At 50.8% G+C, this 57000-nt stretch carries 54 protein-coding genes and 9 tRNA genes (2 of these 63 running past the window's edge); 40 read left to right on the forward strand and 23 right to left on the reverse strand.

Features of this window, described 5'->3' with window-relative positions:
• Positions 1-1256: the 3' portion of a right-handed parallel beta-helix repeat-containing protein gene (locus ABLV17_RS06570; protein WP_308958542.1), read on the forward strand. It extends 100 nt beyond the left edge of the window; the window shows 1256 of its 1356 coding nt (coding positions 101-1356); its start codon lies beyond the left edge, outside the window; its stop codon occupies positions 1254-1256.
• A gap of 43 nt (positions 1257-1299) precedes the next feature.
• Here ABLV17_RS06570 and ABLV17_RS06575 read toward each other — a convergent pair.
• The 3 genes from ABLV17_RS06575 to ABLV17_RS06585 form a co-directional block, all read right to left on the reverse strand.
• Positions 1300-1375 (reverse strand) — tRNA-Asn (locus ABLV17_RS06575).
• A gap of 275 nt (positions 1376-1650) precedes the next feature.
• Positions 1651-2292 carry a hypothetical protein gene (locus tag ABLV17_RS06580; RefSeq protein ID WP_271031473.1) on the reverse strand — a complete coding sequence of 214 codons (642 nt, stop codon included), beginning with the start codon at positions 2290-2292 and terminating at the stop codon, positions 1651-1653.
• A gap of 259 nt (positions 2293-2551) precedes the next feature.
• Positions 2552-2627 (reverse strand) — tRNA-Asn (locus tag ABLV17_RS06585).
• A gap of 193 nt (positions 2628-2820) precedes the next feature.
• On the opposite strand from ABLV17_RS06585, the gene ABLV17_RS06590 reads away from it, so the two are divergent.
• Both ABLV17_RS06590 and ABLV17_RS06595 read left to right on the forward strand, forming a co-directional pair.
• On the forward strand, positions 2821-4260 hold the full coding sequence (locus ABLV17_RS06590) for an EmmdR/YeeO family multidrug/toxin efflux MATE transporter (protein ID WP_183269053.1): 1440 nt from the start codon (positions 2821-2823) through the stop codon (positions 4258-4260).
• A 123-nt stretch (positions 4261-4383) separates the two neighbouring features.
• Positions 4384-4459, forward strand: a tRNA-Asn gene (locus tag ABLV17_RS06595).
• 92 nt (positions 4460-4551) lie between these two features.
• Here ABLV17_RS06595 and ABLV17_RS06600 read toward each other — a convergent pair.
• Together ABLV17_RS06600 and ABLV17_RS06605 are read right to left on the reverse strand one after the other, a co-directional pair.
• Positions 4552-6006: an AMP nucleosidase gene (locus ABLV17_RS06600; RefSeq protein ID WP_308958554.1), complete on the reverse strand. Its 1455-nt coding sequence runs from the start codon at positions 6004-6006 to the stop codon at positions 4552-4554.
• Positions 6007-6134: 128 nt separating this feature from the next.
• Complete coding sequence (locus tag ABLV17_RS06605; protein WP_087860499.1) at positions 6135-6374, reverse strand: histidine kinase; 240 nt, start codon at positions 6372-6374, stop codon at positions 6135-6137.
• A 157-nt stretch (positions 6375-6531) separates the two neighbouring features.
• Here ABLV17_RS06605 and ABLV17_RS06610 point away from each other — a divergent pair, with 157 nt between their 5' ends.
• Positions 6532-8022, forward strand: coding sequence for an alpha/beta hydrolase (locus ABLV17_RS06610; protein ID WP_308958553.1), 1491 nt, complete (start codon positions 6532-6534; stop codon positions 8020-8022).
• On the opposite strand, the gene ABLV17_RS06615 is transcribed toward ABLV17_RS06610, so the two are convergent.
• From ABLV17_RS06615 to ABLV17_RS06625, 3 genes are all read right to left on the reverse strand, one after another.
• On the reverse strand, positions 8011-8943 hold the full coding sequence (locus ABLV17_RS06615; RefSeq protein ID WP_047050690.1) for a nucleoside recognition domain-containing protein: 933 nt from the start codon (positions 8941-8943) through the stop codon (positions 8011-8013). The two genes, ABLV17_RS06610 and ABLV17_RS06615, sit on opposite strands and share 12 nt — an antisense overlap.
• Before the next feature lie 67 nt (positions 8944-9010).
• Entirely contained in the window at positions 9011-9724 is a 714-nt protein-coding gene (locus ABLV17_RS06620) for a 4'-phosphopantetheinyl transferase superfamily protein (protein WP_271031476.1), read from the reverse strand.
• Positions 9725-9840: 116 nt separating this feature from the next.
• Positions 9841-9916, reverse strand: a tRNA-Asn gene (locus ABLV17_RS06625).
• A gap of 315 nt (positions 9917-10231) precedes the next feature.
• Between ABLV17_RS06625 and nac the strand changes: the two genes are divergently transcribed.
• The 3 genes from nac to ldtA all read left to right on the forward strand — a co-directional run bounded on the left by nac (position 10232) and on the right by ldtA (position 13224).
• Positions 10232-11149, forward strand: coding sequence for a nitrogen assimilation transcriptional regulator NAC (gene nac / locus ABLV17_RS06630; protein ID WP_087860503.1), 918 nt, complete (start codon positions 10232-10234; stop codon positions 11147-11149).
• A gap of 106 nt (positions 11150-11255) precedes the next feature.
• Positions 11256-12206 carry an HTH-type transcriptional regulator Cbl gene (cbl, locus tag ABLV17_RS06635; protein WP_045390486.1) on the forward strand — a complete coding sequence of 317 codons (951 nt, stop codon included), beginning with the start codon at positions 11256-11258 and terminating at the stop codon, positions 12204-12206.
• 76 nt (positions 12207-12282) lie between these two features.
• Positions 12283-13224, forward strand: a complete 942-nt coding sequence (gene ldtA / locus ABLV17_RS06640) for a L,D-transpeptidase (protein ID WP_213316854.1) — start codon at positions 12283-12285, stop codon at positions 13222-13224.
• 53 nt (positions 13225-13277) lie between these two features.
• On the opposite strand, the gene ABLV17_RS06645 is transcribed toward ldtA, so the two are convergent.
• Together ABLV17_RS06645 and mtfA are read right to left on the reverse strand one after the other, a co-directional pair.
• A tRNA-Asn gene (locus tag ABLV17_RS06645) sits at positions 13278-13353 on the reverse strand.
• A gap of 100 nt (positions 13354-13453) precedes the next feature.
• On the reverse strand, positions 13454-14254 hold the full coding sequence (mtfA, locus tag ABLV17_RS06650; RefSeq protein WP_183269054.1) for a DgsA anti-repressor MtfA: 801 nt from the start codon (positions 14252-14254) through the stop codon (positions 13454-13456).
• A gap of 90 nt (positions 14255-14344) precedes the next feature.
• On the opposite strand from mtfA, the gene ABLV17_RS06655 reads away from it, so the two are divergent.
• Positions 14345-14434, forward strand: a tRNA-Ser gene (locus ABLV17_RS06655).
• A 586-nt stretch (positions 14435-15020) separates the two neighbouring features.
• On the opposite strand, the gene ABLV17_RS06660 is transcribed toward ABLV17_RS06655, so the two are convergent.
• Entirely contained in the window at positions 15021-16769 is a 1749-nt protein-coding gene (locus tag ABLV17_RS06660) for a glycosyltransferase (RefSeq protein ID WP_087860505.1), read from the reverse strand.
• 914 nt (positions 16770-17683) lie between these two features.
• Positions 17684-18826: a porin OmpC gene (gene ompC, locus ABLV17_RS06665; RefSeq protein ID WP_213794517.1), complete on the reverse strand. Its 1143-nt coding sequence runs from the start codon at positions 18824-18826 to the stop codon at positions 17684-17686.
• A gap of 550 nt (positions 18827-19376) precedes the next feature.
• Between ompC and drpB the strand changes: the two genes are divergently transcribed.
• The 4 genes from drpB to ABLV17_RS06685 are packed head-to-tail and all read left to right on the forward strand — an operon-like array spanning position 19377 to position 22344.
• Positions 19377-19658: a cell division protein DrpB gene (gene drpB, locus ABLV17_RS06670; protein ID WP_308958332.1), complete on the forward strand. Its 282-nt coding sequence runs from the start codon at positions 19377-19379 to the stop codon at positions 19656-19658.
• A gap of 42 nt (positions 19659-19700) precedes the next feature.
• Positions 19701-20396, forward strand: coding sequence for a phosphohydrolase (locus ABLV17_RS06675; RefSeq protein ID WP_087860508.1), 696 nt, complete (start codon positions 19701-19703; stop codon positions 20394-20396).
• 57 nt (positions 20397-20453) lie between these two features.
• Entirely contained in the window at positions 20454-21878 is a 1425-nt protein-coding gene (locus tag ABLV17_RS06680) for a DNA cytosine methyltransferase (RefSeq protein ID WP_087860509.1), read from the forward strand.
• The gene (locus ABLV17_RS06685) at positions 21859-22344 is read left to right on the forward strand and encodes a very short patch repair endonuclease (RefSeq protein WP_087860510.1); all 486 of its coding nucleotides are present in this window, start codon (positions 21859-21861) and stop codon (positions 22342-22344) included. Before ABLV17_RS06680 ends, ABLV17_RS06685 begins: the two co-directional genes overlap by 20 nt.
• Here the strand turns inward: ABLV17_RS06685 and yedA are convergent.
• Entirely contained in the window at positions 22319-23230 is a 912-nt protein-coding gene (yedA, locus tag ABLV17_RS06690; protein WP_087860511.1) for a drug/metabolite exporter YedA, read from the reverse strand. The two genes, ABLV17_RS06685 and yedA, sit on opposite strands and share 26 nt — an antisense overlap.
• Before the next feature lie 183 nt (positions 23231-23413).
• Here yedA and ABLV17_RS06695 point away from each other — a divergent pair, with 183 nt between their 5' ends.
• The 3 genes from ABLV17_RS06695 to dgcQ all read left to right on the forward strand — a co-directional run bounded on the left by ABLV17_RS06695 (position 23414) and on the right by dgcQ (position 26348).
• Complete coding sequence (locus tag ABLV17_RS06695) at positions 23414-24325, forward strand: DUF808 family protein (RefSeq protein ID WP_113373550.1); 912 nt, start codon at positions 23414-23416, stop codon at positions 24323-24325.
• 76 nt (positions 24326-24401) lie between these two features.
• Positions 24402-24581: a DUF2158 domain-containing protein gene (locus ABLV17_RS06700; protein ID WP_316424177.1), complete on the forward strand. Its 180-nt coding sequence runs from the start codon at positions 24402-24404 to the stop codon at positions 24579-24581.
• Positions 24582-24680: 99 nt separating this feature from the next.
• Complete coding sequence (dgcQ, locus tag ABLV17_RS06705; RefSeq protein WP_348854154.1) at positions 24681-26348, forward strand: cellulose biosynthesis regulator diguanylate cyclase DgcQ; 1668 nt, start codon at positions 24681-24683, stop codon at positions 26346-26348.
• A gap of 326 nt (positions 26349-26674) precedes the next feature.
• On the opposite strand, the gene yodD is transcribed toward dgcQ, so the two are convergent.
• A complete protein-coding gene (yodD, locus tag ABLV17_RS06710) occupies positions 26675-26902 on the reverse strand; it encodes a YodD family peroxide/acid resistance protein (protein ID WP_087860514.1) in 228 nt (75 codons plus the stop codon).
• A 134-nt stretch (positions 26903-27036) separates the two neighbouring features.
• Here yodD and dsrB point away from each other — a divergent pair, with 134 nt between their 5' ends.
• The gene (dsrB, locus tag ABLV17_RS06715) at positions 27037-27225 is read left to right on the forward strand and encodes a protein DsrB (RefSeq protein ID WP_015365898.1); all 189 of its coding nucleotides are present in this window, start codon (positions 27037-27039) and stop codon (positions 27223-27225) included.
• A gap of 42 nt (positions 27226-27267) precedes the next feature.
• On the opposite strand, the gene rcsA is transcribed toward dsrB, so the two are convergent.
• Positions 27268-27900 (reverse strand): transcriptional regulator RcsA, encoded by a 633-nt coding sequence (rcsA, locus tag ABLV17_RS06720; RefSeq protein ID WP_087860515.1) that lies wholly within the window; start codon positions 27898-27900, stop codon positions 27268-27270.
• Positions 27901-28355: 455 nt separating this feature from the next.
• Here rcsA and yedD point away from each other — a divergent pair, with 455 nt between their 5' ends.
• Positions 28356-28775, forward strand: coding sequence for a lipoprotein YedD (gene yedD / locus ABLV17_RS06725; RefSeq protein WP_162750162.1), 420 nt, complete (start codon positions 28356-28358; stop codon positions 28773-28775).
• Positions 28776-28813: 38 nt separating this feature from the next.
• On the opposite strand, the gene amyA is transcribed toward yedD, so the two are convergent.
• Positions 28814-30301 carry an alpha-amylase gene (gene amyA, locus ABLV17_RS06730; RefSeq protein ID WP_213794522.1) on the reverse strand — a complete coding sequence of 496 codons (1488 nt, stop codon included), beginning with the start codon at positions 30299-30301 and terminating at the stop codon, positions 28814-28816.
• A gap of 201 nt (positions 30302-30502) precedes the next feature.
• On the opposite strand from amyA, the gene tcyJ reads away from it, so the two are divergent.
• The 4 genes from tcyJ to tcyN all read left to right on the forward strand — a co-directional run bounded on the left by tcyJ (position 30503) and on the right by tcyN (position 33816).
• The gene (gene tcyJ / locus ABLV17_RS06735; protein ID WP_045376245.1) at positions 30503-31303 is read left to right on the forward strand and encodes a cystine ABC transporter substrate-binding protein; all 801 of its coding nucleotides are present in this window, start codon (positions 30503-30505) and stop codon (positions 31301-31303) included.
• A 94-nt stretch (positions 31304-31397) separates the two neighbouring features.
• The gene (gene dcyD, locus ABLV17_RS06740; RefSeq protein ID WP_087860518.1) at positions 31398-32384 is read left to right on the forward strand and encodes a D-cysteine desulfhydrase; all 987 of its coding nucleotides are present in this window, start codon (positions 31398-31400) and stop codon (positions 32382-32384) included.
• Positions 32385-32398: 14 nt separating this feature from the next.
• Positions 32399-33067: a cystine ABC transporter permease gene (tcyL, locus tag ABLV17_RS06745; protein WP_015705981.1), complete on the forward strand. Its 669-nt coding sequence runs from the start codon at positions 32399-32401 to the stop codon at positions 33065-33067.
• Positions 33064-33816, forward strand: coding sequence for an L-cystine ABC transporter ATP-binding protein TcyN (gene tcyN / locus ABLV17_RS06750; RefSeq protein WP_113373554.1), 753 nt, complete (start codon positions 33064-33066; stop codon positions 33814-33816). The genes tcyL and tcyN overlap by 4 nt, the downstream gene beginning before the upstream one ends.
• 3 nt (positions 33817-33819) lie before the next feature.
• Here tcyN and ABLV17_RS06755 read toward each other — a convergent pair whose 3' ends face one another.
• Positions 33820-35178: a CoA transferase gene (locus ABLV17_RS06755; RefSeq protein WP_348854155.1), complete on the reverse strand. Its 1359-nt coding sequence runs from the start codon at positions 35176-35178 to the stop codon at positions 33820-33822.
• Positions 35179-35323: 145 nt separating this feature from the next.
• Between ABLV17_RS06755 and sdiA the strand changes: the two genes are divergently transcribed.
• Positions 35324-36046 carry a transcriptional regulator SdiA gene (gene sdiA, locus ABLV17_RS06760; RefSeq protein ID WP_087860520.1) on the forward strand — a complete coding sequence of 241 codons (723 nt, stop codon included), beginning with the start codon at positions 35324-35326 and terminating at the stop codon, positions 36044-36046.
• Positions 36047-36114: 68 nt separating this feature from the next.
• Here sdiA and ABLV17_RS06765 read toward each other — a convergent pair whose 3' ends face one another.
• Positions 36115-36339, reverse strand: coding sequence for a DUF2594 family protein (locus tag ABLV17_RS06765; protein ID WP_015365908.1), 225 nt, complete (start codon positions 36337-36339; stop codon positions 36115-36117).
• Between the two features lie 466 nt (positions 36340-36805).
• Here ABLV17_RS06765 and uvrY point away from each other — a divergent pair, with 466 nt between their 5' ends.
• The 8 genes from uvrY to ABLV17_RS06805 all read left to right on the forward strand — a co-directional run bounded on the left by uvrY (position 36806) and on the right by ABLV17_RS06805 (position 41991).
• On the forward strand, positions 36806-37462 hold the full coding sequence (uvrY, locus tag ABLV17_RS06770) for a UvrY/SirA/GacA family response regulator transcription factor (RefSeq protein ID WP_087860521.1): 657 nt from the start codon (positions 36806-36808) through the stop codon (positions 37460-37462).
• The gene (gene uvrC / locus ABLV17_RS06775) at positions 37459-39291 is read left to right on the forward strand and encodes an excinuclease ABC subunit UvrC (protein WP_308958334.1); all 1833 of its coding nucleotides are present in this window, start codon (positions 37459-37461) and stop codon (positions 39289-39291) included. The genes uvrY and uvrC overlap by 4 nt, the downstream gene beginning before the upstream one ends.
• A 57-nt stretch (positions 39292-39348) precedes the next feature.
• Positions 39349-39897, forward strand: a complete 549-nt coding sequence (pgsA, locus tag ABLV17_RS06780) for a CDP-diacylglycerol--glycerol-3-phosphate 3-phosphatidyltransferase (protein ID WP_045390257.1) — start codon at positions 39349-39351, stop codon at positions 39895-39897.
• 151 nt (positions 39898-40048) lie between these two features.
• A tRNA-Gly gene (locus ABLV17_RS06785) sits at positions 40049-40124 on the forward strand.
• A 40-nt stretch (positions 40125-40164) separates the two neighbouring features.
• Positions 40165-40238 (forward strand) — tRNA-Cys (locus ABLV17_RS06790).
• A gap of 13 nt (positions 40239-40251) precedes the next feature.
• Positions 40252-40338 (forward strand) — tRNA-Leu (locus tag ABLV17_RS06795).
• 298 nt (positions 40339-40636) lie between these two features.
• Positions 40637-41203: a DUF805 domain-containing protein gene (locus tag ABLV17_RS06800; protein ID WP_308958335.1), complete on the forward strand. Its 567-nt coding sequence runs from the start codon at positions 40637-40639 to the stop codon at positions 41201-41203.
• A gap of 119 nt (positions 41204-41322) precedes the next feature.
• Complete coding sequence (locus ABLV17_RS06805) at positions 41323-41991, forward strand: YecA family protein (RefSeq protein WP_015705973.1); 669 nt, start codon at positions 41323-41325, stop codon at positions 41989-41991.
• Between the two features lie 25 nt (positions 41992-42016).
• Here the strand turns inward: ABLV17_RS06805 and tyrP are convergent, their stop codons facing one another.
• Complete coding sequence (tyrP, locus tag ABLV17_RS06810; RefSeq protein ID WP_113373557.1) at positions 42017-43228, reverse strand: tyrosine transporter TyrP; 1212 nt, start codon at positions 43226-43228, stop codon at positions 42017-42019.
• A gap of 193 nt (positions 43229-43421) precedes the next feature.
• Between tyrP and ABLV17_RS06815 the strand changes: the two genes are divergently transcribed.
• On the forward strand, positions 43422-43661 hold the full coding sequence (locus ABLV17_RS06815) for a YecH family metal-binding protein (protein ID WP_047037243.1): 240 nt from the start codon (positions 43422-43424) through the stop codon (positions 43659-43661).
• 35 nt (positions 43662-43696) lie between these two features.
• Here the strand turns inward: ABLV17_RS06815 and ftnA are convergent, their stop codons facing one another.
• Positions 43697-44194, reverse strand: a complete 498-nt coding sequence (ftnA, locus tag ABLV17_RS06820; protein ID WP_015365960.1) for a non-heme ferritin — start codon at positions 44192-44194, stop codon at positions 43697-43699.
• Between the two features lie 384 nt (positions 44195-44578).
• Between ftnA and ABLV17_RS06825 the strand changes: the two genes are divergently transcribed.
• A complete protein-coding gene (locus tag ABLV17_RS06825; protein WP_113373558.1) occupies positions 44579-45217 on the forward strand; it encodes an RpiB/LacA/LacB family sugar-phosphate isomerase in 639 nt (212 codons plus the stop codon).
• A 44-nt stretch (positions 45218-45261) separates the two neighbouring features.
• On the opposite strand, the gene ABLV17_RS06830 is transcribed toward ABLV17_RS06825, so the two are convergent.
• Positions 45262-46686, reverse strand: coding sequence for an MFS transporter (locus tag ABLV17_RS06830; RefSeq protein WP_348854156.1), 1425 nt, complete (start codon positions 46684-46686; stop codon positions 45262-45264).
• A 127-nt stretch (positions 46687-46813) separates the two neighbouring features.
• Between ABLV17_RS06830 and ABLV17_RS06835 the strand changes: the two genes are divergently transcribed.
• Positions 46814-47065 carry a DUF2766 family protein gene (locus tag ABLV17_RS06835; RefSeq protein ID WP_015365964.1) on the forward strand — a complete coding sequence of 84 codons (252 nt, stop codon included), beginning with the start codon at positions 46814-46816 and terminating at the stop codon, positions 47063-47065.
• A gap of 56 nt (positions 47066-47121) precedes the next feature.
• Here the strand turns inward: ABLV17_RS06835 and ABLV17_RS06840 are convergent, their stop codons facing one another.
• Positions 47122-47625: a non-heme ferritin-like protein gene (locus tag ABLV17_RS06840; RefSeq protein WP_032711938.1), complete on the reverse strand. Its 504-nt coding sequence runs from the start codon at positions 47623-47625 to the stop codon at positions 47122-47124.
• 777 nt (positions 47626-48402) lie between these two features.
• Here ABLV17_RS06840 and ABLV17_RS06845 point away from each other — a divergent pair.
• The 5 genes from ABLV17_RS06845 to otsA all read left to right on the forward strand — a co-directional run bounded on the left by ABLV17_RS06845 (position 48403) and on the right by otsA (position 54309).
• Complete coding sequence (locus tag ABLV17_RS06845) at positions 48403-49383, forward strand: arabinose ABC transporter substrate-binding protein (RefSeq protein ID WP_087860664.1); 981 nt, start codon at positions 48403-48405, stop codon at positions 49381-49383.
• 61 nt (positions 49384-49444) lie between these two features.
• On the forward strand, positions 49445-50959 hold the full coding sequence (gene araG / locus ABLV17_RS06850) for an L-arabinose ABC transporter ATP-binding protein AraG (protein WP_087860526.1): 1515 nt from the start codon (positions 49445-49447) through the stop codon (positions 50957-50959).
• A 14-nt stretch (positions 50960-50973) separates the two neighbouring features.
• Positions 50974-51954 carry an L-arabinose ABC transporter permease AraH gene (gene araH, locus ABLV17_RS06855; RefSeq protein ID WP_045390289.1) on the forward strand — a complete coding sequence of 327 codons (981 nt, stop codon included), beginning with the start codon at positions 50974-50976 and terminating at the stop codon, positions 51952-51954.
• A 161-nt stretch (positions 51955-52115) separates the two neighbouring features.
• Positions 52116-52919, forward strand: a complete 804-nt coding sequence (otsB, locus tag ABLV17_RS06860) for a trehalose-phosphatase (RefSeq protein ID WP_113373560.1) — start codon at positions 52116-52118, stop codon at positions 52917-52919.
• The gene (gene otsA, locus ABLV17_RS06865) at positions 52894-54309 is read left to right on the forward strand and encodes an alpha,alpha-trehalose-phosphate synthase (protein ID WP_113373561.1); all 1416 of its coding nucleotides are present in this window, start codon (positions 52894-52896) and stop codon (positions 54307-54309) included. Before otsB ends, otsA begins: the two co-directional genes overlap by 26 nt.
• A gap of 28 nt (positions 54310-54337) precedes the next feature.
• Here the strand turns inward: otsA and uspC are convergent, their stop codons facing one another.
• Positions 54338-54760 (reverse strand): universal stress protein UspC, encoded by a 423-nt coding sequence (gene uspC, locus ABLV17_RS06870; protein WP_308958929.1) that lies wholly within the window; start codon positions 54758-54760, stop codon positions 54338-54340.
• A gap of 358 nt (positions 54761-55118) precedes the next feature.
• Here uspC and ABLV17_RS06875 point away from each other — a divergent pair, with 358 nt between their 5' ends.
• Both ABLV17_RS06875 and ABLV17_RS06880 read left to right on the forward strand, forming a co-directional pair.
• Positions 55119-56702, forward strand: coding sequence for an MFS transporter (locus tag ABLV17_RS06875; RefSeq protein WP_032714837.1), 1584 nt, complete (start codon positions 55119-55121; stop codon positions 56700-56702).
• A 4-nt stretch (positions 56703-56706) separates the two neighbouring features.
• Positions 56707-57000: the start of a glycoside hydrolase family 105 protein gene (locus tag ABLV17_RS06880; protein WP_308958930.1), read on the forward strand. 846 nt of this gene lie beyond the right edge of the window; 294 of the gene's 1140 nt are visible here — the first part of the coding sequence; its start codon is at positions 56707-56709; its stop codon lies beyond the right edge, outside the window.

The following is a 57000-nucleotide window of genomic DNA, read 5'->3' on the forward strand; positions in this document are numbered from 1 at the left end:
ATCGGCAAACAGACACAGATGTAAATGATGGTGGAAAGCCGGGGGCTGTTATCTATATCCCGCCTGGAGACTATCATTTGCTCACTCAGGTAGTAATAGACATCAGTTACTTGAAAGTTAAAGGAGACGGACATGGGTTTACCTCTTCAAGTATCCGTTTTAATACTCCGGAAAGTGATTGGGCAAGCTGGCATGAATTGTGGCCAGGCGGTAGTCGTATACTTGTTGATATAACACCATCATCTACGACTCCGGAAGCGGAAGGGGCGGCTTTTTATATTGAGCGTAGCGGTGACCCAAGAATAAGCTCAGTTGAGTTCGCGGATTTTTGCATTGATGGGTTACATTTTGTGGATGACGGTTCGGGAAGTAACGACCCTGAAAACACCTATCTCAATGGTAAAACGGGTATTTATATTGCCAGTGCGCAGGACTCATTCCGCATTAGTGGAATGGGATTCGTATATCTTGAACACGGCATCACTATATATAATGCCGATGCATTGGCGATACATAATAACTTTATTGCTGAGTGCGGTAATTGTATAGAACTCCGTGGGTCGGGACAGGCTTCAAAAATAACCGATAATTTGATAGGTGCCGGTTATAGAGGATATTCCATTTATGCAGAGAACTTTGGTGGCCTTCTGGTTACAGCAAACAACATTTTTCCCCGCGGTAAAAGCAGTATTCACTTTTCTGGTGTCCTCCGTTCTGCAGTTAGCAGCAACAGATTTCATTCATTCTATCCAGGGATGCTGGTTTTTGAGAATAGCTGTTCAGAAAACCTGGTGACGGCAAACCACTTTTTCCGTGAACATGAACCTTGGGAACCTATGCAGTCGTATAGTAATGGTTTAGATGACTTGTATGGGTTGCTATATATAGAAGGTGAGAATAATTCGATTATTGCTAACCATATTTCTGAATCGATTGATAAACAGTATATCGTTCCTGCTGGCGCGACACCTGTCATAATACGGTTGGCATCAGGAGATAGTAACTATATTTCTGACAATCATATTGTTGCTACCACCGATACATCATTGTTAAAAGGTCATGCAGAATCTTGTTTCTCTGCACAAGTTAGAGCGCTGCTGGCATTAGAGGGGTTGGAAGTTCTCGACGTGACGACCGTACAGGTCGACGCAGCATCTCAACGTAATATCATACTTGATTCCGGAAGCGACGCTCAGGTTGTGCTTGATAAAGCGGTCAATGCGTTTAGAGCGACGCCGGTACCCGGCTTGTCATAATAGAAAAGCAAAAAGCCTGCTCGTAAGCAGGCTTTTCTAAATCTGGCTCCTCTGACTGGACTCGAACCAGTGACATACGGATTAACAGTCCGCCGTTCTACCGACTGAACTACAGAGGAATCGTGTGAACGGGGCGCATGTTAGCGAGTGAGTAACGGGATGTCAAAGGAGATTGCGCCATTTGCGATTGTTCGCTGGTAAAATCATCAGTAGTAGAGGTTTTTTCAGCACTGAAGCGAAAATTTAAGCAATAAAAAGGTGAGGGGGGGCACTAGCAGATCCGAAAAACTCTGCCTTCAGTGGTTGCTGCAAAGAGTCATTTGAACGGTGAATGTACAATCGTCATCCGGTTACACCTGTTTGCAACGCAGGTGTAACTTTAGAAGTGAATGGATTATTTTTCATCGGGTTCTGCATTTAGCAGCCAGGGCTGCAAATGACCATTTTTAATTCTGGTTAAATAATCTTCAATTAAGCTCTTGGTTTGCGGGGTGAGGGTATAAAATTCATATAACGTACAAGCTATATTAGATTGTAAATCTATAGTGCCGGAGATATCTTCAGGAATAAAGTACATTTGGCGGTTTGTCATGGTTCTAATGTATAATCTTTTGCCAATGATAGGATTATCGCCGAATAAATTAACGCCAATTTCCATGGCCCCGTCTACAGGGAAATATAAAACGTACCACTGTGTTTTGTTATGGTTGTTAATTAAAGATTCAACTATTTCGGTAGGAGATAGCCGTTTCAAATTATCAACACAACGCAGAATGTATCGGCGCATTACAAACTGTTTTAGTAGCGCCATGAACATCCCGGATAAAAATAAAAGGGTGAATGTCGATGCTATTACTACTAAAAACCATAGTCCTGTTGATAAAGCCGAAAAGGAAGATGCGATAACTAAACTTATTATGAGCGAAACGATAAACATTAAGCTTTGTAATTTATATTTGTCTTTTGCTAATTTGAATAAGAAATAAGTCAGGAAAAATCCAGCCAGGCAATAAAAAAATAATAATGATCTATCCATGTATTTAATCCTGGTATGTATGTGTTAACAATATTTTCTCAAAGCATCTAAATATTTCATACTAACTTGATTCTATGCTACCACGAAGACAGTAAACCTTGCTATTCCAGTTGGCGCGTAAACGTACCAGTCGATATTCATTTCGACTTTGCTCAGCAGGTTTTGTCGTTATGTTTGATGTCTGTGGATGACGTGAACGAACAGAATAGGGTAGAAAGCAAAAAAGCAGACGTCGCTGAACGTCTGCTTTTCTTAAAATTGGCTCCTCTGACTGGACTCGAACCAGTGACATACGGATTAACAGTCCGCCGTTCTACCGACTGAACTACAGAGGAATCGTGTGGAATGGTATCTTAGCGGCGAAAAAATTTTTGTCAAATATCAATTCAGTTGTGGCGAGCCGCTTGCTGCATCTATCGACAATTTGTCGTAATTGCCAACAAATTACCAGGAAAAATACTTTGCAGGATTAGCAGTTCTCAATCATCATTTGAAATGTTGTTTCAACTCTTCTCACTAAGGTCTCCCTTGAACGTCACTTCAGCAGTACGCCAGGCCGTAGCGCGCACGTCCTGGTTTAAAAAACGCAAGAGCTATCGGGTGCTCTACTGGCGTGAAATTAGTCCCCTTGCCGTACCGATCCTGTTGGAAAATGCTTGCGTGTTGTTGATGGGGGTTCTGAGTACTTTCCTTGTTAGCTGGCTCGGTAAAGAAGCGATGGCCGGGGTGGGCTTAGCCGATAGCTTTAATATGGTCATTATGTCGTTTTTTGCCGCGATTGACCTGGGCACCACCGTGGTGGTGGCCTTCAGCCTCGGTAAGCGCGATAGAAAGCGGGCGAGGGCGGCCGCGCGTCAATCGCTGGCGATCATGACCTTGTTCTCGATCGTGCTGGCGGCGATTATTCACGCCTTTGGTGAGCAGATTATCGATATCGTTGCCGGCGACGCCACGGTTCAGGTTAAGGCACTGGCCCTAACCTATCTTGAGCTGACAGTGCTGAGCTATCCGGCGGCGGCGATTGCCTTAATTGGTAGCGGCGCGCTTCGCGGCGCGGGGACCACCAAAATCCCGCTGTTAATTAACGGCGGGATGAATATTCTCAATATTATTATCAGCAGTATCCTGATTTACGGCCTCTTCTCCTGGCCGGGGCTTGGCTTTGTCGGCGCCGGGCTGGGGCTGACTATTGCCCGCTATATTGGCGCATTGGCAACCATCTGGGTTCTGATGACAGGCTTTAACCCGGCGCTGCGCATTTCGCTGAAGAGCTACTTTAAGCCGTTTAACTTTGCCATTATCTGGGAGGTGATGGGCATTGGCATCCCGGCGAGCATCGAATCGGTACTGTTTAATGGCGGCAAGCTGCTGACGCAGATGTTTGTTGCCGGGATGGGGACCAACGTCATCGCCGGGAACTTTATTGCCTTCTCGGTGGCTTCGTTGATTAACCTGCCGGGTAACGCGTTGGGTTCTGCCTCCACGATTATTACCGGAAAACGACTGGGGAAAGGGCAGGTCGGCCAGGCGGAACGTCAGGCCTGGTTCGTGTTCTGGTTGTCGACTATTATCCTGACGCTTATTGCCTGGGGCACCGCACCGTTCGCCGGCCTGATCGCTTCGTTCTACACCAGCGAAGAAGACGTAAAAGTGGTGGTTAAAGAGTTATTGTGGCTCAATGCCCTGTTTATGCCAATTTGGTCGCTTTCCTGGACCTTGCCCTGTGCCTTTAAAGGCGCACGCGACGTGCGTTACACCATGTGGGTTTCGATGCTGGGTATGTGGGGCTGCCGGGTGGTTGCTGGCTATACGCTGGGGATCATGCTGGGCATGGGCGTCATCGGCGTCTGGCTGGGTATGGTGCTTGACTGGGCGGTGCGCGGCCTGTTGTTCTATCGCCGGATGATCACCGGGCGTTGGCTGTGGAAGTACCCGCGATTAAAGGCGCGGCTGGAAGAAAAGTCATGAATATCCTGAAAAAGTGTTACTTTTTAGTCGAAGTGAAGAATAAATCGGCAAACGGTCGCTATTATTAAAAACATCTTTGACATGGCTGAGCGTGGTCGTTAGTATTCGCCCCGTTCACACGATTCCTCTGTAGTTCAGTCGGTAGAACGGCGGACTGTTAATCCGTATGTCACTGGTTCGAGTCCAGTCAGAGGAGCCAAATTTAAAAAGCCTGCTTTCGAGCAGGCTTTTTGCTTTTCTGTATCCGTACAATTTTGCCCTACGCAAATAGCGCGCAGGGCTTGCCCGGGATTAACGGAACGGTGGTTCGTTGAAGGTACGCAGCTTGCGGGAGTGCATGTGGTCGCCCTCGGCGCGCAGCAGATCGATGGCACGGATCCCTATCTGCAGATGCTCGGAAATCGCCCCTTCATAGAAGCGGTTCGCTTGTCCCGGCAGCTTGATTTCACCGTGCAGCGGTTTATCGGAGACGCACAGCAGCGTGCCGTAAGGTACGCGGAAACGATAGCCCTGTGCGGCAATAGTGGCGCTTTCCATATCGATGGCCACCGCACGGCTGAGGTTAAAGCGCAACGCCGAGGCGGAATAACGCAATTCCCAGTTGCGGTCATCGGTGGTCACCACCGTACCGGTACGCAGACGCTGTTTGACCTCTTCGCCCGGCATGCCGCTAACCTGTTTAGTGGCGTCATACAGCGCACGCTGCACTTCGGCGATACTCGGGATGGGAATATCCGGCGGTAGCACCGCATCCAGCACGTGGTCGTCACGTAAATAGGCATGCGCCAGTACATAGTCGCCTATCGACTGGCTCTCACGCAGGCCGCCACAGTGGCCAATCATCAGCCAGACGTCAGGGCGCAGCACCGCGAGATGATCGCAAATATTTTTGGCATTGGCCGGGCCGACGCCGATGTTGATCAGCGTAATACCCTGACCGTCGTTAGTGATCAGGTGCCAGGCCGGCATCTGGTGCTTTTTCCACGCCAGATCGGAAATCGCCTCTTCCGGGGCCTCAGTGTCGGCGGTGATCCAAATCCCGCCCGCACAGGAGAGGGCAATGTACGGGCTATCCGGATCGAGGATCTGGCTACAGCCCCAGCTGACGAACTCATCGACGTAACGCGTGTAGTTGGTAAACAAGACATACGGCTGGAAGTGCTCAACCGGCGTGCCGGTGTAGTGCTTCAGGCGCGCCAGTGAAAAATCGACGCGGCGGGCGTCAAAATGCGACAGCGGATAATACTCGGTGGCGTGGAACAGGCCATCGGCGGTTTCATCGCCAATCTGCGACAGTTCGGTGGTCGGAAAATAACGCGTTAATCCGGCGCTCATCGAGCGATCCAGCGTCAGCGCAGAGCCATCAATCACGTAGGGGAAGGGAATTTCGTGCTGCGAATTGCCGACGCTAATATGCGCGCCGTAATCCTGATATAGCAGAGTTAATTGTTCCAGCAGATAAGCGCGAAAGAGTTTTGGATTGGTAATGGTGGTGGTGTAGCAGCCTGCATGGGTGAATCGCCCCCAGGCTCGGGTTTTTAAGGCTTTGTGCTCGGCGCCATCCCACGAGACAGACAATTGAGGATAGACGAATAAGCCTTCAGCACGGGCTATTTCATCAGGAAGGATATTGTGGTGAATGTACTCGCCAATGGCCTTACGCAACGCGTTAACCGCTCTTTCATACTGCACTTCCAACTGGGAAAGCGCCTGCTCCGGGGTCAGACTGACGGCCTTCTGGTTCATCATTCGCTCCTTGTTTCAGGTCTGCTGATACTGTTGATAGTATGCTACAGCGTGAAAATGGCGAAGGAAAATTACAGGCCCGGGTAAATAGTCAAACTCGTTGATAATAAAAGCTTAGCCGCGCAGGGTCAGGCAGTCTGTGCCCAGCGTTCGGCGCTAAAATTACTTGCGCTTACCACTCTTAATGTCGCCGCGTCGTTATTGTTGATGTAATAAAGTGCATTAGGACCGGGCGTTAGCTTATCGCCTTCCTGTAGTCTGCATCGGCTTTCGATTTCAGCAATTACCACGATCTGGCCACTCTGTAGAACCACGCAAGTTGTTGCTGTAGAGGCATTTTTCCGTACTTTCTTGACCCACCACTCCATGTTTTCACCCAGGCTTGTTACACTCAGAATGATAATTGACGCGTTAGTGCTTTAAAGACAACTGAAACTACCCATTGGTTTAATTTACGTTTAGCTGAAGTTGTTAAATCTTAACTCTGCGATGCAGCGGGACAGGCAAATACCACCTATGGCTTTGATGCGATTTAACAAGCTTCTGAATCAATCTGGATTAAGGATAGTCTCGCTGGCGAAAAAAGCGCTGGCAGCGGCGGTTATTGTAGCGGTGGTATTTTTCATCGGACGAATATATGAATCGGAACGTGGTCCTGCATTGCAGCGCTGGCATACCTGGTCTGGGGATGAGATGACCGCTGATGAAATCGACCGAGCCAGTTTTGCCAGCTATCTCAAACGGGAAGATAAGATATTTGCCGATTTGCGGCGTGAGGTCAGCGACCAACTGCCTGCCGCTGACAAAACGCCGATAAATCGCTTCTATCGCGACAGCCTGGTCTATCCGCAACGTTTTACGCCAGACTGGAATCGCTCCTTTATATTACTGCCATCCGGCAAACCTCGTGGTGCGGTGGTGTTGCTGCATGGATTAACCGACTCCCCCTACAGCGTGCGCTATCTGGCGGAAGAGTATCAACGGCAAGGTTTTGTCGCGGTGGCGCCGCGCTTACCCGGCCACGGTACCGCGCCGGGCGCATTAACCCGCGTTGATTGGCAACAATGGCTGGCGACAACCCGCCTGGCGGTTCGGGAAGCGATGCGACGTGCCGGTGGGGATGTGCCGCTGCATCTGGTGGGATATTCTAACGGCGGCGCGCTGGCGCTGAAGTATGCGCTCGATGAATTGACCGATAAATCGCTGGTCAGGCCGCAGCAGATAATACTGTTATCGCCGATGATTGGCGTAACCGCTTTTGCCCGGTTCGCCGGACTGGCTGGCCTGCCTTCGATATTTCCCGCCTTTGCGCGCGCGGCGTGGCTAAACGTCGTTCCGGAGTTTAATCCCTATAAATACAATTCCTTTCCGGTAAAGACAGCGCGCCAGTCGTGGCTGCTGACCCAGGCCTTGCAAAAACAGATTATCCAGGCGGCGCAGAGCCAGCGCTTAGCCTCTATCGCGCCGGTGTTAACTTTTCAGTCGGTGATTGATTCTACAGTCAGTACCCGGGCGGTGGTTGATTCGTTATACCGCTATTTGCCGGACAACGGCAGCGAACTGGTGATTTTCGATATTAATCAGGCGGCGAACCTGCGGGCGCTGTTTCGCCCGGCGACTTATTCGGCGGTGAATACCTTGTTACCTCCGGCGCCGCGTCCGTACTCCACGACGATCGTGACGAATGCGACTCCGCACACCCTCGATACCGTCGCGCGCTTGACGCTGGCGGGGCAAACTGCCGAGAGAACGCAGGCGCTGCATCTGGCCTGGCCGCAGGATATGTACTCGCTTTCGCATATCGCGGTGCCGTTCCCCATCACCGATTCGCTGTATGGCCGCGAGCCGACGGAGAAAAACCTTAGCGGTATTAGCCTTGGCACCATTTCGCTACGCGGCGAGACCGCGACGCTGAGCGTCGGCCTTGATACGTTAATGCGCGCCACCTCTAACCCATTTTTCCCCTACCTGCTGCAGCGGGTTAATCAGCGTCTGCCGTCGTTCTCAGAACCATAGGATGTGCAGTACCGTGCGCAGCGCAATACCGATGAGGGCGGCAGGGGCGACGAAGCGGAAAAGACGCACAAATCTTGAGCTGACGCCAAGGAAAATACCGATGCCGGGTAGGTCGAAGGTCTGGATGAGGAGCCCTGCGGAGGCGTTAATCTGACTGAGCGTCACTTTACCCTGCTGCGCCAGCTCGGAGATAACCCCGAAATAGGCGGTGCCGCCCGCCACACATTTCACCAGCGCGGGCAGGACGAAGTTTTCGGGGATATGTAGCCATAGCAGCAGCGGCATCAGTACGCGCTGCAGCATCTCGATGACGCCAGCCGCCTGCATCAGGCCGACGATGGTCAACGATAAAATCAGCATCGGCACGGCGCCAAGCGCCAGACGGATAGCGTCGGCGCCGGCGCTATTGATCACCGCAATCAGCCCGTGATTATTTTGTTCGCTTTCCGGGAGCGCTTCTGCCCGGCTGCTCTCGACAATGGATAACTTACGTCCGGTGGCGTACCAGCAGACCGCTGCGGCGCAGAGCCCGCCGATAATAGAAATGGCGATCGCGGCCAGCCAGTGCAGGCCGAACGGTGTTAAGGGATAGAAAACGTTGCCCTGACCCATGGCGAAGACCATCGCCAGGGTGGCGGCCATTTGTCGGTCAGAGACGCCGCGTTTATCCATAATTGCCAGCGTGGCAAGTGGGGCCGCAAAGCTGACGAAATTTATCTGAATCAGCGCGAAGGCGCTCATACCGGTCAACCCAAAGGGCTTCAGCAGCGGCGCCAGCCAGCGCACGATGATGTCGAGAATTCCGCGGACTTCGAGATATTTCATTATGATCAGCATGACGACCATAATGGGTAACAAGGTATAAAGCGCTACGTCGACGGAGGATTTTCCCGCTGACATAATGATGCCGATGACATCCATTTATCTATCACTGTAGGCAGGTCAAATAGTTAGCGTCATCATAATCCCGAAGTGGCGAAATGAACAGCTAGCGCAGACAGGTAAGAACAGTGCCTTCACTGAAGTAATACTCGCCGCTGAACTGGCTACCTGCGGGGAAGGCGTCGCTGAGGGTTTTATTAAGGCGCAACGTGAAACGCTGATTTGCCGGGTCGAGAGCGACCATGGCGGCGGCATCAAAATCAAACATCTGCTGTACGCGCGGATATAGCGCTTTGAACAGACTCTCTTTGGCTGAGAAAGCCAGCAGTAGTGCCCACTCCATATCCAGCCCACAACAGGAAAGCAGCGTCTGTTCCGTTTTCGAGACAAACATATCGGCGCTTTCCAGCATGACCCCCGGTTGCAGATGCTCGATATCGACCCCTGGATGCAGGCCGTCGTCCTCGGCGCTAACCACCGCGATGGCGATATCTTCGCTATGTGAGACGCTTCCTCGCCAGCCTGCCGGCCAAATTGGCGCGCGGTCCGCGGCGATTAACACCGGCTCTAAGCAGCCGGATTGTCGCAGCAAATAGTGCGCGCAATAGCGCCCGGCCAGATATTCGGCTTTACGTTTGGCGACGGCGCCAGTAAGAGAAGGCGGGAGCGGGATGGCGTACTGGCTAAAAAGAGCGTCCTGTAGTTGCGACCTGGCGAAACGTACCCGACAAAATTTTAACGCCGGGTCAGCGCGAAGATAGCCGCACTCGGCATGCTGAATAAAGGGTTGATCGTGAAAGGTGTCGGTAACGATAAACATGCAGGCTCATCAGGCAAAACAAGTATGGCGCTACCATATCGCAGGTGATGAACGAAGCAGAAGAGTTATGTGAAATATAAAGCAAAAAGCCTGCTCGAAAGCAGGCTTTTTAAATTTGGCTCCTCTGACTGGACTCGAACCAGTGACATACGGATTAACAGTCCGCCGTTCTACCGACTGAACTACAGAGGAATCGTGTGAACGGGGCGCATATTATCGATGACTTGCGGTGTTGTCAAAGGCTGATTCGCCATAAAACGTTCGACTGCTGACAATTTCAACAATCAAAAGCCATTTATGGTAAAGCTCGCTGGAAATGCACCACGATGGTGCATTTATACCCCTAATGGGGCATATCATGCGCTCATGGAAGCCACCTGTATTATCACAAACCCTTATTTTGCCGCACCGGAAGGGCAATGGCCCAACGACGTAAAACCTGGCAAGCATCTTGCAAAATCCCTGTAACTTAATGGCCAGTAGTGGCATTCCCTTACAGGAGGCAAAATGAACTTAAGACGACTGAAGTATTTTGTGAAAATCGTCGATATCGGCAGTCTGACCCAGGCCGCTGAAGTCTTGCATATCGCACAACCGGCGCTGAGCCAGCAGGTAGCGACCCTGGAAGGTGAACTGGAGCAGAAACTGCTGATCCGCACCAAACGCGGCGTTACACCAACCGAAGCGGGGAAGATTCTCTATACCCACGCGCGGACCATTTTACGCCAGTGTGAGCAGGCGCATCTGGCAGTACATAACGTTGGCCAGACGCTGAGCGGGCAGGTGGCAATTGGCCTTGCGCCGGGAACGGCGGCTTCGGCGATCACCATGCCGCTGTTGCAAACGGTGCGTAATGAACTGCCCGAGGTGAACGTATATCTGCAGGAGTGCAGCGGCAGCGTATTGAATGACAAGCTGCTTGGCGGCCAACTGGACATGGCGGTGCTGTATGAACGTTCGCCGGTGGCGGGCGTGGTCAGCCAGCCGCTGCTGAAAGAGGATTTGTATCTGGTCGGCACGCAAAACTGTCCGGGACAAAGCGTTGATCTTTCAGCCGTTGCGGAAATGAGCCTGTTCTTACCCCGCGACTATAGCGCCGTTTGCGCACGAGTTACGGAGGCTTTCACCTTACGCCGCCTGTCGGCTAAAGTGATTGGCGAGATCGAATCCATCACCACGTTAACTGCGGCAATCGCCAGCGGTATGGGCGTCACCGTACTGCCGGAATCGGCGGCGCGCGCGCTGTGTGGGACGGCTAATGGCTGGATGGCGCGCATCAGCACGCCGTCGATGAGCCTGTCGCTATCGCTGAATACTTCGGCGCGCGGCGGCTTATCTCCTCAAGCGCAGGCGGTCAAAGATATCCTGCTGTCGCTGGTCAGTCGTCCGTCCCTGGAGAATCGTGAATTACAGCTGGTCAGTTAGGTTATATTCTTTTAAGGAATAAGTTGCTGGTTTTTATTATTTGTTTGCCGGGTAAACAGACTTTAACAATAGACATTATGTTATGTCTGAAGACCTGGGGGAAAAGGTGAATTTCCAGCAACTTAAAATTATTCGCGAGGCTGCCCGTCGGGATTACAACCTGACGGAAGTCGCTAACATGCTGTACACCTCGCAATCTGGCGTCAGCCGCCATATTCGTGAGCTGGAAGAAGAGCTGGGGATAGAAATCTTTATCCGCCGCGGTAAACGCTTGCTGGGGATGACCGAGCCCGGTAAAGCGCTGCTCTCTATTGCCGAAAGGATCCTCAACGAGGCCAGCAATGTCCGCCGGCTTGCCGATCTTTTTACCAACGACGCTTCAGGCGTATTAACCATTGCCACCACGCATACTCAGGCACGTTATAGCCTGCCACCGGTGATTAAAGCTTTTCGCGAACTTTTCCCCGATGTGCGGCTGGAGTTAGTGCAAGGGACGCCGCAGGAGATCGAAGCGCTGCTGCACAATGGCGGGGCGGATATTGGTATCGCCAGCGAGCGCTTAAGTAACGACCCGACGCTGGTGGCATTCCCCTGGTTCCGCTGGCACCACAGTTTATTAGTACCGAAAGATCATCCGCTGATTGAGGTTACGCCGCTGACTCTCGAGGCGATTGCGCGCTGGCCGTTAATTACCTACCGCCAGGGCATTACCGGGCGTTCGCGTATTGATGAAGCCTTCACCCGTAAAGGACTGATGCCGGATATCGTTCTCAGCGCCCAGGATTCCGATGTCATTAAAACATACGTGGAGCTGGGGTTAGGGGTGGGGCTGGTGGCGGAGCAATCCGGCGATGCTCGCGAAGCGGATACTTTTACCCGGCTGGAAACACGCCATCTTTTTGATGCCAATACCGTTTGGTTGGGGTTAAAACGCGGTCAGTTACAGCGTAACTACGTCTGGCGTTTCATTGAACTGTGCAATGCCGGGTTGTCATTGGATGAGATTAAGCGCCAGGCGATGGAGCCGGAGGAAGTGGCTATCGATTATCAAATCTGAGTGCGGGCAGCAGGCAAGCGGGAGGCGTCAAAGCAGCTATAATTCATTCACGTGAGTCGCGACTGAGGAAGGGAAAATGATGGTGCGGCGTATGAAGTTGCTTTGCTTTCTGGTGATGATGTTGGCCAGCTACAGCGCATTGGCGGTAAGTTATCCGTTGCCGCCGGAAGGGAGTCGTCTGGTTGGCAGTCCGATTAAAATCAGCGTGCCCGAGCGTAATACCCAGCCGTTGGAAACCTTTGCCGCGCAGTACGGGCAGGGGCTGAGCAACATGCTGGAGGCTAACCCCGGCGTCGATGTCTATTTACCCAAATCCGGAACTTCGTTGATTATTCCGCAGCAATTGATCCTGCCTGCTACCGTGCGTAGCGGTATCGTGATAAACGTCGCCGAGATGCGGCTTTATTATTATCCGCCTGAGGGCACTACCGTCGAGGTGCTACCGATCGGTATTGGCCAGGCGGGGCGCGAGACGCCGCGTAACTGGGTAACGACCGTGGAACGTAAGCAGGAAGGGCCTACCTGGGTACCGACGGCGAATACCCGTCGTGAGTACGCTAAAGAAGGTAAAACCCTGCCGGCGATGGTACCCGCCGGGCCGGATAATCCGATGGGGCTGTATGCTATCTACATCGGCAGGCTGTATGCCATTCATGGAACTAATGCCAATTTTGGCATTGGCCTGCGGGTGAGCCAGGGCTGTATTCGCCTGCGCAACGATGACATTAAATACTTGTTCGATAATGTACCGGTCGGCACGCGAGTACAGATTATCGATCAGCCGGTGAAGTACACCACCGAGCCGGACGGCAGCCGCTGGCTGGAAGTGCATGAACCGTTGTCGCGTAATCGTTCGGAATTTGAGTCAGACCGCAAAGTGCCGCTGCCGTATACCCCGGCAATACGCGAGTTTGTGCAAGGAGCTGGCGTGAACGTCGGGCGCGCGGATTCAGCGTTACAGAGACGTTCCGGGATGCCGGTGAATATTAGTAGCTCAGCGGTGGAAGCCAGTTTTTAACGGCATGAAGGCTAAAAAGCAAAAAGCCTGCTTAAAAGCAGGCTTTTTAAATTTGGCTCCTCTGACTGGACTCGAACCAGTGACATACGGATTAACAGTCCGCCGTTCTACCGACTGAACTACAGAGGAATCGTGTGAACGAGGCGCATACTACTGGCCTCGCATTTTGGTGTCAACACTAAATTTAACCAGCTGATTCAATTGGCGAAATTTAGTTCAAAGCGTGTTTTTAATGAACAACCCGCACGTCGTCTTCATCCAGCAGATCGTTTTGCCGTAAACGTTGTAGCGGATCCTGACGATAGAACTGGCAGAAACGCTGCCATAGCGCCGGGAAACGGGGGGCGAATAGCTCTGGGGCGCTAAAGAAATATTCAGATAGCACCGCAAAGCACTCTGCCGGGTCGGTTGCCGCATAGGCATCAATGCTGGCGGCGCTTTCGCCGACCAAATCGATCTCATCCTGAATGTTGTTCATCGCCGCATGTAGGTCGTGCTCCCAACCAGCGACTTCACGCAAGGGAATGAAAGGAACCCCGCTGGCGCGATCGCCGTTACGCGAATCCAGCTTGTGCGCGACCTCATGCACGATCAGGTTAAAACCGGAGGCATCGAAAGAGTCCTGGATATCTAACCAGTTAAGGATAATGGGACCCTGCTGCCAGCTTTGGCCGGACTGGACAACGCGTTGATTATGCACCAGGCCGATGTCATCTTCCCATTCGTCATCAACGACAAAGGGGGCAGGGTAGATCAAGACTTCATGGAAGCCATCTAACCATTCAAGGCCGAGCTCAAGTACCGGCAGGCAAAAGAGTAGTGCGATACGCGCGCTGTGTAGTGGGGTTAACTCAAATCCCTGTAACGGCACCAGACGTTTTTGCTGTAAAAAACGAGCTGCCATTTGGCACAGCTGCTGCTGTTCCTGTTGAGTGAGGTTTGCTAAAACCGGAATGGCAACCGCTTGTTGCCACGGGATTTCGCCATTACCTGTCTGTTCTTCTGCTTTCCACGGCCATTTAAACATCATATCGCTCGCAAAGTCGTCACTTGAACTCAATTTAAGGGACTGGAGCTATTAAAATGCCAAAGAACCTGGCATTATAGCAACCTCAACAGCGGAGAGATGCCGGAGCGGCTGAACGGACCGGTCTCGAAAACCGGAGTAGGGGCAACTCTACCGGGGGTTCAAATCCCCCTCTCTCCGCCACTATTCAATCACTTACGCCAATTCCCTTCAACGACATCCATCACACTTGGTATACTGTTGGTATATTCCGTTGCTATATTTTTATCAATAATCATCTTCTGAATCCTCGATAATTGCTACACCGGGTGTGGGCGAAACGTTGCCTATCTTTGCTCGAACTTTCCTGTTATGAAATGCCTTTCGCTTTCAAGATTATTTTGAGTTTACGCCCTAACCATTCAGTAGCACCTCCGTGATCCTTTTCACGGCACCCCTAAGAGGCTTCAGTATGGGGAGCAGGTTTGCCGGCAGGCACATGAAAGAGTGTGGCCAGTAGCCCACCTACCGGTATAGAGGTGGTGATGATGAACACATCTCGTCCCGAATCGCCTTGAGAGGCAGTTTACAGTAGCAAAGTTCCATCTGGAGTGGTGCGGTGATAATAGTTCTGCAAAAAGTTATTCACGGAATTTACTGTCGTAAATAGACGATCTTGATAAGTCAGTGTGACGGAATGAATGGATTAACATAAAAAGTTGCAGGTTATCGAAGCTTCAATCCCTGCAACTACAAAATTACCTGATGTATCGATAGCCAGTAAGAAAATTTATTGGCGAATAAGTATACTCCTCCAGAATTCTTCTGTTGTGAGCTTGTTAGTCACTTCTGAGTATTTTTTTCTCTGTGTTCTCGATGCAAGGATTATCTTTAAGGTATTAAACAATATCTCAATAAAACCTGATGCCTGCTGTTTTTTTGATGCCTCAGCAATATAGCCTGTTTTATTGCCGCGGTCGTAATAAAAAACCTTTTTGTACCTGAAAATCTGTCTCAGTGACACGCCTGATGTCTTTTCCTGATAAATGATTTTGTTTTTTGAAGGCGCCAGAAATCCATTTAACGTAATAATTCTGAAAAGTCGCCGTGATTTTGTTTCGAAATTACACTTAAACTCTACGCTGTTATCTGGAGGAGATATCGGTTTCATTTTTTCATTAAAAGTTATAGCATTTAATGCTTCACGAACATCCTTCATGTCTGCATTATTTTTCCAAAAGTCGGGATCGCCATAGACATGTTTGAAAGCTAAATTGATGGCGGCTGCACTACCATATTGATGAGCAAGCAGGCTTTTCAGATGAAAGGAAATATATGTGCCGATTATGTCTTTAACTGGTCGGCCAAAAAATAACATATTTACAAGATGATTGCGCGTATCAAGGTAGGCCGTCAACGGTGAGGTCTTAGAAGAGAAATCTTCCTCCGCATAACAAGCAATGCCATTTGTTGTTAATATATCAAAGTCGTTCATCATGCCGAATAAGATATCATCACCGCGAACAAAAAAAGGAAATGCAAAACTCTTGACGTGATTTATCGGGAATGCAAAGAACCACCACGCGCCATAGTTAGGAAATTGCATGAGGGTTTCTGTTTTTACCAGGGATTCCACATCATTTAATCGCCACCCTGAGTAAATTGGATGACATACCCTATCAAAAAATGCACCTTTTTCAACTAAAGCATCGGGGCGCACACCGGTAAATAATGAACCAGAAACCGCAGCGTTGTCGTTTAATGCATAACTCAGTACAGAGTATGTCTTTTTGATGCATTCGGCTTCGCAACTTGCATCATCATCCATGAATAATGTGTGGGTGAAATCACCTTCATCAATGTAATGAAGTAGACCTCTCATAAATCCCCCCGCACCACCAGTATTCTTATTGGGAATAACCCTAATCCCATTAGCCTCGCGAGCCGTTATATTCTTTGAGTTATCAATAACGGTAAAGTCAATGAGTCCGCGATAGTCATCATTTTCTAGTATTTCTCGCTTTATTCTCATCATTGAGGGGATGACATACTTTTTTCTGTCAAAATGTGTTATTGATATTCCGAGCTTTACTTTTCTGCGGGGAGATTGATTGGTAAACCATTCGCCGCTATTAAGGGAGACAATCCCATTTATCGGAGTTATTTCTATATATATAATGCCGCGATTGAGAGTGTCAGCCAAATCCAGAGTGAATATTTCTTGAGACAGGCTATTGAGGGACACGGTTGCTGATGCCAGTTCATATCTTGACATTTCTTCTGTAATAAGCAAGGCGCTGATTTTTGCTAAGCCAGTGCCTGATGCATTGAATGCAAGATCGTGTATTCCGCATTTTTCTTTCCAGAGAATAGTGGAAAAACCATTGTAATAGGTATCAAAAGAAATTTTCCCTCCGGGAAATACGGTAATAATATTTTCCGAAAATGAAAAAAGGCTCCCTCTGATGTACATGCTTTCAGATGCACCAAACCTGGCGTTTGGCATAACCAACCGCTGTAAGCATTTTGCTGTTTCCATTATTCCTCTTTTTATTATGTAATGCCTGGTGAAATTTAATAGGATGGTTGACAACTAACCGAGATTATTATTGGCAAAGCTGCCCGTGGCTATCGCAACCAAATGGCATACCTGAACAATATTATTGACCATCCGTATTAGTCGCTAGTGATATCGCAATTTTAAGAGAAAACGAATCCCATAACTTTCTTCGCTTGCCATGGGATTTTACATGGCATAGCCCTTATCCATGTTAGTTTGAGACGTTTTCCTGCATCGCGGCTGAAATTTAATGTCTCTTGTCATACATGTATTTGCTAACTTTAGAACAACAATCATCACAGAGACGATCCTTCTCAGCCATTAACCTTTCGAAAAACCTAAGCTTCTTACCGCAGCGCATGCAGTATTTACATTTAAATAATTTCACTGTGTAACTATACCAATTTGTTGTTTTTTCAATCAATGCATTTCAGACAGCTAAACCTGCTGTAGTCATGCTCTCATAAGGGTTTTTACGTGTTGTGAAGCGACACGACAAAGCTCCTCACGCTATAAGCTAGCTCGGTTATTACCTGTTTAAGAGTCACAAAATGTCCTTCCCTGTGAAGGGGATATTTTAAAGGCGTATTTTTCATGTGGATAATTGTTATGACAGATCGATTTTGTTAAATCGATCGGTTAAAACGATCGTTTTTGTAAGGGTATTCCGTTCTGGTACTGGAGTGGGGGGGGAGATGTAGGGAGTGTAAGAGAGAGGATCACCCGGCAACCGGAGGGCAAATATCCTGCCTTCTGCGCCAGAGTATTATTGAGCCATTCCCATGACAAAAGTTTGAATTACTTCAGTGGATTGATATATGCCGACGCCGCGAAAAGCTGATCGTTAAAACGAAAAAAGCCTGCACGTGGCAGGCTTTGATAATGAGGGGATATTAGAACTGGTAGACCAGGCCCAGCGCGACTACGTCATCTGTCGCAATGCCGTTGGCGCGGTAGAAGTAGTCGTCTTCGTCCAGCAGGTTGATTTTGTAATCAACGTAGGTAGACATGTTTTTGTTGAAGTAGTAAGTCATACCCACATCAACGTATTTAACCAGGTCTTTGTCGCCGCTGTTGTACAGGTCTTTACCTTTAGACTGCAGATAAGCGACAGATGGACGCAGCGGTAAATCGAAATCGTCGAACTGATACTGGGCAACAACTTCGAAGTTCTGAGTCTTGTTGGCAATACCGCCGCCAAGATAGCTGGTGGATTTACCGAAGGAAGTCATGTTGCGGGTTTCCGCGTACATTGCGGCCAGGTAGATGTTGTTAGCATCGTATTTCGCGCCCACGGTCCAGGCATCGGCTTTATCGCCGCCGGCGTAAGCGCTGTTGGCCGCTGCGGCCACCTGATTGTTGGTACGGTCAGAAGAAGCATATGCCGCGCCGAAGCTGATGCCCATGCCGAGATCGTAGGAAGAGGAGATACCGAAACCGTCGCCATTTTCACGCGCCAGTTTACGACCACCGCCGTTATTGGTGCCTTCGCCGGAGCCAGCGTTTTCGTTATTACCCTGATACTGCAGGGCAAAGCTCAGGCCATCAACCAAGCCGAAGAAATCGCTGTTACGATAGGTCGCCACGCCGTTGGTACGGCCAAGCATGAAGACGTCAGTTTGGGTGTAGCTGTCGCCGCCGAATTCCGGCAGTACGTCGGTCCACGCTTCGACATCATAGATAACGCCGTAGTTACGGCCGTAGTCCAGAGAACCGTAGTCAGCAAATTTCAGACCCGCGAAGCCCAGACGGGTCCAGGAGTTAGCGCCTTCACCTTCAGTGGTGTTAGCCTGAATGTTGTATTCCCACTGGCCGTAGCCGGTCAGCTGATCGTTGATCTGCGTTTCGCCTTTCACGCCTAAACGCGCGTAGGTTTGGTCGCCATCTTCAGAAGCATCGTCAGAGAAATAGTGCAGACCGTCAACTTTTCCGTAGAGGTCAAGCTTGTTGCCGTTTTTGTTATAAATTTCCGCAGAGTGCGCCGCGCCTGCTGCTAATAACGCTGGCAGCATAATAGCCAATACTTTTCTTTTCATTATGTATTCCCTTTAATCATAATTAATATGAATTGTCTAATTCCCTGTGGAATGACGAATTGATACTAGCCGCTTAAGTTCATTTTTAATTAAATAAAAAATGTAATAAAAGTATATTAAAATATTTCAAAATATTTATTTTATATTCAATATATGTATTTTCTATTCTTTGGGTAATGCATATTCCCGTGGTTTATCGATGTTTTATTTTGATTTTTAATGTCAATCGGTTTTTAATTCCCGGAAATAATGATATCTATGCTGTAAATGACATTACAATATCATCGCTTATAATGTGATAAGTTATATTATTAAATAATTTTGTTTGATAATGAATATCGTTGGATTTCATCAAATCGTCTTATTTAAAAGCATGGCGAAATCCGTAGTATATAAAGGTGCTGACCCTAACCAACATTCGTGGATGGCAAAACACGCCCGGTACCATACTCATGCTTCCAGATAAGCACGATAATTGTATAATGTGATGTGCGTCACAGGTGTGTGGTTGGCGATGATGCGCTGTGGTTGATATAGGGAGAAGGATTTAATGGACGCTAAAGCGAAACGGAGCCCCGGTGGAAAGCTGGCGTTATGGGCTTTTTACGCCTTTTGCGGTTATTTTGTGTGGGCGATGGTACGGTACTGGTGGATAGTGGGTCGCATTCAAAGCGTCCCCGGCGTCAGCATTGATGGCGAATTGGGGTCAACGGCGGGCAAATGGATTGGCGCGCTGCTGGGTTTTTTGGTGCTGGGAGGAGTGGGGGCAATCCTTGGGGCGATAGCCTGGTACACGCGTCCCCCTATTCAGGTACATGAACAGCGCGATTAAAGTTGCTATGCTCGAGGCTAGTCCAGGCATCAGGAAACGCTCATGTTATTAGCTGAATGGCAACAACGATTTGAAAACTGGTTAAATACGCATCATGCGCAGGAGGATGCGGCTCATGACATTTCGCACTTTCGCCGCGTCTGGAGTACCGCGCAGCAGCTGGTCGGCGATAGCGGCGCTGACGAGTTGGTTATCCTGACGGCCTGCTACTTTCACGATATTGTCAGCCTGGCAAAAAACCATCCTCAGCGTCATAACTCTTCGCGGATGGCGGCAGAGAAAACGCGGTCTATCCTGCAAAGCGCTTTCCCCGACTTTCCCGCCGACCGTTATCCTGCAGTTATGCATGCTATTGAAGCGCATAGCTTTAGTGCGGCTATATTACCGCAAAGCGTAGAGGCGAAAATTGTGCAGGATGCGGACCGACTGGAAGCGCTGGGGGCGATTGGTCTGGCTCGTGTTTTTGCCGTTTCCGGCGCGCTAAACACTATCTTGTTTGATGCTGACGATCCCTTTGCTGACCAGCGCGATCTTGATGACAAGAAATTTGCCCTCGACCATTTTCAGTGCAAATTGTTACGCCTGCCTGAGACCATGCAAACGGAGCAGGGGAGAGCGCTGGCGGTGCATAATGCCCAATTTCTGGTGCAATTTATGGCGAAGCTGGGCGCCGAACTGCGTGGCGACCCGCTGTCGTTGGATGAAGCGGTTTTGCGCCGCTTTGCGCCTGCGGTTTAAATCCGTTGCGACTATTTGTGGTACTCTCTGCAAAAATTGTCCGTGCTGGTTGAGGTTATGCCGCAAAAATTATCCAAAGAAAATCTCCTGTCTGAGCCGTCAGGGGAACACGCGCAGGCGTTATTGCGCCAGCTGATGACGATCTATGATGTCAAAACCCTGGTCGCGCAGCTGCTAGCGGTTGGCGATCAGCACTGGAGCCCGGCGATACTCAAACGGGTGGCGACGGTGAGTCATGCGGCAAGCAGGTTAACGAACGCGGAGTGCGCTTTTCTGGCGAGCCTGTTACCGTCTCCGCCGCGCCATCATCCAGACTATACGTTTCGTTTTATCGATCTCTTCGCCGGCATTGGCGGTATTCGCCACGGCTTTGAAGCTATTGGCGGGCAGTGCGTATTTACCAGCGAGTGGAATAAACACGCTGTACGTACCTATAAAGCTAACTGGTATTGCGATCCGCTGCAGCACAGCTTTAACGCCGATATCCGAGAAATTACCCTCAGCCAGCGCACCGATATCAGTGATGAAGAGGCGGCGAAGTCTATCCGCGAGGCGATCCCGCAACATGATGTACTGCTCGCGGGCTTCCCCTGCCAGCCCTTTTCCCTGGCCGGGGTATCAAAGAAGAATGCCATGGGGCGCGCCCATGGTTTTGCCTGTGAAACTCAGGGAACACTTTTTTTTGATGTTGTCAGAATTATTGCCGCCCGTCGTCCGCCGATCTTCGTGCTGGAAAACGTCAAGAATCTGAAGAGCCACGATAAAGGCAGAACCTTTCGCATTATTATGCAGACGCTGGATGAGCTTGGTTATGAGGTGGCGGATGCCAATCATGTAGGCGCCGATGACCCCAAGGTTATCGATGGGCGTCATTTCTTACCCCAGCACCGTGAGCGTATTGTGCTGGTGGGTTTTCGTCGCGATTTACAATTGCATGAAGGATTTACGCTGCGCGATATCACCAGTTTGTATCCGCCGCAGCGGCCAACCTTCGGCGAGTTATTGGATCCCACCGTCGATGCTAAATTCATTCTGACGCCGGTTCTGTGGAAGTATCTCTATCGTTACGCGCGTAAACATCAGGCGCGTGGCAACGGTTTCGGTTACGGTCTGGTCGACCCGACCAATCCAGGCAGCGTCGCGCGAACGCTATCTGCGCGCTACTACAAAGATGGCGCTGAGATCCTGGTCGATCGCGGTTGGGATAAACCATTGGGCGAAAAGCATTTTGACGATCCACAAAATCAACTACGCCGCCCGCGGCGTTTAACACCGCGCGAGTGCGCAAGATTGATGGGCTTCGAAGCACCGGGAGAACACCGTTTTCGTATTCCTGTTTCCGATACTCAGGCCTATCGCCAATTCGGTAATTCGGTGGTAGTCCCGGTGTTTGCCGCGGTAGCAAAACTGCTGGCGCCGCGGATTGCCGAAGCGGTAAAACTGCGCGTTGCCGGAGATAGCGATGGCGGACGTTCACGATAAGGCCACTCGTAGTAAAAATATGCGCGCTATCGCAACCCGCGATACGGCAATTGAGAAGCGGTTGGCGGCGCTGCTAACGCAGGCTGGATTCACTTTTCGCGTTCAGGAAGCATCGCTACCCGGGCGGCCTGATTTTCTGCTGCCTGACTACCGCTGCGTTATCTTTACCCATGGCTGCTTTTGGCACCATCATCACTGTTATCTGTTCAAAGTACCGGCGACCCGTACCGATTTCTGGCTGAAAAAGATTGGCGCTAACGTGCGGCGCGATCGCCGCGACCTGGCGATGTTGATAGAACAAGGTTGGCGGGTGCTTATTGTCTGGGAGTGCGCGCTCCGCGGGCGGCAGAAATTAAGCGATGAGGCCTTACGCGATCGTCTGGAGGAGTGGATCTGCGGCGGTGGAAATTGCGCGCAGATCGACACTCAGGGCATCGGTTTTATCGATCCGATTGACAAGGAGTAACGGTTGAGCGGGCAGGGAAGAGATATTTACCTAGCGTCACTAATACGACGGCGAAAATAATCACCGCCAGCGCCAGCCACTCGATCATGGAGAGACTTTCACCGCCAAACCCGGTCCCCAGTAGCACGGCGACCACCGGGTTGACATAGGCATAGCTGGTAGCAACCGCCGGCGTCACGTTACGTATCAGATACATATAGGCGTTAATGGCGATAAGCGAGCCAAAAATGGCCAGATAAGCAACGGCCAAAATACCGGACCAGGACGGCATTTGAGTGAGCTTCTCCCCTGAGAACCATGATGCCGCGGAAAGCACAATCCCTGCCGCCAGCATTTCAATCGCGCCAGCCATCATCCCGGTTGGTAATTCAATACGCGAGCCGTAAACCGAGCCAAACGCCCAGCTCAGGGAACCAATCAGAATCAGCAATGCGCCCCAGGGGTTGCCGCTGAGATTGCCGCCGCTATTGAGCATCACAATTCCCGCCAGGCCAATCGCGATACCGAACCATTCCAGCTTGCGCGTGACAATGCCAAAAAAACGGCTGAAGCAGAGCGTAAATAGCGGGACGGTGGCGACCATCACCGCGGCGATACCTGATGGTACATGCTGATGTTCTGCAAGAGTAACGAAGCCATTGCCAACGGCAAGCAACAGGATGCCTATCAGCGCCGCATTAAGTAGCGGTCGTCGGGCCGGGAGTTTATGACCGGTGGCCAGTAAATAGATAAGCAACACGCCGCCGGCAGAGAGAAAGCGGATCCCGGCCATCATCAACGGCGGCCAGCTGGCGACGCCAATAGCGATAGCAAAATAGGTTGACCCCCAAATGATATACAGCGCAAACAGCGCGCCGATAAGGGGGAACAGCTGACGGGTAGACATACTTCCTCGCGACGAAAAGAGATAGAAAGGGGACATATAGTTAACGTGAAAACTAACGTGCTGGCGAGCGCTTTCAATGTGATTTTTTTGTTATATTTTTGTTGACTAATGACATCTCTGGGCGAGAGGGCGCTTTTGCCTCATACTCTATGTTTCATAAACAGAAATTGAAGGAAGCACATTTTGGCGGGAAGTAGTCTTTTAACCTTATTGGACGATATTGCCACGCTGCTGGATGATATCTCCGTCATGGGAAAACTAGCGGCTAAGAAAACGGCGGGCGTACTGGGCGATGATCTTTCTCTCAACGCGCAGCAGGTTACTGGCGTAAGGGCTAACCGCGAGCTCCCGGTGGTGTGGGGGGTAGCAAAAGGCTCGTTTCTGAATAAAGTGATTCTGGTGCCGCTGGCGTTACTTATCAGCGCATTTATTCCCTGGGCCATTACGCCGCTATTGATGCTGGGCGGCGCTTTTCTCTGCTTTGAAGGCTTTGAAAAAGTGCTGCATAACCTGCATGCGCGCAAGAATAAGGAAGACCCGAAACTGCGCCAGCAGCGCCTGGAAACGCTCGCCGCCCAGGACCCGCTGGCCTTTGAACGCGATAAAGTAAAAGGGGCGATCCGTACCGATTTTATCTTATCAGCTGAAATCGTCGCGATAACCTTGGGTATTGTAGCTGATGCGCCCTTGCTTAATCAGATCCTGATTTTATCCGGTATCGCCATTCTTGTGACCGTTGGGGTTTACGGTCTGGTGGGCGTCATCGTCAAGCTGGATGACATGGGCTATTGGCTGGTAGAGAAAAAAAGCGTACTGGCGCAGGGGGTAGGAAAAGCTCTCCTGGCCATCGCGCCGCGGTTGATGAAAATTCTGACTTTCGTCGGTACCCTGGCGATGTTTTTGGTTGGCGGCGGTATTGTGGTTCACGGCGTAGCGCCGCTGCATCATTTCATCGAAAATCTTGCCCATGGACTGAGTGGAATGTTGGCATCCACATTGCCTGTGGTCGCTAATCTGGTGCTAGGATTTATTATTGGCGCTATCGTTTTTGGCGTTGTTAAAGCTATAGCCGCATTACGCGGTAACGCGAAATAAATCCCTGCGCCGGTTACGCAAGATGGGCCGGCGTCGTCTAAGGTGAAACTGTTTCTTCCTGATACCGGAGGCAAAAATGGTCTTGTTGGTCAGTGATGAAGTCAGACGGAAAAGCGGCGGGCCGCGAATGGTCGTCACCGGCATTGCCGGCGACATGGTCGAGTGCCGGTGGTATGACGGTCACGTCGTACAGCGTGAAGCCTTCCGTGAAGATGAGTTGGTCCGCGGCGAAGGGCAACGTTCGCCGCATAATTAGATGTGCAGCGCCCGCTGGTGCGGGCGCTTTTAATATTGATTACGTTCGGACAAGGAGCGTTGATGTTGTTGGTTTCTTTGACCGTACTGCGAGTGAATAATGGATAAGCCGCTGTGGCTAAAAAAGTTCCGTCGCCTCTTCAATCCGGGGCGTGTGGTCAATATCTGTTTCATCGTGGTGCTGTTCTTTTCAACGTTACTCATCTGGCGAGAGATCCGGGTACTGGAAGAAGCGTACGTCGCCAACCAACGTAATAATCTTGAGAATGTGGCCCATGAAATGGATGGGCTGTTGCAATTTAATCTCAACCGGCTGCTCTTTTTTCGCAACAGTATGCAATCGGCGCTGGAGAATCCGCTGGATTTCGCCATCCTGCGCCGTGCCGAGCAGGAGTACATCAGTAAACGGCACGATCCCATCTGGTCAGTCGAGCTAAACAACCGGCGTACTCTGACGGTATACGGAGTCTCCGATTCTTTTGTCGACGCTGATGATCTGTTATCGCGTAACAATCCGCAGGCCAGCAATGAATTGATGGCTACCCTTGAGCTTGGCTATCTTCTGCGTTTGACCAACAATAACCGAATCTTCAGCGAGCGCATGTCCTACGTTTCTCGTAGCGGTTTCTACACCACCACCGATGCTCCGCGCAGCTCCAGCCAGGTGCTGGCGCAGTTTTCGCGAGATACGGGTTCAGCATGGTTTATGCGGCAAACCCAGCGTGATAATCCGGGGCGAGGGATCCTTTGGCAAACCACTCAACAGGAAGACGGATATACGCAACCGCAGGTGGTTACGGCCTCGATTCCCCTGGACTATGAGCACTACTGGCTGGGCGTGCTGGCGATGGATTTTTCCATCCGCGACCTGCAGAATTTTCTCGTCAGTGCGGTAAAAGGAGGGCAAATGGGCGAGTATCAGCTGTATGACAAGCAGCTCAATTTGCTGGCCTCTTCGGCGCCGGATGATGTGCTGACGCCGCTCTCGCCCACGGAACAAGAAAAACTTCGCTATGCGTTGGCCAATGATAACCATGGCGGCATACGCCAGTTAACTCGCTATATCAGTTGGGAAAAGATCCGTAACTTTGACGGCGTACTTTTGCATATTCATACCCTGAAGGAGGGGGTGCGTGGTGATTTCGGGACCATTTCCATCGCCCTGACCCTGATGTGGTTAATGTTTACCCTCATGCTGATCGTGTCCTGGCTGGTTATCCGCCGCATGGTCATCAATATGAGCGTGTTGCAGGCGTCGCTTGAATGGCAAGCCTGGCATGATGCATTAACACGGCTGTTAAATCGCGGTGCCCTGTTTGAGCGAGCGATTACGGCGGCACGAAGCTGCTGGCGGAATAATCAACCCATATCCGTCATTCAGCTGGATCTGGATTATTTTAAAGGTATTAATGATAAACACGGACACCAGGCCGGGGACCGTGTTCTGACCCTGGTGGGAAGCACCATTATGGGGCAGATTCGCGAGGAGGATATTGCCGGACGCGTTGGCGGGGAAGAGTTCTGTATCGTTTTACCCAATACGCAACTGTCGCAAGCGCGCGCGATTGCTGAGCGTATTCGTCTGCGTATCCATAGCCGGGAGATATTGCTGCACAACAGCGTTAGTTTACGGATCAGCGCCTCATTGGGGGTCAGTAGTAGTGAGACATCAGATGAGTTTAACTTTGAGGAGCTGCAGTCGATTGCCGATCATCGTTTGTATCTGGCAAAGCAGAATGGACGCAACCGGGTATGTTCGGCCGGATAGACTTTGGTAAGGTGAGAACGCTCACCTTATCTGCGGCGTTAATGTTCTTCGGTATAGGAAAATTCTTAAAAAATACACCGCTTCGCCGCACCGTTCGTAACAGAACGATAAGGGGGAGGCCTTGTCACGCCTGGGTTATTAAATTGGTTGTACATATAAGCCGCATTTCTCAATAATTCTCATCATCAATACTTCTTGTCATGCAAAATAATTGAGGATAATGTCTTCCATGCATCGGATTTCCCGGTGTAACGAATTTTCAAGTGCTTCTTGCATTAGCAAGTTTGATCCCGACTCCTGCGAGTCGGGATTTTTTTCACCTATGCTTAGCGATTGGCTTCAGTAACGCTAAAGTCATGAATATCAAGCTCAAAAGCTTCAGCCAGCTCGCGCCAGGTGTGTTCGTTACGACCATCGATACTGACATGGTGCGGATCATCTTCGCTACGATGCACTTCGCTTTCGCTTATCTCATTGATCGCCGCCAGTAGGGCATCGACATTAATGTCAATCCCGTCTGTATTCGTCACACCGCGGTCTTTAGCGGATTTCATCATCACTACCTCGCTCGGCTCTGATAGGGCCTCTTTAAGTATAGACGGTCTATAAAAACGGCAGTCACGCTGGCTGAACGCTGCGTGATGACGGGTTTTGTTCTACACTGGCTCAAAACGAGAGGAGGCGAGTTATGCAGGTAAACGATCGTGTCACGGTAAAGACCGACGGTGGCCCACGTCGTTCGGGGGTAGTACTGGCAATTGAGTCGTTTAGTGAAGGAACCATGTATCTTGTTGCGCTGGAAGACTATCCGCTTGGGATCTGGTTTTTCAACGAAGTGGGGCACCCGGACGGCATTTTTGTTGAGAAAGCTGAGTAGGTCCACAGGCAGAAACTGGCGGGTATCGCCGCCAGTTTGCTATCAGCGCATATTGACGTAAATCCCGGAAGTAATGTTTTCAGCCAACCGAACAATATGGTAAATCACCTGTTTATTATGCGTCTGGATTTTTTTCTTAATATTACCTTTATGTGACGACACGGTTTTTGCTTTGATATTCATCTGTCTTGAAATATGTGAGGTCGCGTGTCCGGCCATCCACATCTGCAGCATATTCGATTCTGCCTGACTGAGCGATAAAGTAGGAATGCGGGTGCGTAACTGGTTTAGATGATTGGCGGTATCGGTTTGCAGACAATTACCCAGAATGTTATCAAGGTCTTTCGGTGTTAGCGATTTTGAACTGATAAGTAGATTCTTGCGCACAAGTAAGTAGTGGTCAAAATGGATGTTTGCCAAAGACATAAAAATAACAAATAAGGTATCAGGGTTGGTGGTAATGATGTCGCGGATAAGTTGATTGCTCTCATCGTGATGTATAAAACAGTCCTCGTTGAGAAACACAACCGCCGGACGCAGTGATTCGCAGCGCTCCTTCAAACTAAGTGCGCTACGCACCTCAATGATATCGCGCTTCTTTATTCCCCGGCTTGCCAGATATCCGGTTAAACCTAGCCGGGTATAGCTGCACAAATCCATGATAATCGTTGACATGACCCATCCTCAATCAACACGTAACGATAATTCATCTGGCGCCTGGCCGTGTGATGAAGTCCATTTTTATAACGCCTGACTTTATGCGGAAAGCATTAGCCAGACTAAACTATTCGCTAATAATACTCATAATTTGCCAGGAATATTCTTAAAGTAAAGCCATGAAAAAAGAATAAACAGTTCCTGACAGTAATAATGCCCGGCGCTGGGCCATGGCGTCGCCACGATTTCAATTTATTTTCGGATTATCCTTATGGGGCGACCGCCAATTAAATTGGTGCTGTCTGTATTTTATTCAAAAAATGTATTTTTCATTCATGTTTAATACGGCTAATAATAATCGATAAGCGTAAATGCTGAGATTAGCGGCGAGCCTAAGCAACCTGGGTATCGCGTAGGGGTGGCGGCCTTAACGCTTTAATGCCACAATACTTTTTTATCGGTTTGTGGGATGGATGATGAAAAAGATTGTTATGGCTGGCGCGTTGCTTGCTTTGTCCGGATGCGCACAGGTTGATTCCTATCAGGCAGTGGTTAAAGCGCCAGCGCCTGCAGGATTGGAAGGGTTCTGGCAATCGAAGGGCCCGCAAAGCGCGATGGTTAGCCCTGAGGCGATAGCGACGTTGATCGTCACCAAAGACGGGGATACCCTCGATTGCCGTCAGTGGCAACGGGTGATTGCTGAACCGGGAAAATTAATGAACCGCGACGATCAGGTTTATAATGTGACCAGCAGCCTTGATATTTATCCTATTGAACGTAATGGAAACACGCTGGAATACGATCGAATGACGTTGACCCGCGTCGAACGCTTAACGCCGGAGTGCGAACAGGCCTGGAAAAAGAATCAGGCGGCGAGTAAAACCGCACAGTAATCTATTTTGACGGGCCGGCGAAAGCCGGCCCGTTTGCTTTACAGTACCTCTTCAATGACCCACACGCTGACGCTGCCGGCATTACAGGTAAATACGGCATTGCCCTCGTCATCGGTTTCAATTATCTCCTGGCGATTATTAAGAAAATCCGTCCAGCGTTTATTGGCGTAATTTTCGCCAAGCGGGAGCGTTTTCTCGCCGTCATCGCCGTTAGATAGCACCACTACGCAGCCAGGATGCTCATCGGTACCGCTGCGGCTGAAGGCAATACAGTTAGGATGATCGAACCACAGAGTTTGTACGCCGTGAGCAAAACGCTGACGTGCGTCGATGAGTTCATGAAGTTGCTCGATAACCGGCATTTCGATGGCGTAAGTCTGGCCATCTCCGCCGGTATCTTCATAACTTGCGCCGAACAGATCGGCGTAAAATACCGAGGGAACCCCGTTTTCACGCAGTAAAATCAGCGCATAGGCTAGCGGCTTAAACCAGGCTTCGACCGGCGCTTCCAGCGCCTGAAGCGGTTGGGTGTCATGATTCGTGACCAACGTAACCGCATGGAAGGGATCGGCTTCGACCAGCGTGCCGGTGAATATTTGACTCATGTCGTAATCGCGCCCCTGACGTGAGGCTTCGTGGAATTTCATCTGCAGCGGCGCATCGAACAGCATGGTATTACCGTCAACAAGGTCGATATACTGCTGTAGTTTATCCACTTCGTGCGACCAGTATTCGGCAACAATAAAGAGTGGTTTTTCGCTGGAGCTCTGTACGTGCTCAATCCACTCTTTATAAAACCATGCCGGAATATGCTTGACGGCATCAAGGCGAAAACCATCGCAGCCAGTTTGTTCAATGACCCAGCGGGCCCAGTATTTTATCTCCTCGGTGACGGCATGGTTCCGGAAATCGATGTTTTCGCCCATGAGATAGTCGAAGTTGCCCATTTCATCGTCGACCTGATCGTTCCAGCCGTCGCCGGTGTAGTCATTAACCACTTTGAATACGCCATCTTCATCGGGGTTTTCGATATGGTCGATGCCGCTAAAACATTTATAGTCCCAGATGAATTGTGAATATTGTCCACCACGGGCCGGGAAGGTATAGCGAGTCCAGGCTTCACATTCGATGATCTCTTCCGCAATTTTTGTTCGATCCTGTTCATCAACGCGTTGTACGCGAATGCGCTCTTTCTCATCGGCACCCATCTTATGGTTTACGACGACATCAAGTAGGACGGCAATTTGATGCTCTTTTAGCGCATGTATCGCCGCTAACAACTGAGCCTTATCGCCATATTTGGTGGCAACCGATCCTTTCTGATCGAATTCACCAAGGTCGAAAAGATCGTAACTATCGTAGCCAACCGAATAACCGCCGGAAGCGCCCTTATAGGCTGGCGGCAACCAAATCATATTAATGCCGATTTCATTGAGATTTGGCGCAAGGGCTTCTACTTCCCGCCATAGCTCGCCACCTTCCGGGTAATACCAGTGAAAACATTGCAACAACGTGGGATTTTTCATCTTCCATGCTCCTGGCGTCATCAAGCTGACCTTTGCAGTATGGGAGATAACTGGCAAATATGAATAATTTCGTTGCTTTTTCGCTATACCCTAAATGGCTGCATATATAATAAATTGGCATAAGATGTAGCGGATAGATGTTGGTAGGCTGCTGCTAAACGCCTTACACTACAGGAAAATCTCATCATATTCGGGGTATCTATGAAATTAGCACTTCTGGGGCGCCAGGCGCTGATGGGCGCAATGGCCGTAGCATTGATGGCTGGTGTAAGCGTGAAAACCTTTGCCGCTGAAAATCTGCTTAATCAGGTCAAAGAGCGCGGCACGCTGCGCGTTGGCCTGGAAGGCACATACCCGCCGTTTAGTTATCAAGGCGATGATGGAAAATTGACCGGTTTTGAAGTTGAGTTTGCCAATGAACTGGCGAAACACATCGGTGTGAAAGCAGACCTCAAACCCACCAAATGGGACGGTATGCTGGCTTCTCTTGATTCTAAACGTATTGATGTGGTGATTAACCAGGTCACTATTTCCGACCAGCGTAAGAAAAAATACGACTTCTCCACCCCGTATACTATTTCTGGTATTCAGGCGCTGGTGAAGAAGGGTAACGAAGGCGTAATTAAAACCGCGGCGGACCTGAAAGGCAAAAAAGTCGGCGTTGGCCTGGGCACCAATTATGAAGAGTGGCTGCGCCAGAATGTACAGGGCGTTGATATTCGTACCTATGATGATGACCCGACAAAATACCAGGACCTGCGAGTAGGCCGTATTGACGCTATTTTGGTCGACCGCCTGGCAGCGTTGGATTTGGTGAAGAAAACCAACAATACCCTGGCTGTAACCGGTGAAGCATTCTCCCGTCAGGAATCCGGCGTGGCGCTGCGTAAAGGTAATGAAGATCTGCTGAAAGCGGTGGACACGGCCATCGCAGATATGCAGAAAGATGGCAGCCTGAAGGCGCTTTCAGAAAAATGGTTTGGTGCAGACGTCACTAAGTAACGTCTGCAGATGAAAAAAGGCGCTGATAATGGCGCCTTTTTTTATTTAGCGCGCAACTGCGTGCATAATAAGGATAACTGAGTCTGGAGGTGCCATGTCACTACAAAATTTAACGCGTTTCCCGCGCCTGGAATTTATTGGCGCGCCGACGCCACTGGAATATCTACCGCGCCTGTCCGATCATCTCGGGCGGGATATTTTTATTAAACGTGATGATGTGACTCCAATGGCGATGGGCGGTAATAAACTGCGCAAGCTGGAGTTTCTCGCCGCTGATGCGCTACGCGAAGGCGCTGATACGCTGATTACCGCAGGAGCCATACAGTCTAACCATGTGCGTCAGACGGCGGCCGTCGCCGCGAAACTGGGCCTGCACTGCGTCGCGCTGTTGGAAAATCCGATAGGCACTCGTGCTGAAAATTATCTGACCAACGGTAACCGCCTGTTGCTGGATTTGTTCAATACCCAGGTCGAAATGTGTGATGCGTTGACCGATCCTAATGCGCAGCTTGAAGAGCTGGCAACCCGGATTGAAGCGCAGGGATACCGTCCTTATGTCATTCCGGTCGGCGGTTCAAACGCCCTTGGCGCGCTGGGTTATGTCGAAAGTGCCCTCGAGATCGCCCAGCAATGCGAAGGGGCGGTGGAAATCTCGTCGGTAGTGGTCGCCTCCGGTAGCGCAGGCACCCACGCCGGGCTGGCGGTAGGCCTGGAACAGCTGATGCCGAACGCGGAATTAATTGGGGTGACCGTGTCACGCAGCGTTGCCGACCAGTTACCTAAAGTGGTTGCGCTGCAGCAGGCCGTTGCTAACAGCCTTGAACTGCAGGCCAAAGCGGAAATTACTTTGTGGGATGATTATTTCGCGCCAGGCTACGGTACGCCCAATGAAGAAGGCATGGAAGCGGTCAAACTGCTGGCACAACTGGAAGGTATCCTGCTGGATCCGGTTTATACCGGAAAGGCTATGGCCGGGCTGATTGACGGCATTAATCAGAATCGCTTTAAGGATGAGGGGCCGATTCTGTTTATCCATACTGGCGGCGCGCCAGCGCTGTTTGCTTATCATCCGCACGTCTAATGTAGAAAAACAGAATGCAAGAAAGTATCCAACTGGTCATTGACTCCGCGCCTTATCTGTTGAAGGGCGCGGTTTTTACGTTACAGCTGAGCATCGGCGGCATGTTCTTCGGCCTGCTGCTGGGCTTTATCCTCGCATTGATGCGCATGTCGTCAATCTGGCCGGTCAGATGGCTGGCGCGGATGTATATCTCTATTTTCCGCGGAACCCCGCTGATTGCCCAACTGTTTATGATCTATTACGGCTTACCGCAGTTTGGCATTGAGCTGGACCCGATCCCGGCGGCGATGATTGGCCTGTCGTTGAATACCGCGGCCTATGCGGCGGAAACGCTGCGAGCGGCAATTGCCTCTATAGATAAAGGGCAGTGGGAAGCGGCAGCGAGTATTGGCATGACGCCGTGGCAGACTTTGCGGCGGGCTATTTTACCGCAGGCTGCCCGCGTGGCGCTGCCGCCGCTCTCTAACAGCTTTATTAGCCTTGTCAAAGATACTTCGCTGGCGGCGACGATTCAGGTACCGGAACTGTTCCGTCAGGCGCAGTTAATAACCTCGCGTACGCTGGAGGTCTTTACGATGTATCTGGCCGCCTCGCTTATCTATTGGGTGATGGCGACTGTGCTATCGACGTTGCAGAATTATTTTGAAAATCAGCTGAATCGCCAGGAGCGTGATCCAAAATGAGTGCGATTGAAGTCAAAAAACTGGTGAAGAAATTCCACGGGCAGACCGTGCTCCACGGTATCGATCTCGAGGTTCAGGAAGGGGAGGTGGTGGCGATTATCGGTCCGAGCGGATCCGGTAAGACCACGCTGTTGCGCAGCATTAATCTGCTTGAACACCCCGAAAGCGGTACCATTCGCGTGGGCGATGTGACAATCGATACTTCGCGTAGTATTAGCCAGCAAAAAGGGCTAATCCGCCGTCTGCGTCAGCATGTTGGCTTTGTGTTCCAGAACTTCAATCTATTTCCACACCGTACGGTGCTGGAAAATATTATTGAAGGACCGGTTATCGTAAAAGGCGAAGATAAGAACGAGGCCATTTCTTTGGCGCGTCAGCTACTGGCAAAGGTGGGACTATCAGGAAAAGAGAATAGCTATCCGCGTCGTTTATCTGGCGGTCAGCAGCAGCGTGTGGCAATTGCCCGTGCGTTAGCAATGCGTCCGGACGTTATTCTTTTTGACGAGCCGACTTCTGCGTTGGATCCTGAGTTAGTGGGTGAAGTACTCAACACCATACGCCAGCTGGCGCAGGAGAAGCGGACTATGGTTATTGTTACCCATGAGATGAGTTTCGCTCGTGATGTCGCCGACCGCGCCATATTCATGGATCAGGGACGTATCGTCGAACAAGGTAAGGCCAGAGAGCTATTTGCTAACCCGCAGCAGCCGCGTACTCGTCAGTTCCTTGAGAAATTTTTAATGCAGTAAATTTTACCATTCTGGCGCGGCCGACCCTAACCGGCAGGGCGGTCGTGACCAGATAATTGGCGTACCTGCCAGGCGGATGGGGAATATTAGCCGTTCAGCCAGACCAAATGTCGACCACTCCATCGCAGATTGAAAATCACGACGTTGCAGCGGCGCGAAAGGCATCTCATGTCGTGCGCCTGGCCACTCCATCAGGCTGGCGGCGACGCGAGCCAATGACAGCCGCGCATGATAACCTTTGCCGCTCTCTATGCGTTGCTCTATCCCTTTTAGTACTGCTGCAGCCATCAGATAGCCCGTCGCGTGGTCTAACGCCTGTACCGGAAGCGGGATGGGTTTATCCGCGTCGCGCCAGCGTTGACCGGCATGAGCGATACCACAGGCCATTTGTACCAGGCTGTCGAAACCGCGTCGGTTTCTCCATGGCCCCTCCCATCCCCAGGCATTTAGTGAAACATCAACAATTCCCGGCGATAGTGCGGCTCGGGTATGACAATCAAGACCTAGCGCATCCAACGCGTCAGCGCGGTAACCGTGAACAATGACGTCGGCTTGCGAGATTAACGTGATTAAACGTTGCTTATCGGTTTGTGTTTTTATATTCAATCGGGCGCAGCGCTTACCCAGCGTAATCTCTTCTTCGAGCGTTGATTCTTGCCAGTCGACAGGATCAATACGTAATACATCAGCGCCTAACCCTGCGAGAAAACGAGTTGCGACGGGGCCGGCAATAATCCGGGTTAAATCCAGTACCTTGATACCGAGCAAAGGACGTGAGGGGGGGAGGGACCAGGCAACCGACGGCCCCGGCGGTGAATCGGCTTCTATCAGCAGCGGTTGCCGACTGACGGCGATGCCCTGCGGATGTGCTCGCCACTCTTCCGCGCTGCGCATCGCCGCCGCGCAACCGCCATTTTCCACCACCGCTTGTTCCAGCGCATGCGAGCGCCATTGACGAACTTGTTGAGCAAGTGTTTGTCGCGTCGCATGTTGTCCCAGAATCTGCGCCACGGCGAGTCTGTGATAGGGGGCATTCGTATGCAGTCGGATCCATCCATCTTCGGTTTGATAATCTCCCGCTAATGGATCCCAAAGCTGCTGTGCTGGACGATTATGCGGCTTGGCGCTGGCTGAAAACCAATATGACGCCAGCCGGCGATCCACTATGGGCGTGGCGGATGTTGAACATAAGCGGGCAAGGTAAGCGGCGGCGATCCCCATAGAGGCGGCAGCAAAATCACTGACTGCAAAGCAAGAAGATAAAGCCCCTGGGCGGCGGAAATCGATTGGCGGGACAGAGCTTGCGCTAAAGTCTTGCCACATCCGGGAAAAGAGCTGCATAGACGAGGACGGCGAGAGCATATTTTCCTCCTGAGTTCGATAAATAATCGTCATCGAAAATCGAATAATGCGATGGCTACGTTATTTTATACATATAAATAAGATTTATGTGTTAGTTTTATGTATTTATAATAATGATTATCAATCAGGGGTTATTTGGTAGGTTATGAGGGACATTGATTTTTTCAGCTGGCGGCGGGAAATGCTGCAACAATTCCAGTCAACTCATGATGGGGATTCGGTTTATAACCTGCTCCAGCAGCAAACAGAGGCTCTGGAATACGACTACTACGCACTCTGTGTGCGCCATCCGGTGCCTTTTACGCGCCCGAGACTCACGCTGCAATCAACTTATCCTCAGGCCTGGATGTCTCATTATCAGGCAGAGAATTATTTTGCTGTTGATCCCGTATTGCGCAGAGAAAATTTTCTTCGTGGGCATTTACCGTGGAATGACCAGCTCTTTTGTGATACGCCGGAATTATGGAACGGCGCGCGCGATCATGGTTTAAATAAAGGTGTGACGCAGTGTCTTACCTTACCAAATCATGCGCTGGGATTCTTATCGGTTTCTGCAAAAAATACGCAACCGGGTCCTTATCAGGAGGACGAATTAGAATTACGCCTGAGAACGCTCACCGAACTTAGCCTGCTGGCGTTGCTGCGCCTGGAGGATGAGATGGTAATGCCGCCGGAGATGAAGTTTAGCCGGCGCGAGCTGGAGATTCTCAAATGGACCGCGGAAGGGAAAACTTCGGCCGAGGTGGCGATGATATTGTCTATTTCAGAAAATACGGTCAATTTTCATCAGAAGAATATGCAGCGCAAATTTAACGCGCCCAACAAAACGCAAATCGCCTGTTATGCCGTCGCAACAGGATTAATTTGAGCGAATCATTCGTTCTGCGTGTCAGACGTGAAACCGGCTGTCAGTGATAACTTTCAGCCGGTCCTTTCTTACTGACGGTAAGCTTGTTTAATTTGCTTAACGGTGCTGGAGAATACGGCAGCCTGAGCCTCATCTTCCATCTGCGCGATTTGTTTTTCCATTTTAATAATCACGCGGCCTGCGTCCGCCTGGCCCATAGCCTGAAGCATTAGCGTCAGTAGCGCTTTCAGGCAGGAGACTTCCTGCGCCAGTTGCTGATTATTTTCTGCAGTGGAAAAATCTGGTGTGCTCATCGATATCCTCGTTTGCTATCGGCGCTGTTGCGCAATACTAAATGTTAAGGCGGCGCAGTATACCACAAGCAGTAGAAAAAAAAGGAGCGTGTGATTTATGTTCCTGTCTTCGGGCGCTGAGCGGTTAAATTTACTGAATAATATCTGTTCATCTTAACGGTCGTCGTTAATTTTTGCCGCGGTTTTTGGGATAAGTTAATTATTGTTACATCCTTCAAAACGTATTTATCTGCGGGCTGTTCTGTTGCTTTTTTTGCTCCTTCTGTAGGGCGAATGTTAAAAAAAGAAACATAATCCAACTATATGTTCTGTATAGGTTTCCACCTGGTGTGGAGACAAATTGCCATAAATGGGAGAGAAATCTTCTCCAGGACACTTTTTGGGCTTTTAAAGTTACGATAAAACCCGGTAATATATGTGAGATAAACTATCAGTAGCGTTATCCCTAATTCTGGAGATTATTCCTTTGATCAACGTACTTCTTGTTGATGACCACGAACTAGTGCGCGCAGGGATACGACGCATTCTGGAAGATATAAAAGGGATTAAAGTTGTCGGTGAGGCCTGCTGCGGCGAGGATGCCGTGAAGTGGTGCCGTGCGAATCCTGTGGACGTGGTCCTGATGGATATGAACATGCCGGGTATCGGGGGGCTTGAAGCAACGCGTAAAATTGCGCGCGCTATTGTCGATACCAAAGTGATCATGTTGACCGTACATACTGAGAATCCGCTGCCTGCGAAGGTCATGCAAGCTGGCGCCGCCGGTTACTTAAGTAAAGGCGCAGCCCCGCAGGAAGTGGTCAATGCGATTCGTTGCGTTGCTTCGGGTCAGCGTTACATCGCTTCCGACATCGCCCAACAGATGGCGCTCAGTCAAATTGAACCGGAAAAAACGGAATCGCCGTTTGCCAGTTTGTCTGAACGCGAATTGCAGATTATGCTGATGATCACCAAGGGCCAAAAGGTCAATGAGATCTCAGAACAGTTAAACCTGAGTCCCAAGACGGTGAATAGCTATCGTTACCGAATGTTCAGTAAACTAAACATTCATGGTGACGTGGAGCTAACTCACCTGGCAATTCGCCATGGCCTGTGCAATGCGGAGTCGTTAGCAAGTCAGTGAGTGATGTTTTTGACGCAAAAGCTTTCCTCAAGACGGTTACCAGCCAACCGGGCGTTTATCGTATGTATGATGCCGGCGGTACCGTCATTTATGTTGGTAAAGCTAAAGACCTGAAAAAGCGGCTTAGCAGCTATTTTCGTAGCAACCTGGCTTCGCGTAAAACCGAGGCTCTGGTGGCGCTGATCGCGCAAATTGACGTAACCGTTACCCATACCGAAACGGAAGCGTTATTGCTTGAGCATAACTACATCAAGCTATATCAACCACGTTACAACGTGCTGCTGCGCGACGATAAATCTTATCCTTTTATTTTTCTCAGCGGCGACACCCATCCGCGACTGGCGATGCACCGCGGTGCTAAACACGCCAAAGGCGAATATTTTGGTCCGTTCCCTAACGGTTACGCAGTTCGCGAAACGCTCGCGCTGTTGCAAAAAATCTTCCCCATTCGCCAGTGTGAAAACAGCGTCTATCGCAACCGTTCGCGTCCTTGTCTGCAATATCAAATCGGTCGTTGTTTAGGGCCGTGCGTCGCCGGGCTGGTGAGTGAAGAAGAGTATGAGCAGCAGGTAGAATACGTAAGGCTGTTTCTCGCGGGCAAAGACGACCAGGTATTGACGCAACTGATTACCCGGATGGAAAAGGCCAGCCAGGCGCTGGAATTTGAAGAAGCCGCCCGTATTCGCGATCAGATCCAGGCGGTACGCCGGGTGACTGAGAAACAGTTCGTTTCCAATACCGGCGACGATCTGGATGTTATCGGCGTGGCTTTTGATGCCGGAATGGCCTGCGTGCATGTGCTGTTTATTCGCCAGGGCAAGGTGCTTGGTAGCCGCAGTTATTTCCCGAAAGTTCCGGGTGGTACCGAGTTGGGTGAGGTCGTGGAAACCTTCGTGGGGCAGTTCTACCTGCAGGGCAGCCAGATGCGAACCTTACCGGGGGAAATTTTACTCGATTTCAACCTGGGCGATAAAACCCTTCTTGCCGATTCGCTTTCCGAACTGGCCGGTCGTCGGGTGAATGTGCAGACCAAACCCCGCGGCGATCGCGCGCGCTATTTGAAACTGGCGCGCACCAACGCCGCCGTCGCGCTGACCACCAGGCTTTCACAGCAATCAACGGTCAGCCAGCGTTTGCAGGCCCTGGCGACGTTGCTGAAACTGCCCGCGGTGAAGCGGATGGAGTGTTTTGATATCAGCCACACCATGGGGGAGCAAACCGTCGCTTCCTGTGTGGTGTTCGATAGCAATGGTCCGCTGCGGGCAGAATACCGCCGCTACAATATTACCGGTATTACCCTTGGTGATGATTACGCGGCAATGAATCAGGTGTTACGCCGCCGCTACGGTAAAGCTATAGAAGAGAACAAAATCCCTGACGTTATCCTGATCGACGGTGGTAAAGGCCAGCTTGGCCAGGCCAAAGCCGTTTTTGCCGAACTGGACGTACCGTGGGATAAAAATCATCCTCTGCTACTGGGGGTGGCGAAGGGGAGCGATCGTAAAGCCGGGTTGGAGACCTTATTCTTTGAACCAGAAGGCGAGGGCTTTAGTCTGCCGCCGGATTCTCCTGCTTTACATGTTATCCAGCACATTCGCGATGAATCGCACGATCATGCTATCTCAGGGCACCGTAAAAAACGGGCGAAAGTGAAAAGTACCAGTACTCTTGAGACGATTGAAGGCGTTGGCCCGAAACGCCGACAGATGTTGTTGAAGTATATGGGCGGTCTGCAGGGTTTGCAGAAGGCCAGTGTAGAAGAAATTGCGCAAGTACCGGGTATATCTCACGGACTGGCAGAAAAGATCTTCTACTCGTTGAAACATTAGGGGCTCTGTAGCACCATAGGGCTAATTTACACTTACAACATATAGTTACCCGTTACCATGCAATTTAATATTCCGACGTTGCTCACTCTGTTTCGCGTTATTCTGATACCGTTTTTCGTGCTGGCGTTTTATCTGCCTTTCAGCTGGGCACCTTTCGTTTGCGCGTTAATTTTCTTTGTGGCTGCCGTTACCGACTGGTTCGATGGCTATCTGGCGCGTCGCTGGAACCAAAGCACGCGTTTTGGCGCTTTCCTTGATCCAGTCGCGGATAAAGTAATGGTGGCGATTGCTATGGTGCTGGTTGCCGAACACTACCACACCTGGTGGGTGACATTGCCGGCAGCGACGATGATCGCGCGTGAAATTATTATTTCTGCTCTGCGCGAGTGGATGGCAGAGCTGGGTAAACGCAGCAGCGTAGCCGTATCATGGATTGGTAAAGTGAAAACGACAGCTCAGATGGCGGCGCTGGTCTGGATGCTGTGGCGGCCGAATATGTGGGTGGAGTGGGCAGGTATCGTTCTGTTCATGGTTGCTGCGGTGTTGACGCTGTGGTCAATGCTGCAATATTTGAACGCTGCACGCGGCGATTTGCTTGAACAGTGATCGTTTCGACGCAAATTTCAGCAAACGAGACGAAGTTGCGAAAAATACCGTTGACTCACCGCGTGAGATAAGTAGAATGCAACGCATCGAACGGCGGCACAGTCTTCCAGACGATAACAAAATCAAGTGATTACCTAATCTACTTGATGATGCGGGAATAGCTCAGTTGGTAGAGCACGACCTTGCCAAGGTCGGGGTCGCGAGTTCGAGTCTCGTTTCCCGCTCCAAATTGAAAGCATCGGCAGTAGCGGGTGTTTAGGTATTAAAGGCGCGTTAGCAAAGCGGTTATGTAGCGGATTGCAAATCCGTCTAGTCCGGTTCGACTCCGGAACGCGCCTCCACTTTATATCCCGAGCCCGGATGGTGGAATCGGTAGACACAAGGGATTTAAAATCCCTCGGCGTTCGCGCTGTGTGGGTTCAAGTCCCACTCCGGGTACCATTGGGATAAAGTAGAATAATCAAAGCAATAAGCAGTGTCGTGAAACCACCTCCGGGTGGTTTTTTCATTTCTGAATTGTCCTTTTTTGACATCCTTCCCACCAGCCGAGTTAGGCTTTGAGCGCTATAAATCGGTCATGAATACGCTGAAATCTACCGCGTTTCCCTTACCTATTTTTATCAGGAAATTTGCAAACCATTTAAGGTAATATATCACTGACGTTAATGTTAACGCTGTATTGATATCCTTTGGGTATGTGACGCCTTAATGGCAATGATAATTATATATGAGGGATCTTATGGCCACGTTGCTTGAAAGCTACGGGAACTGTTTTCGAAAATACGCCACTTTCCGCGGCCGCTCCGCGCGCCAGGAATATGTGGTTTTTACCATTGCTAACTTTATATTGTCCGCGATCCTGGGATTGATCCCCGTCGTTGGCGGTATCTTCGGGTTAATTATTATCATTCCGGGGATCGCGGTTGCGGTGCGTCGTTTGCACGATCTCAACAAATCCGGCTGGTGGTTGCTGGCGCCCTACGGCATTATGCTGATCGGTCTGATTGGTATTGCCGCTACCGTCGAAGAGGGCAGAGCCGCAGTATGGGTATGGGTGATCGCGCTGGGCGGCCTGGCCGCGTTGATAATGTCGATTTGGATGATTTTCACCCGTGGCACCATTGGCAGTAATCGCTTTGGCGAGGAACAGAACGATGGCAACAGCGGCGGTAACACGATGGGTAAGAATTCTGCCGCGGATGACGTCAGAGAGCGCCTGGCACAGGCTAAGAAAATGCTCGATGAGGGCGTTATAAGCGCAAGTGAATACGAAGTGATGCGTGCTAATATCATTAAAGATATGTAATTGATGCGCCGCCGGGTCTGCCGGCGTTAATAAATTCACCTGTGTGAGCAAGAGCGGGTGGTTTTCTCCTCCCGTTTTCGCTACTGTAAGCGCCATTTTTCTACCATCATGAGCCTGTAATGAAAACCGGACCCCTGAACGAAAGTGAACTTGAGTGGCTGGATGAGATCCTGTCGAAATATGCCACCGAGGGCGCCATCCTTGATGTCTCCGAACTTGATGGTCTGTTAACGGCTATCTTATCCGGGCCGAGCGAAATCGAACCCGCGCAGTGGCTGCTGGCTATCTGGGGTGGAGCGGATAACGTGCCGCGCTGGGCTAACGATCGTGAACGCGATCGTTTCGTCAACCTGACGCTGCAGCATATGAGCGACATCGCCGAACGTCTGGCCGACTACCCGGAGCAATTTGACCCCCTGTTCGGCACCCGCGAGTTTGAAGGCCAGGAGCTGACCATCGTTGAAGAGTGGTGCTTTGGCTATATGCGTGGCGTTGCGCTGTGCGACTGGTCGACGTTACCTGCAGAACTGCAGCCACAGCTCGATGCCATTGCGCTGCACGGAACGGAAGAACGTTTCGAAGCGCTCGATACGCTGACCGCGGATGAATTTGTCGAAAGCGTTGATAGCATCAAGCCCGCTGCGCTGGCTTTATATAATTACTGGATGGAAAATGCTCAGCCGACGGCCGTGCAGCAACCGGTAAGAAATGAGACCAAGGTGGGGCGTAATGATCCTTGCCCCTGCGGCAGCGGCAAAAAGTATAAGCAGTGTTGCTTAGCTAAATAAAAAAGGGGCCAAATGGCCCCTTTTGTTATCCCACCGCGGGGAGTAATCCCGCCACAATGCCGAATTGAATGGCCACAATCGCCACTCCACAGCCCAATACCAGCCATAGCGCAATCGAGCCGCCCGGTACACGCCATGTCGCCTGCGGGTGCAGTTTTCGGCTCTTCATTACCAACAATGATGGCAGCATCAGCGCCAGTACGGCGAGCGCCACGCCGGCGTACCCCAGCGCCATCACGAAACCTTGCGGATAAAACAGGGCGAACGCCAGCGGCGGCAGGAAAGTGATGACGCCGCTCTGAACACGCCCGGCAGGCGTATTTTTACGTTGGAACAAATCAGCAAGGTAATCAAACAAACCCAGTGCGACGCCGAGGAAAGACGTCGCCAGGGCGAAATCGGCAAACAGATGTACCGCCACCTCTACATGCGGCGAGGCGACAACATCGCGGATCGCTGCCAGTAGGCCGTTCAGGCCGGAGTTCTTCGCCAGCACGGCGGTAAAGGCCGGAGAGTCAATGCTGCCAAGCGTGGCGAGTTGCCAGAAGATGTAGGCGACCAGCGGAATGAAGCTACCGATGATAAACACGCGGCGCAGTTTGCGGATATCGCCATTCAGGTAGCTAACGATGCTGGGAATACTACCGTGAAAACCAAACGAGGTGAAAATCACCGGAATAGCGGATAGCGCCAGTCCCTGCTGTAGCGGCAGCGTCAGAAGATTTATCTGGTGAATATGGGGCAGCAGCAGCACCAGCATCACCGCGAGGAAGATAATTTTGGCGCTAAATAAAAAGCGGTTAAACAGATCGACCAGAGAAGTACCGATGCACACCACCGCGCCGCCAATGCCGGTAAAGAGCAATACGCCAGCAGAAGGCGGTAGGCTCCAGTTCAGCCACTGATTAAGACTGGAGGCCAGCAGCTCTCCAGCGCCGCTGATGTAGGCCGCCGTTAGCGCATACATCAGAAACAGCATACAGAAACCGGTAATCCACTGACCGTAACGGCCGAGATAGCGTGCCGCCAGTGAGCCTAATCCCATATCCGCAGGGACATGTTGATAAACCTCCAGCAGCAGCAGGGCGGTGTAGCACATCAGCGCCCACAGCGAGATCAGTAATACCAGGGTGACGCCAAAACCGACTCCCGCTGAAGCGAGCGGCATCGCCAACATACCGGCGCCAATGGTGGTACCGGCAACGATTAAAATACTACCCAGAGTGCGGTTCTTCACGCTTTTCTCTATCTATGAAGGAATGAACGAATAATTATGTCGCGCAGAGTATGTGAAATGAGTGATTTCGTCAAATGATGGTTACAAGTGGTGTAATTATATCTTTACATCTATGGGGGGGCAGAAAAGGCTGCGTTGGCGCAAAGCCGCCAGGCGCATGCTGATATATGCTGCACGCTTTACAGGAGGAGTTATGTCATCTATTCATGGTCATGAAGTACTGCAGATGATGATCGCATCGGGCGAGTCGTACAGCGTTGCCAGTCTCGAAGCGGCCATTAAGAGACAATTTGGCGAAGATGCCCGCTTTCACACCTGTTCGGCGCAGGATCTGGACGCGGCGCAACTGGTGACGTTTTTGCAGCGGAAAGGAAAATTCATCGCAGTTGAAGAGGGTTTCAATACCAGCGAGAGTAAAATTTGCCGTCATTGAGCGCGCGGCGGCCGGGGAGGCCGCCGCTGTGGGAATTAGTTTTGCGTATCGAGGGTTGCCAGTTCTTTATCGATAAAGTACAAGCCTTCACCGCTTTTACCGGCAAGGGTCAGTTTATCAATAACAGATTTGAATAATTTCTCTTCTTCATGCTGTTCTGCTACGTACCATTGCAGGAAATTAAAGGTCGGGTAATCCTGGTTGGTCATTGCCGCATGCGCCAGTTCATTAATTTTTTGCGTAATTAACTGTTCATGTTCATAGGTCTGGCGGAACAGTTCATCCAGCGAAGCATATTCGGCAAACGGCGAACTAATGGCATTAATGCGCGGCAGGCTGCCGGTATCGGTCAAATAGTCGAACAGGCGCTGCATGTGCGTCATTTCTTCCTGCGCGTGGCGGCGGAGAAAGGCGGCTGCACCTTCAAAGCTATGGTAGCTGCACCATGCGCTCATCTGCTGATAAAGCAAAGAAGAATAAAGCTCAAGATTCATTTGCTCATTAAGTTTTTCGATCATTTCTGCTTTCAGCATGGCGTCCACTCCGGAAATAAAGATTAAATCATATTGTGCCATCACTATAATTTGTTAGTAATTTATTTGCAAAAAGTAAATTAAAAAAATCAATTAGTAAAAATGCAAATGGGAATAAAACGCATTGGCAATATAATAATAAATGAGAATGGTTTTAATTTGATATTTATTTCGTAAATTATCGCGCAAAGAGAAACTACAAATATTAAGTGGTGTGAACATGGAACGGTAGGGTCGGGCCGAGTGAGGCTGGAAGTGTGAAGCGTCATGCTTTTTATAAAACACCTTTTCATAAAGTTTGAAAAAGCATTTATGAAGTAGTAGAGTCCTGATAACGCTAACACATATCGGGCAGCGCCCGGACAGTATTCAGGAGAGTTCAGCATGAAAATCGCACTGATGATGGAAAACAGCCAGGCCAGCAAAAATGCTATCATTCTCAACGAGCTTAATGCCGTTGCCGATGAAAAAGGCTTCCCGGTTTACAACGTAGGAATGAGCGATGAACAGGATCATCATCTCACCTATATCCATCTGGGTATCATGGCCAGCATCCTGCTGAATTCCAAAGCGGTCGATTTTGTGGTGACCGGTTGTGGAACCGGGCAGGGGGCGCTGATGTCGTTGAACATCCATCCCGGAGTAGTCTGTGGTTATTGTATTGACCCGGCGGATGCCTTCCTGTTTGCCCAAATCAACAACGGTAACGCGTTGTCGCTGCCTTTTGCTAAAGGCTTTGGCTGGGGGGCGGAGCTTAACGTGCGCTTTATCTTCGAGAAGGCCTTCACCGGCCGTAATGGCGAGGGCTATCCGCCGGAACGTAAAGAGCCGCAGGTTCGCAATGCTGGGATTCTGAATAAAGTGAAAGCGGCGGTGGTGAAAGAAAATTATCTTGATACCTTACGAGCTATCGATCCGGAACTGGTAAAAACCGCCGTTTCCGGGCCGCGGTTCCAGCAATGCTTCTTCGAAAACTGCCAGGATAAAGAAATCGAAGCTTTCGTACGCCAGATTATAGGCTAATAGGGCTTTTCAAACAGGCCTGCATCAATATGCGGGCCTGTTTGTTATGGTCGTGCTTTACTGGATACCGTGCTACCGGCATCTCGCGTAAGTCGCAGCGTATCAATCATCCCTATCAAACAGATCAGCGCGATAAAGACAAACGCCAAACGGAAATCAATTCCCGGTAGCGTCGTCAGGTTAAACCACTCGCTCAACTGTTCACCGATGCGAATGCCGATAGCGCCGAGAGTGATTCCGAGCCCAACCGCCAGCTGTGAAGCGGTGCTGAACAGCGTATTGGCATAACTCATCTGGGCGGAAGGAACGTCGGCAAAAGCGAGCGTACTGACGCCGGTAAATTGGATGGAACGGAACACCCCGCCAAGATAGAGGATCAACATTATCAGCCATACCGGCGTTTGCGGCGTTAACAGCGCGCAGGCAAGTAGCGAGGCGACATTCAGCGCACCGTTAATCAGCAATAAGCGGCGAAACCCCAACCAGCGGATGAGCGGCGTAGTTGCGGGCTTGATAGTGAGATTGCCGACAAAAACGGCCAGCACCAGTAGCCCGGAATGAAAAGCATCCATACCGAACCCTACCTGGAATAGTAGCGGAAGCAGAAACGGGACGGCGCTTATCGAGGCGCGAAATAGTGAACCGCCGTACATGGTTACCCGGAAAGTAGGAACCCGCAGAGCGTCCAACCGTACCATTGGCCAGGCGGCGCGGCGGAAATGACGTAGCGCAAAAGCCATACATCCAATACCCGTCGCCAATAGCGCCAGCGTTTGCCAGCTTTGCGGCTGTTGGTCGCCGAGTCGTTCCATCGCCGCCACCAGGCTTATCATTGCCAATGATGTCGCCACAAAACCGGGTAGATCGAAAGGGCGACGTTCTTCTTCACGGATATTGGGAATGATGCGTAGCGAAAGCGCCATCGCCAGTAGCCCGAGCGGAACGTTAATAAAAAAGATCCAGTGCCAGCTGGCGTAACTGGTAATGAAGCCCCCGAGCGGCGGGCCGATTATCGGTGCGACCAACGCCGGCCAGGTTAGCGTGGCGATTGCTTTGATGAGCTGATCTTTGGGCGTGGTGCGCAACACCGCCAGTCGCCCGACGGGGACCATTAGCGCGCCGCCGACGCCCTGTAGAATGCGCATTGTCACAAAGCTTTCGAGGTTGCGCGATAAACCGCAGAAAACGGAGGCGAGGGTAAAAATGGCGAGTGCCAGCGTAAACACTTTCCGCGCGCCGAAGCGGTCGGCAATCCAGCCGCTGGCCGGGATCAGCACCGCGAGGGTGATCAGGTAGGCGCTGATGCCAATATTGAGCGCGACCGCCGCTACGCCAAACTCCTTCGCCATATCAGGCAGGGCGGTAGCGATGACCGTGCCATCGAGAAACTCCATAAAGAAAGCGCCAGCCACCAATAATGCCGGGGTGGAAAAAGCGCCTGTTTTCGGCGTAATTGTTGTTGTACCCATTAATTCGTTGCCATAGCAAAGTGAATAAGTATCTTTGCGGTACGTTTTCTTTTCGCCGCTCCCGCACATGTTTTTTTATCTGGTGCGATTTAGGTTACTATTACGCTCCTGAAAATAGGAGTAAAAAATGTCTCAACCTTTCACTGAACAAGATGAGTTGGTATCCGATGTCGTCGCATGCCAGCTGGTCATCAAACAGATCCTCGATGTGATTGACGTTATCGCCCCGGTCGAGGTGCGCGAAAAAATGGCGACGCAGTTAAAAGCGATTGATTTTGCGAGTAACCCTGCTTCGGCGGATCCGGTGACGCTGCGCGCAGTGCAAAAAGCAATTGCGCTGATTGAGCTGAAGTTTACCCCGCAGGGCGAGGCGCACTAGATTATCTCTGAGAAGTTGATTGCCTGGCCGTTGCAGTCTGAAACGGCCAGATTCAATTAGTGCTGTTGAGGCGAGATGAGATTGAGAAGTCGGCGGTCCGTTTGCTCCATACCGAGCCCGGCTTTATCAGCAGTCCGTATTTCTTCAAGAACGGTTTGTAGTAACAGCCCATCTTGCTGCTGCTCTTTCTCCAGCAGCGTCAAAAAACGCCACGTCGTGTCATCGCGCTGCGCTTTGGCTTCCTGCGCCAGACCGGACAGCATGCTGCTACGTTGCTGATACTCTTCAAGGGTTTTGGCAAACACTTCTTCAAGCGTTGTGCATTGCGGGGGATAGCTTTCATCGGCTTTGACAATTGGCCAGGCGCCGGCCTTTTTCATATAGTCAAAAACCTGCATCATTAACGTCACGCTTGATTGAGCTCGGGTACGCAAGAAGGTGGCGGTGCCGTTGAGACGCTGCTGCGCGCACCATTCGCCTAAATGTAGATAAACATTTGATGCGTGAAACTCGAGATTAATCTGGGTATTTAATTTCTGAACCATTCCTGGAACTGCCATAACAATATCCTTATTTATCCGCATGGGAAGTATGACGCGCTACCATCGCCTCACGGGCGAGTTTTGCAAGCGCAACGCAATAGGCAGGAAATAAATACGGTGCATTCCATTTGCACGTGAATATTTATTTATATCTGCCGATACATCAAGAATACCCTTAGATGTCGAATAAGAAAACTCTCAACATGCGTTATTTACGATTTGTTACAACATCAGTTTTACTGCTTGTTTTTATTGTCTTTTTTGTGGTTTTTAAATCGTAACGCATTGAATTTAAATGGTTATATTTAATAGCTCGTAGAGCTAGTTAATTTGTATTAATGAAGGTGATTTAACGGTAAATTCATATATCGATCATAGCTTATTCATTATTCGGAAATAGCGAGATGATAATGAACTTGTGATAGATCATTTTTTGTTAGAAGTGGAAGAATAACGTATAAGCTGACGGAGAATCGAAGGGTAGAGTAGCCCGGGATGGCGTTAGCGAACCCACAAGGATAAGTCTGCTGGTGATATGGACTATTGTGCCACACATAACGCTAATTGTCTGACAATTAGCGTTTTTTTTATGTCATTTTTTGCTGAATTTATGTACGCAATTACTGTAATTCTGCGGTGTGATGACGCTCTCGTATGGATAAATAATTTCCAGTTAAAACTATTTTAACAACGGCAATGTTGATTGCGTTTTTTCTAATGCCTTGTTTTAAGACTGATAAAAAATTTAAGTCCGATTTTTCCCTACAGAAAAGCGAATTAAAGCTGGAGTTTACCATGCACAAATTTACTAAAGCGCTGGCGGCCATTGGTCTCGCGGCGGTTATGTCACAATCAGCTATGGCTGAAACCCTCAAGCTCGGTTTCCTGGTGAAGCAGCCAGAGGAGCCCTGGTTCCAGACCGAGTGGAAATTTGCTGATAAAGCCGGCAAGGATTTGGGCTTTGAGGTGATTAAAATCGCGGTGCCAGATGGTGAAAAAACGCTTAATGCAATCGACAGCCTCGCCGCCAGCGGCGCGAAGGGATTTGTCATCTGCACCCCGGACCCAAAACTGGGGGCGGCGATTGTTGCCAAGGCTCGCGGCTATGACATGAAAGTCATCACCGTCGACGATCAGTTTGTTAATGCCAAAGGTAAGCCGATGGAGAGCGTGCCGCTGGTTATGATGGCCGCCAGCGAAATCGGCGCTCGTCAGGGGCAGGAATTGTATAAAGAGATGCAAAAACGCGGCTGGGACGTGAAAGATACCGGCGTGATGGCGATTACCGCCGATGAACTGGATACTGCCCGCCGCCGCACCACCGGCTCGATTGACGCACTGAAAGCAGCGGGGTTCCCGGAAAAACAGATCTATCGCGTGCCAACCAAATCCAATGATATCCCAGGGGCCTTCGATGCTGGCAACTCCATGCTGGTTCAGCATCCGCAGGTGAAACACTGGTTAATTGTTGGTATGAACGATAACACCGTGCTGGGCGGCGTACGGGCAACTGAAGGCCAGGGCTTTAAAGCGCCGGATGTTATCGGCATCGGTATTAACGGCGTCGACGCGGTGAACGAGCTTTCGAAAGCCCAGCCGACAGGGTTCTATGGTTCTCTGCTGCCAAGCCCGGATATCCATGGCTATAAAACTAGTGAGATGCTCTACAACTGGGTGACCAAAGGTACCGAGCCGCCGAAATTTACCGCCGTGACGGACGTGGTGCTGATTACCCGCGACAACTTTAAGCAAGAGTTGGCTAAGAAAGGGCTGTAAGGCCGGGTTCATTCTGCCTCCCGCGCTGGCGGGAGGTTATGCGTAGTTGAGCGGAGTCGTTATGCAACAATCTACCCCTTATCTCTCATTTCGCGGTATCACCATGACGTTCCCGGGCGTTAAAGCACTGTCTGACATTAGCTTTGACTGCTATCGCGGGCAGATCCATGCGCTGATGGGTGAAAACGGCGCCGGGAAGTCCACTCTCTTAAAAATTCTCAGCGGTAATTACATTCCAACCGCCGGGCATTTGCAAATCGATAGCCAACAAATGGCATTCACGAATACTACCGCTGCGCTGAATGCTGGCGTAGCGATTATTTATCAGGAACTTCATCTGATCCCGGAAATGACCGTGGCGGAGAATATCTATCTGGGCCAGTTGCCGCATAAAGGCGGCATTGTGAACCGGTCATTGCTGAACTATGAAGCGCGGCTGCAGCTGGAGCATCTGGGGCTGGATATCGACCCGGAAACGCCGCTGAAGTATTTGTCGATCGGCCAGTGGCAGATGGTAGAGATCGCCAAGGCGCTGGCGCGTAACGCGAAGATCATCGCTTTCGATGAACCTACCAGCTCACTCTCTGCACGCGAAATCGACAATTTGTTTCGCGTCATCCGCGAACTGCGTGAAGAAGGGCGGGTGATTATTTACGTCTCGCACCGTATGGAGGAAATTTTCGCCCTCAGCGATGCCATTACCGTGTTTAAAGATGGCCGCTACGTGCGCACCTTCGATGACATGCGGCTGGTGGATCACGATGCCCTCGTGCAAGCGATGGTAGGGCGTAATCTTGGCGATATCTACGGCTGGAAAGCGCGTGAATATGGCAGCGAGCGGTTACGACTGGATCAGGTTAAAGCACCAGGCGTCAGAATGCCGATCAGTTTATCGGTACGCAGCGGCGAAATCGTCGGCTTGTTCGGTCTGGTCGGGGCCGGACGCAGTGAATTAATGAAAGGGCTGTTTGGCGGCAGCAGAATTACCGGCGGTCAGGTCTATATCGACGGTCAGGCGATAAACATTCGCAAACCCGCGCAGGCGATTCAGGCGGGAATGATGCTGTGTCCGGAGGATCGCAAAGCTGAGGGCATCATTCCGGTACATTCGGTGCGCGACAACATCAATATCAGCGCGCGACGTAAGCATATTCATGCCGGCTGCCTGATTAACAACGCCTGGGAAGCGAGTAATGCCGAACAGCATATCAAATCGCTCAATATCAAAACCCCAGGAGCTGAACAGTTAATTATGAATCTCTCCGGTGGTAATCAGCAGAAGGCTATTCTTGGTCGCTGGTTGTCGGAAGAGATGAAGGTCATCCTGCTTGATGAACCGACCCGCGGCATCGATGTTGGCGCAAAGCATGAAATCTACAACGTTATCTATGCGCTGGCGGCTTCTGGCGTGGCGGTCGTTTTTGCCTCCAGCGACCTGCCAGAGGTGCTCGGCGTCGCTGACCGAATCGTCGTCATGCGCGAAGGTGAAGTGGCCGGTGAATTGCTGCATGAAGACGCGAATGAACAGCAGGCGCTGAGCCTTGCGATGCCTAAAGTCAGCCAGGCCGTAGCCTGATTAAGGAGTGAATGATGTCATCTGTAACTACGCCCAGCGCCGCACGATCCTCTTTCAGCTTCGGCCGAATCTGGGATCAGTTTGGTATGCTGGTGGTCTTCGCCGTGTTGTTCATCGGCTGCGTGATCTTTGTTCCTAACTTTGCCTCTTTCGTCAATATGAAAGGGCTGGGGCTGGCGATTTCCATGTCGGGAATGGTTGCCTGCGGTATGTTGTTCTGCCTGGCCTCCGGGGATTTCGATCTGTCAGTCGCTTCGGTCATTGCCTGTGCCGGTGTGACGACAGCAGTCGTTATTAATCTCACCGAAAGTCTGTGGATTGGTATTGCCGCCGGATTACTATTGGGGGCGGTCAGCGGGCTGGTGAATGGTTTTGTTATTGCGCGTTTGAAAATCAACGCGCTAATCACAACTCTGGCTACCATGCAAATCGTCCGCGGGCTGGCCTATATTATTTCCGATGGTAAAGCGGTTGGCATTGAGGATGAACGTTTCTTCACCCTGGGTTATGCCAACTGGCTTGGTCTGCCGGCGCCTATCTGGCTGACGGTTGCCTGCCTGATCGTCTTTGGGCTGCTACTGAATAAAACCACCTTTGGCCGCAACACGCTGGCCATAGGGGGCAATGAAGAGGCGGCGCGCCTGGCAGGGGTGCCGGTTGTTCGTACCAAGATCATCATCTTCGTTCTTTCAGGTCTGGTATCGGCGGCGGCGGGGATTATCCTGGCTTCGCGCATGACCAGCGGGCAGCCTATGACCTCAATTGGTTATGAACTGATTGTGATCTCGGCCTGTGTCCTGGGCGGCGTCTCGCTAAAAGGCGGGATCGGTAAGATCTCTTATGTGGTGGCCGGGATCCTGATCCTGGGTACCGTGGAGAATGCGATGAACCTGCTGAACATCTCGCCATTCTCGCAATATGTGGTCCGTGGGGTAATATTGCTGGCAGCGGTTATCTTCGACCGTTACAAGCAAAAAGCGAAACGTTCGCATTAATTGCGCGCAACTTTTAAGTCTACTCCTAATGTCCCGCCGGCGCCCGCTGCGCTGGCGGTGACTATCAAAAATGGCGAGGCTGGTCACACTGTCTATACTTACATGGCTAACAATTAGTTAACAACCAGCATAACGCTGGCCATGATAAGGAGGAACACAGGGTGGCTGACCAGATATCTGTACCGCCTGAGCTAACCGGAAACCACGCTTTTTTTCTGGATCTTGACGGCACGCTTGCCGATATCAAACCTCATCCCGATCAGGTTGTTATCCCCGAAGACGTCCTTCAGATGTTGCGATTACTGGCACAGCAGCAACATGACGCTGTGGCATTGATTTCAGGGCGCTCACTCGCAGAGCTCGATGCACTTACCCGTCACTGGCGATTACCGCTTGCCGGCGTCCACGGGGCTGAACGCCGCGATATCAATGGAAAAAGACATGACGTATCACTACCGCCGGCGCTCAGCCGTGAAGTCGGCGAAGCATTAACGTCGGCGCTCCAGACGTTGCCTGGCAGTGAACTGGAAGATAAAGGCATCGCTTTTGCGCTGCACTATCGCCAGGCGCCACAACACCAGAGCGCCATCCTGGCATTGGCGCAGGAAATCGTACAGCGTTATCCGATTCTGGCCATTCAGCAAGGGAAGTGTGTCGTAGAGATCAAGCCACGTGGCATCAACAAAGGTGAAGCGATTGCCGCGTTTATGCGGGAAGCGCCTTTTGCGGGACGAACGCCGGTATTTATCGGCGATGACCTGACTGATGAGGCGGGTTTTACTATGGTTAATCAATTAGGCGGAATATCGATAAAAGTTGGACAAGGCGACACACAGGCGCGCTGGCGGCTGGCAAATGTTGCCGCCGTACATCAGTGGTTACGTCATGTCGTCGACAATACGCAATGCCTGGATGTATTCACTAACGGGAGGGATGACCATGGGTCGTTTAGTCGTAGTATCTAACCGTATTGCAACGCCGAATGATAAAAAGGCCAGCGCAGGCGGCCTGGCGGTGGGCATTTTAGGTGCGCTGAAGGCGAGCGGCGGCACGTGGTTTGGTTGGAGTGGGGAAATCGGCGATGATAACCAGCCGTTGAAGAAGGTGAGTAAGGGGGATATTTCCTGGGCCTCATTCAACCTGAGCGAAGAAGACCACGAACTCTACTACAATCAATTTTCCAATGCGGTGCTATGGCCCGCTTTTCACTATCGTCTCGACTTAGTCAATTTTCAGCGTCCGGCCTGGGATGGCTATTTACGCGTTAACGCTGCCGTGGCGCAAAAGCTGCTGCCGCTGCTAGCCGACGACGATATGATTTGGGTTCATGATTATCATCTGTTGCCATTTGCCAGCGAATTACGCAAAAACGGTGTGAAGAACCGCATCGGCTTTTTCCTGCATATTCCGTTCCCGACGCCTGAAATATTCAACGCCTTACCTCCACATGCGGAGCTTCTTGAACAGCTTTGTGATTATGATTTGCTCGGCTTTCAGACCGAAAATGACCGACAGGCATTTGTTGATTGCGTCGCCCAGCAAACCACCTTATGCGAAGTGGGGCATCAGCAATACCGCGCCTGGGGCAAGACGTTCCGTACTGCCGTCTATCCGATAAGCATTGAGCCTCAGGAGGTCGCGCGCAGCGCCAGCGGGCCGTTGCCGCCGAAGTTGGCTCAATTGAAAGCTGAACTAAAAGGAGTTAAGAATATTTTTTCCGTTGAGCGGCTGGATTACTCCAAGGGGTTGCCGGAGCGTTTTCAGGCTTACGAGGCGCTATTGGAAAACTACCCGCAGCATCGTGGGAAAATTCGCTATACCCAGATAGCGCCCACTTCGCGGGGTGATGTTCAGGCGTATCAGGATATCCGCCATCAGCTGGAAACGGCCGCCGGACGAATCAACGGCCACTATGGTCAACTGGGGTGGACGCCGCTGTATTATCTGAATCAGCATTTCGATCGCAAACTGCTCATGAAGGTATTTCGTTATTCCGACGTGGGGCTTGTCACGCCGCTGCGCGACGGCATGAACCTCGTAGCCAAGGAGTTTGTCGCCGCACAGGATCCCGCAAACCCAGGGGTGCTGGTGTTATCGCAGTTCGCTGGCGCGGCTAATGAACTGACTTCCGCGCTCATCGTCAACCCCTACGATCGCGATGAAGTGGCGGCGGCGCTGGATCGCGCACTTACGATGCCGCTTGCCGAGCGAATTATTCGCCATGGCAAAATGCTCAAGGCGATCGAGAGTAATGATATTGATAACTGGCAGGCGCAGTTTGTTGCCGATCTAAAGCGGGTAAAGTCGCATGAAGATAGCTGCCAGCAGCCAACCGTAGTTACTCCCTCCGCGTAGTCAAAACGGCTGATGCTTCGGCATCAGCTTATTCCAGGGAAACCAACAGCACATCAACGCCGCTGCTGCCGACGATATTCTTCGCTGAACAGGTCGCGCGGGAAAACAGGCTCTGGTTATGGTTGCCGCAGATCACCAGGTCGACGTGATGCTGACGACAAAAATCCTTCACGTGATGACAAAGCTCGCCGCTGGCGATAGTCATTTTGCTGATGGGATACTCCGCCTGGGCGGCGAGTTCATTAAGAAAGCTACGTGTCTCCTCCTGCATAATCTCACGCAAATTCTCCATCATCGGCGCGGCGAACTGATTATACATCTCCGGATCTGTCGACAGCGTGATCAGGCTGACCTGCGCATTGAACGGACGTGCTATAGACACCGCTTTATTGACCAACATGCGGCTTTCCGGCGTTGGGGCGACGGCGACTAACAGATGAGAGTAGGGCATCTAGCCTCCTTGAGATACGCAACGGGACCTTTCTACTTTCTTTACTCCTAATTCCATTTTTCCACAAGGGGTATTCGCGCGGTTGAAAACGCCTTTCTGCGAACGTGTGGTATCAGATTCTGGCAGCTGACTCGCAAAAATGATTCCCTCTTTTGCTTTAAAAGAAACGCTGTTTTATAAATCGGTGACGCATGTTGCCCGGCCCTTTGTTTTTTTGCCACTGAATGATTGGTACTGGCAAAAATGCAAAGGTAAGCCGGTTTTCATGATCTTACTGTAGCCATGTATCCGCAAAACTTCGGTATAGCCCGTGGTAAGACCGAAGTTATCTAATAAAAAAGAGACAGGATTTACGGCGATGAAAACACGAAAAATCGGTTTAGCTAATTATCTCGCCTATGGTTCCGGCGATTTTCTCGGCGCGGGAACCACCGCGCTAACCGCAGCATGGCTACTCTATTTTTACACCACCTTCTGCGGGCTATCGCCCATTGAGGCGACGCTCATTTTCGCCACCGCGCGCGTGCTCGACGCGGTCGTCAGCCCGCTGATGGGCTTCTTAACCGATAACTTTGGCTCTACCTGGCTGGGTAAGCGGTTCGGCAGACGCAAATTTTTTATTTTGCTCGGGATTCCCTGCGTTTTTAGCTACTCAATGATGTGGGTAGGCGATATGGGATTCTGGTACTACCTCGCAACTTATCTGCTGTTTGATATTGTCTATACCATGATTCTGGTGCCTTACGAGACGCTGGTGCCGGAGATGACCGATGATTTCAAACAGAAAACCAAATTTTCCGGCGCGCGTATTTCCATGGCGCAAATGTCGGCGATTTTAGCCTCGTTTTTACCGGGGATCCTGCTCACCCAACTGGGTAAAGATAACGCCAGCTCATTTTTTTACGCAAGCCTGGTCTTTTCGGTGCTGTGCGCGCTAATGCTGACCTTCGTCTGGTTTTTCACCTGGGAACGCCCGCGGGAAGCGTGGTCTGAAGCGGCGTTACGTGCGGAAGAAGAAAAGCGCAACTTAACCCTCGCGCAGAGTCTTAATCGCCTCTTTATTGAGCTCAGCTCTACGCTGCGCATTAAAATCTTCCGCCAGCATCTTGGTATGTATCTGGGCGGCTATATCGCGCAGGACGTGTTCAACGCCGTGTTTACCTATTACGTGGTCTTTGTGCTGATGCAGGACGCCTCTGTCGCCTCTAACTTACTCGGCACGATGGCTATCTTCCAGTTCATCGCGGTTATCGCCATGATCCCGCTCTGCATCCGCTTTGGCCCGGCGCCTTCATACCGCATGGTAGTGGTGTTGTTTGGTTTGAGCTCTCTCTCTTATGCCGTGCTCTATTACGCGGGGCTGAGCGACGTCTATTCATTATTACTGCTCATTTCCGCGATCGCGGGCCTGGGGCGCGGCGGCATTAATTACGTGCCGTGGAATACCTACACCTATATTGCCGACGTCGACGAAGTCATTACCGGCCAGCGTCGGGAGGGCATTTTCGCCGGTATTATGACGCTGACCCGCAAAGCATCCCAGGCGGGGGCGGTGATGCTGGTTGGTATCATCATGCAATTATCGGGCTTTGTTTCCGGGCAAAAAATTCAGCCGGAAGGCGTTAGTCACACCATTCTGTTGATCCTTAGCGTCGGTACTTTAGTGGTGCTGGCCTGCGGCTTCCTGGTCTCCCTGCGCTTTAAACTCAACTTACATACGCACAGTGTGCTCCGCGCCGAGACGCTGGTGATGCGTGATATCGGTTACGCACAGCCCGAGCAGGCGACGGCGGAAAACCGCGCGGTAGTTGAGATGCTGGCGGGAATGCCTTACGACTGCCTGTGGGGTAATAACAACATTGGCTACCTGAATCGCAATAAACCTGCCGCCCCGGCGCTGAATCAGGGCGGCACTTTGAATTCGACATATACCAGAGGTTAAGAACATGAAAGTTTGGCCGGTCAAACATAGCCCATTATTGCGTCAGCCTGAGCGCTTTATCGCTCGCAGTGAGCTTCAGGCATTGATCCGTAATGTGACGCAAAACCTGGTGAATATTAAGGATGACAACGGGCAGTTTTTACTTCGGCTGGACGATGGGCGAGTCATCGATACCAAAGGTTGGGCCGGTTGGGAGTGGACCCACGGCGTTGGGCTGTACGGCATCTACCAATATTATCAACAAACCGGCGATACCGCGATGCGCGATATCATTGACGGCTGGTTCGCCGATCGCTTC

The sequence above is a fragment of the Klebsiella sp. CN_Kp091 genome, assembly GCF_040065095.1.
In the GTDB taxonomy this organism is placed as follows: domain Bacteria; phylum Pseudomonadota; class Gammaproteobacteria; order Enterobacterales; family Enterobacteriaceae; genus Klebsiella; species Klebsiella aerogenes.

Bases quoted from the DNA above. Each gene is read 5' to 3' on its own strand.
- araG (WP_087860526.1), top strand. From the start codon at position 49,445: ATGCAACAATCTACCCCTTATCTCTCATTTCGCGGTATCACCATGACG.
- drpB (WP_308958332.1), top strand. From the start codon at position 19,377: ATGGACGCTAAAGCGAAACGGAGCCCCGGTGGAAAGCTGGCGTTATGG.
- uspC (WP_308958929.1), bottom strand. From the start codon at position 54,760: ATGCCCTACTCTCATCTGTTAGTCGCCGTCGCCCCAACGCCGGAAAGC.
- ABLV17_RS06805 (WP_015705973.1), top strand. From the start codon at position 41,323: ATGAAAACCGGACCCCTGAACGAAAGTGAACTTGAGTGGCTGGATGAG.
- ABLV17_RS06765 (WP_015365908.1), bottom strand. From the start codon at position 36,339: ATGAGCACACCAGATTTTTCCACTGCAGAAAATAATCAGCAACTGGCG.
- ABLV17_RS06800 (WP_308958335.1), top strand. From the start codon at position 40,637: ATGGCCACGTTGCTTGAAAGCTACGGGAACTGTTTTCGAAAATACGCC.
- ABLV17_RS06685 (WP_087860510.1), top strand. From the start codon at position 21,859: ATGGCGGACGTTCACGATAAGGCCACTCGTAGTAAAAATATGCGCGCT.
- ABLV17_RS06680 (WP_087860509.1), top strand. From the start codon at position 20,454: ATGCCGCAAAAATTATCCAAAGAAAATCTCCTGTCTGAGCCGTCAGGG.
- ABLV17_RS06620 (WP_271031476.1), bottom strand. From the start codon at position 9,724: ATGTTTATCGTTACCGACACCTTTCACGATCAACCCTTTATTCAGCAT.
- ABLV17_RS06675 (WP_087860508.1), top strand. From the start codon at position 19,701: ATGTTATTAGCTGAATGGCAACAACGATTTGAAAACTGGTTAAATACG.
- nac (WP_087860503.1), top strand. From the start codon at position 10,232: ATGAACTTAAGACGACTGAAGTATTTTGTGAAAATCGTCGATATCGGC.
- ABLV17_RS06610 (WP_308958553.1), top strand. From the start codon at position 6,532: ATGCGATTTAACAAGCTTCTGAATCAATCTGGATTAAGGATAGTCTCG.
- araH (WP_045390289.1), top strand. From the start codon at position 50,974: ATGTCATCTGTAACTACGCCCAGCGCCGCACGATCCTCTTTCAGCTTC.
- ABLV17_RS06835 (WP_015365964.1), top strand. From the start codon at position 46,814: ATGTCTCAACCTTTCACTGAACAAGATGAGTTGGTATCCGATGTCGTC.
- dgcQ (WP_348854154.1), top strand. From the start codon at position 24,681: ATGGATAAGCCGCTGTGGCTAAAAAAGTTCCGTCGCCTCTTCAATCCG.
- ABLV17_RS06825 (WP_113373558.1), top strand. From the start codon at position 44,579: ATGAAAATCGCACTGATGATGGAAAACAGCCAGGCCAGCAAAAATGCT.
- otsA (WP_113373561.1), top strand. From the start codon at position 52,894: ATGGGTCGTTTAGTCGTAGTATCTAACCGTATTGCAACGCCGAATGAT.
- ABLV17_RS06840 (WP_032711938.1), bottom strand. From the start codon at position 47,625: ATGGCAGTTCCAGGAATGGTTCAGAAATTAAATACCCAGATTAATCTC.
- ABLV17_RS06615 (WP_047050690.1), bottom strand. From the start codon at position 8,943: ATGGATGTCATCGGCATCATTATGTCAGCGGGAAAATCCTCCGTCGAC.
- dsrB (WP_015365898.1), top strand. From the start codon at position 27,037: ATGCAGGTAAACGATCGTGTCACGGTAAAGACCGACGGTGGCCCACGT.
- tcyN (WP_113373554.1), top strand. From the start codon at position 33,064: ATGAGTGCGATTGAAGTCAAAAAACTGGTGAAGAAATTCCACGGGCAG.
- tcyL (WP_015705981.1), top strand. From the start codon at position 32,399: ATGCAAGAAAGTATCCAACTGGTCATTGACTCCGCGCCTTATCTGTTG.
- ABLV17_RS06600 (WP_308958554.1), bottom strand. From the start codon at position 6,006: ATGAACCAGAAGGCCGTCAGTCTGACCCCGGAGCAGGCGCTTTCCCAG.
- ABLV17_RS06580 (WP_271031473.1), bottom strand. From the start codon at position 2,292: ATGGATAGATCATTATTATTTTTTTATTGCCTGGCTGGATTTTTCCTG.
- yodD (WP_087860514.1), bottom strand. From the start codon at position 26,902: ATGAAATCCGCTAAAGACCGCGGTGTGACGAATACAGACGGGATTGAC.
- ABLV17_RS06755 (WP_348854155.1), bottom strand. From the start codon at position 35,178: ATGCTCTCGCCGTCCTCGTCTATGCAGCTCTTTTCCCGGATGTGGCAA.
- ABLV17_RS06815 (WP_047037243.1), top strand. From the start codon at position 43,422: ATGTCATCTATTCATGGTCATGAAGTACTGCAGATGATGATCGCATCG.
- ABLV17_RS06700 (WP_316424177.1), top strand. From the start codon at position 24,402: ATGGTCTTGTTGGTCAGTGATGAAGTCAGACGGAAAAGCGGCGGGCCG.
- yedA (WP_087860511.1), bottom strand. From the start codon at position 23,230: ATGTCTACCCGTCAGCTGTTCCCCCTTATCGGCGCGCTGTTTGCGCTG.
- yedD (WP_162750162.1), top strand. From the start codon at position 28,356: ATGATGAAAAAGATTGTTATGGCTGGCGCGTTGCTTGCTTTGTCCGGA.
- amyA (WP_213794522.1), bottom strand. From the start codon at position 30,301: ATGAAAAATCCCACGTTGTTGCAATGTTTTCACTGGTATTACCCGGAA.
- ompC (WP_213794517.1), bottom strand. From the start codon at position 18,826: ATGAAAAGAAAAGTATTGGCTATTATGCTGCCAGCGTTATTAGCAGCA.
- ftnA (WP_015365960.1), bottom strand. From the start codon at position 44,194: ATGCTGAAAGCAGAAATGATCGAAAAACTTAATGAGCAAATGAATCTT.
- rcsA (WP_087860515.1), bottom strand. From the start codon at position 27,900: ATGTCAACGATTATCATGGATTTGTGCAGCTATACCCGGCTAGGTTTA.
- ABLV17_RS06830 (WP_348854156.1), bottom strand. From the start codon at position 46,686: ATGGGTACAACAACAATTACGCCGAAAACAGGCGCTTTTTCCACCCCG.
- ABLV17_RS06605 (WP_087860499.1), bottom strand. From the start codon at position 6,374: ATGGAGTGGTGGGTCAAGAAAGTACGGAAAAATGCCTCTACAGCAACA.
- ldtA (WP_213316854.1), top strand. From the start codon at position 12,283: ATGATGGTGCGGCGTATGAAGTTGCTTTGCTTTCTGGTGATGATGTTG.
- pgsA (WP_045390257.1), top strand. From the start codon at position 39,349: ATGCAATTTAATATTCCGACGTTGCTCACTCTGTTTCGCGTTATTCTG.
- ABLV17_RS06875 (WP_032714837.1), top strand. From the start codon at position 55,119: ATGAAAACACGAAAAATCGGTTTAGCTAATTATCTCGCCTATGGTTCC.
- sdiA (WP_087860520.1), top strand. From the start codon at position 35,324: ATGAGGGACATTGATTTTTTCAGCTGGCGGCGGGAAATGCTGCAACAA.
- ABLV17_RS06660 (WP_087860505.1), bottom strand. From the start codon at position 16,769: ATGGAAACAGCAAAATGCTTACAGCGGTTGGTTATGCCAAACGCCAGG.
- ABLV17_RS06845 (WP_087860664.1), top strand. From the start codon at position 48,403: ATGCACAAATTTACTAAAGCGCTGGCGGCCATTGGTCTCGCGGCGGTT.
- mtfA (WP_183269054.1), bottom strand. From the start codon at position 14,254: ATGATGTTTAAATGGCCGTGGAAAGCAGAAGAACAGACAGGTAATGGC.
- dcyD (WP_087860518.1), top strand. From the start codon at position 31,398: ATGTCACTACAAAATTTAACGCGTTTCCCGCGCCTGGAATTTATTGGC.
- tcyJ (WP_045376245.1), top strand. From the start codon at position 30,503: ATGAAATTAGCACTTCTGGGGCGCCAGGCGCTGATGGGCGCAATGGCC.